Source organism: Streptomyces sp. NPDC056296, assembly GCF_042268605.1.
GTDB lineage: Bacteria > Actinomycetota > Actinomycetes > Streptomycetales > Streptomycetaceae > Streptomyces.
Genome location: NZ_JBHJRX010000024.1, coordinates 1 through 57671 on the forward strand (window position 1 = coordinate 1; position 57671 = coordinate 57671).

The 57671-nt window shown below is 70.7% G+C and carries 43 protein-coding genes, 2 tRNA genes and 1 pseudogene (1 of these 46 running past the window's edge); 19 read left to right on the forward strand and 27 right to left on the reverse strand.

Annotated elements, in window-relative coordinates:
* Positions 1-4944, forward strand: a 4944-nt coding sequence (locus ACFCZF_RS18990; protein WP_376672632.1) for an RHS repeat-associated core domain-containing protein, incomplete at its 5' end; no start/stop codon positions are given.
* An 85-nt stretch (positions 4945-5029) separates the two neighbouring features.
* Here the strand turns inward: ACFCZF_RS18990 and ACFCZF_RS18995 are convergent.
* The 3 genes from ACFCZF_RS18995 to ACFCZF_RS19005 form a co-directional block, all read right to left on the reverse strand.
* Positions 5030-5656, reverse strand: a complete 627-nt coding sequence (locus ACFCZF_RS18995; RefSeq protein WP_376672633.1) for a hypothetical protein — start codon at positions 5654-5656, stop codon at positions 5030-5032.
* A gap of 214 nt (positions 5657-5870) precedes the next feature.
* Positions 5871-6134 carry an integrase core domain-containing protein gene (locus ACFCZF_RS19000; RefSeq protein WP_376672634.1) on the reverse strand — a complete coding sequence of 88 codons (264 nt, stop codon included), beginning with the start codon at positions 6132-6134 and terminating at the stop codon, positions 5871-5873.
* Positions 6135-6420: 286 nt separating this feature from the next.
* Positions 6421-6735, reverse strand: a complete 315-nt coding sequence (locus ACFCZF_RS19005) for a hypothetical protein (protein WP_376672635.1) — start codon at positions 6733-6735, stop codon at positions 6421-6423.
* Positions 6736-6859: 124 nt separating this feature from the next.
* Between ACFCZF_RS19005 and ACFCZF_RS19010 the strand changes: the two are divergent.
* The 6 genes and pseudogenes from ACFCZF_RS19010 to ACFCZF_RS19035 form a co-directional block, all read left to right on the forward strand.
* Positions 6860-7585, forward strand: a pseudogene (locus ACFCZF_RS19010) (ISL3 family transposase); the annotation flags it as partial.
* Between the two features lie 31 nt (positions 7586-7616).
* Complete coding sequence (locus ACFCZF_RS19015; protein ID WP_376672636.1) at positions 7617-8168, forward strand: hypothetical protein; 552 nt, start codon at positions 7617-7619, stop codon at positions 8166-8168.
* Between the two features lie 121 nt (positions 8169-8289).
* Complete coding sequence (locus ACFCZF_RS19020; protein ID WP_376672637.1) at positions 8290-9012, forward strand: M50 family metallopeptidase; 723 nt, start codon at positions 8290-8292, stop codon at positions 9010-9012.
* 148 nt (positions 9013-9160) lie between these two features.
* Positions 9161-10477 carry a 3-phosphoshikimate 1-carboxyvinyltransferase gene (aroA, locus tag ACFCZF_RS19025; RefSeq protein ID WP_375922335.1) on the forward strand — a complete coding sequence of 439 codons (1317 nt, stop codon included), beginning with the start codon at positions 9161-9163 and terminating at the stop codon, positions 10475-10477.
* Between the two features lie 12 nt (positions 10478-10489).
* Positions 10490-11503 carry a ribosome small subunit-dependent GTPase A gene (gene rsgA / locus ACFCZF_RS19030; protein ID WP_376672638.1) on the forward strand — a complete coding sequence of 338 codons (1014 nt, stop codon included), beginning with the start codon at positions 10490-10492 and terminating at the stop codon, positions 11501-11503.
* 148 nt (positions 11504-11651) lie between these two features.
* On the forward strand, positions 11652-11975 hold the full coding sequence (locus tag ACFCZF_RS19035) for a multidrug efflux SMR transporter (protein WP_121749126.1): 324 nt from the start codon (positions 11652-11654) through the stop codon (positions 11973-11975).
* A 29-nt stretch (positions 11976-12004) separates the two neighbouring features.
* Here ACFCZF_RS19035 and ACFCZF_RS19040 read toward each other — a convergent pair whose 3' ends face one another.
* Complete coding sequence (locus ACFCZF_RS19040; RefSeq protein WP_376672639.1) at positions 12005-12628, reverse strand: TetR/AcrR family transcriptional regulator; 624 nt, start codon at positions 12626-12628, stop codon at positions 12005-12007.
* 454 nt (positions 12629-13082) lie between these two features.
* On the opposite strand from ACFCZF_RS19040, the gene hisN reads away from it, so the two are divergent.
* Entirely contained in the window at positions 13083-13883 is an 801-nt protein-coding gene (hisN, locus tag ACFCZF_RS19045; protein ID WP_375922344.1) for a histidinol-phosphatase, read from the forward strand.
* Between the two features lie 144 nt (positions 13884-14027).
* Positions 14028-14429, forward strand: coding sequence for a cyclic nucleotide-binding/CBS domain-containing protein (locus ACFCZF_RS19050; protein ID WP_375922346.1), 402 nt, complete (start codon positions 14028-14030; stop codon positions 14427-14429).
* A gap of 93 nt (positions 14430-14522) precedes the next feature.
* Here ACFCZF_RS19050 and ACFCZF_RS19055 read toward each other — a convergent pair whose 3' ends face one another.
* Entirely contained in the window at positions 14523-15974 is a 1452-nt protein-coding gene (locus tag ACFCZF_RS19055) for a catalase (RefSeq protein ID WP_375922349.1), read from the reverse strand.
* A gap of 144 nt (positions 15975-16118) precedes the next feature.
* On the opposite strand from ACFCZF_RS19055, the gene ACFCZF_RS19060 reads away from it, so the two are divergent.
* Entirely contained in the window at positions 16119-16535 is a 417-nt protein-coding gene (locus tag ACFCZF_RS19060; RefSeq protein ID WP_310871323.1) for a Fur family transcriptional regulator, read from the forward strand.
* A gap of 105 nt (positions 16536-16640) precedes the next feature.
* Here ACFCZF_RS19060 and ACFCZF_RS19065 read toward each other — a convergent pair.
* The 4 genes from ACFCZF_RS19065 to ACFCZF_RS19080 form a co-directional block, all read right to left on the reverse strand.
* Positions 16641-16714 (reverse strand) — tRNA-Met (locus ACFCZF_RS19065).
* Positions 16715-16924: 210 nt separating this feature from the next.
* Positions 16925-18742, reverse strand: a complete 1818-nt coding sequence (locus ACFCZF_RS19070; protein ID WP_375922352.1) for a tetratricopeptide repeat protein — start codon at positions 18740-18742, stop codon at positions 16925-16927.
* Positions 18743-18981: 239 nt separating this feature from the next.
* A tRNA-Met gene (locus ACFCZF_RS19075) sits at positions 18982-19055 on the reverse strand.
* 75 nt (positions 19056-19130) lie between these two features.
* A complete protein-coding gene (locus tag ACFCZF_RS19080) occupies positions 19131-22115 on the reverse strand; it encodes a UPF0182 family protein (RefSeq protein ID WP_376672699.1) in 2985 nt (994 codons plus the stop codon).
* Positions 22116-22279: 164 nt separating this feature from the next.
* Between ACFCZF_RS19080 and ACFCZF_RS19085 the strand changes: the two genes are divergently transcribed.
* A complete protein-coding gene (locus ACFCZF_RS19085) occupies positions 22280-22822 on the forward strand; it encodes a PPA1309 family protein (protein WP_375924526.1) in 543 nt (180 codons plus the stop codon).
* A 32-nt stretch (positions 22823-22854) separates the two neighbouring features.
* Here the strand turns inward: ACFCZF_RS19085 and ACFCZF_RS19090 are convergent, their stop codons facing one another.
* The 4 genes from ACFCZF_RS19090 to ACFCZF_RS19105 form a co-directional block, all read right to left on the reverse strand.
* A complete protein-coding gene (locus ACFCZF_RS19090) occupies positions 22855-23949 on the reverse strand; it encodes a PDZ domain-containing protein (RefSeq protein ID WP_375924524.1) in 1095 nt (364 codons plus the stop codon).
* 55 nt (positions 23950-24004) lie between these two features.
* Positions 24005-24169 carry a hypothetical protein gene (locus ACFCZF_RS19095; protein ID WP_375924523.1) on the reverse strand — a complete coding sequence of 55 codons (165 nt, stop codon included), beginning with the start codon at positions 24167-24169 and terminating at the stop codon, positions 24005-24007.
* A gap of 136 nt (positions 24170-24305) precedes the next feature.
* The gene (locus ACFCZF_RS19100) at positions 24306-24767 is read right to left on the reverse strand and encodes a molybdenum cofactor biosynthesis protein MoaE (RefSeq protein WP_375924521.1); all 462 of its coding nucleotides are present in this window, start codon (positions 24765-24767) and stop codon (positions 24306-24308) included.
* A gap of 358 nt (positions 24768-25125) precedes the next feature.
* Positions 25126-26247 (reverse strand): SDR family oxidoreductase, encoded by a 1122-nt coding sequence (locus ACFCZF_RS19105; RefSeq protein WP_375924519.1) that lies wholly within the window; start codon positions 26245-26247, stop codon positions 25126-25128.
* A 192-nt stretch (positions 26248-26439) separates the two neighbouring features.
* On the opposite strand from ACFCZF_RS19105, the gene ACFCZF_RS19110 reads away from it, so the two are divergent.
* Positions 26440-27903, forward strand: coding sequence for a zinc-dependent metalloprotease (locus tag ACFCZF_RS19110; RefSeq protein ID WP_376672640.1), 1464 nt, complete (start codon positions 26440-26442; stop codon positions 27901-27903).
* Positions 27900-28415 carry an NUDIX hydrolase gene (locus ACFCZF_RS19115; RefSeq protein WP_376672641.1) on the forward strand — a complete coding sequence of 172 codons (516 nt, stop codon included), beginning with the start codon at positions 27900-27902 and terminating at the stop codon, positions 28413-28415. The genes ACFCZF_RS19110 and ACFCZF_RS19115 overlap by 4 nt, the downstream gene beginning before the upstream one ends.
* A 65-nt stretch (positions 28416-28480) precedes the next feature.
* On the opposite strand, the gene ACFCZF_RS19120 is transcribed toward ACFCZF_RS19115, so the two are convergent.
* The 4 genes from ACFCZF_RS19120 to ACFCZF_RS19135 all read right to left on the reverse strand — a co-directional run bounded on the left by ACFCZF_RS19120 (position 28481) and on the right by ACFCZF_RS19135 (position 32421).
* On the reverse strand, positions 28481-29236 hold the full coding sequence (locus ACFCZF_RS19120) for an AIM24 family protein (RefSeq protein ID WP_376672642.1): 756 nt from the start codon (positions 29234-29236) through the stop codon (positions 28481-28483).
* Positions 29237-29253: 17 nt separating this feature from the next.
* Positions 29254-29934, reverse strand: coding sequence for an AIM24 family protein (locus ACFCZF_RS19125; RefSeq protein ID WP_217246527.1), 681 nt, complete (start codon positions 29932-29934; stop codon positions 29254-29256).
* A gap of 13 nt (positions 29935-29947) precedes the next feature.
* Complete coding sequence (locus tag ACFCZF_RS19130) at positions 29948-31678, reverse strand: TerD family protein (protein ID WP_376672643.1); 1731 nt, start codon at positions 31676-31678, stop codon at positions 29948-29950.
* 146 nt (positions 31679-31824) lie between these two features.
* A complete protein-coding gene (locus ACFCZF_RS19135) occupies positions 31825-32421 on the reverse strand; it encodes a M48 family metallopeptidase (protein ID WP_310871333.1) in 597 nt (198 codons plus the stop codon).
* 264 nt (positions 32422-32685) lie between these two features.
* On the opposite strand from ACFCZF_RS19135, the gene ACFCZF_RS19140 reads away from it, so the two are divergent.
* On the forward strand, positions 32686-33900 hold the full coding sequence (locus ACFCZF_RS19140; protein ID WP_376672644.1) for a TOMM precursor leader peptide-binding protein: 1215 nt from the start codon (positions 32686-32688) through the stop codon (positions 33898-33900).
* The gene (locus tag ACFCZF_RS19145; RefSeq protein ID WP_376672645.1) at positions 33893-35287 is read left to right on the forward strand and encodes an ABC1 kinase family protein; all 1395 of its coding nucleotides are present in this window, start codon (positions 33893-33895) and stop codon (positions 35285-35287) included. The genes ACFCZF_RS19140 and ACFCZF_RS19145 overlap by 8 nt, the downstream gene beginning before the upstream one ends.
* 128 nt (positions 35288-35415) lie before the next feature.
* Here the strand turns inward: ACFCZF_RS19145 and ACFCZF_RS19150 are convergent, their stop codons facing one another.
* The 4 genes from ACFCZF_RS19150 to ACFCZF_RS19165 all read right to left on the reverse strand — a co-directional run bounded on the left by ACFCZF_RS19150 (position 35416) and on the right by ACFCZF_RS19165 (position 38976).
* A complete protein-coding gene (locus ACFCZF_RS19150; protein ID WP_375924812.1) occupies positions 35416-35739 on the reverse strand; it encodes a hypothetical protein in 324 nt (107 codons plus the stop codon).
* Positions 35736-36104 carry a WhiB family transcriptional regulator gene (locus tag ACFCZF_RS19155; protein WP_375924810.1) on the reverse strand — a complete coding sequence of 123 codons (369 nt, stop codon included), beginning with the start codon at positions 36102-36104 and terminating at the stop codon, positions 35736-35738. Before ACFCZF_RS19155 ends, ACFCZF_RS19150 begins: the two co-directional genes overlap by 4 nt.
* Positions 36105-36277: 173 nt before the next feature.
* Positions 36278-36610, reverse strand: coding sequence for a hypothetical protein (locus tag ACFCZF_RS19160; RefSeq protein WP_375924808.1), 333 nt, complete (start codon positions 36608-36610; stop codon positions 36278-36280).
* Positions 36611-36774: 164 nt separating this feature from the next.
* Complete coding sequence (locus ACFCZF_RS19165) at positions 36775-38976, reverse strand: ATP-dependent DNA helicase UvrD2 (RefSeq protein WP_376672646.1); 2202 nt, start codon at positions 38974-38976, stop codon at positions 36775-36777.
* A 177-nt stretch (positions 38977-39153) separates the two neighbouring features.
* On the opposite strand from ACFCZF_RS19165, the gene ACFCZF_RS19170 reads away from it, so the two are divergent.
* Positions 39154-39396, forward strand: coding sequence for a mycoredoxin (locus tag ACFCZF_RS19170; protein ID WP_055417962.1), 243 nt, complete (start codon positions 39154-39156; stop codon positions 39394-39396).
* Positions 39397-39476: 80 nt separating this feature from the next.
* Here ACFCZF_RS19170 and nudC read toward each other — a convergent pair whose 3' ends face one another.
* The 5 genes from nudC to ACFCZF_RS19195 all read right to left on the reverse strand — a co-directional run bounded on the left by nudC (position 39477) and on the right by ACFCZF_RS19195 (position 50422).
* Positions 39477-40421: an NAD(+) diphosphatase gene (nudC, locus tag ACFCZF_RS19175; RefSeq protein ID WP_376672647.1), complete on the reverse strand. Its 945-nt coding sequence runs from the start codon at positions 40419-40421 to the stop codon at positions 39477-39479.
* A gap of 161 nt (positions 40422-40582) precedes the next feature.
* Positions 40583-41986 (reverse strand): dipeptidase, encoded by a 1404-nt coding sequence (locus ACFCZF_RS19180; RefSeq protein ID WP_376672648.1) that lies wholly within the window; start codon positions 41984-41986, stop codon positions 40583-40585.
* A 10-nt stretch (positions 41987-41996) separates the two neighbouring features.
* A complete protein-coding gene (locus tag ACFCZF_RS19185) occupies positions 41997-45536 on the reverse strand; it encodes a UvrD-helicase domain-containing protein (protein WP_376672649.1) in 3540 nt (1179 codons plus the stop codon).
* A 135-nt stretch (positions 45537-45671) separates the two neighbouring features.
* Positions 45672-49769: a UvrD-helicase domain-containing protein gene (locus ACFCZF_RS19190; RefSeq protein ID WP_376672650.1), complete on the reverse strand. Its 4098-nt coding sequence runs from the start codon at positions 49767-49769 to the stop codon at positions 45672-45674.
* A gap of 266 nt (positions 49770-50035) precedes the next feature.
* The gene (locus tag ACFCZF_RS19195) at positions 50036-50422 is read right to left on the reverse strand and encodes an MGMT family protein (RefSeq protein ID WP_376672651.1); all 387 of its coding nucleotides are present in this window, start codon (positions 50420-50422) and stop codon (positions 50036-50038) included.
* A 184-nt stretch (positions 50423-50606) separates the two neighbouring features.
* Between ACFCZF_RS19195 and ACFCZF_RS19200 the strand changes: the two genes are divergently transcribed.
* The 3 genes from ACFCZF_RS19200 (at position 50607) to ACFCZF_RS19210 (ending at position 56810) form a co-directional block, all read left to right on the forward strand.
* Positions 50607-53402 carry a lysylphosphatidylglycerol synthase domain-containing protein gene (locus ACFCZF_RS19200; protein ID WP_376672652.1) on the forward strand — a complete coding sequence of 932 codons (2796 nt, stop codon included), beginning with the start codon at positions 50607-50609 and terminating at the stop codon, positions 53400-53402.
* Between the two features lie 164 nt (positions 53403-53566).
* Positions 53567-55129, forward strand: a complete 1563-nt coding sequence (locus tag ACFCZF_RS19205) for an alpha/beta hydrolase (RefSeq protein WP_376672653.1) — start codon at positions 53567-53569, stop codon at positions 55127-55129.
* A 139-nt stretch (positions 55130-55268) separates the two neighbouring features.
* Positions 55269-56810 carry an alpha/beta hydrolase gene (locus ACFCZF_RS19210; RefSeq protein ID WP_376672654.1) on the forward strand — a complete coding sequence of 514 codons (1542 nt, stop codon included), beginning with the start codon at positions 55269-55271 and terminating at the stop codon, positions 56808-56810.
* Between the two features lie 71 nt (positions 56811-56881).
* Here ACFCZF_RS19210 and moeZ read toward each other — a convergent pair whose 3' ends face one another.
* Positions 56882-57671 carry the 3' portion of an adenylyltransferase/sulfurtransferase MoeZ gene (gene moeZ, locus ACFCZF_RS19215; protein WP_375923533.1) on the reverse strand. Its footprint extends 389 nt past the window's final position, so 790 of the gene's 1179 nt are visible here — the last part of the coding sequence; the start codon falls outside the window, past its right edge — the gene reads right to left on this strand; it ends in the stop codon at positions 56882-56884.

Consider the following 57671-nt stretch of genomic DNA (forward strand, 5'->3'; position numbering starts at 1 on the left):
GTCGACAAGAACGGCAACACGCAGACGTACACGTACGAGGAGCGCAAGTCCAACAACAAGCCGACGAAGTTCCTCCGGTACATCACCGACCCGGCCGGCCGGCAGTCGCTCACCATCGACTACTACGACAAGGCCGAGGCGAACTCGCCGAAGATCGAGGACCACATCCAGTCGGTCACCGACATCTCGGGCCGCAAGCTCGCGTTCGAGTACTCGGACAAGGGCCTGCTGACCAAAATGACCGACGGCGCGGGCTCGGCCCAGCCGAAGGTCTTCGGCTTCACATACGACGCCACGCAGGGCAACAAGAACGTCAAACTCGTCACCGCCACCGACCCTCGCGGCAACGCCACGAAGCTGGTGTACAACGAGCCGTCGGCCGGGGACGACCCGAAGTACCACTGGTGGACGAAGACCATCACCGACCGCCTCGACGGGAACACGGGCTTCACCTACGCGGCGGACACCGCCAATACCAAGTTCACCGACACGACCGTCACCGACGCGGAGAGCCACGCGACACGGTATGTCACTGACGACTACGGCCGCCCCGTCCAGACCACCAACGCCAAGTCCCAGACCACGAAGATGAGCTGGGACGCGGACAACAACGTCACCAACCTGGAAGAGGCCAACGGCGCCAAGGCTGCCTACTGCTACGACCAGAAGACCGGCTACCCCCTCTGGTCGCGCGACGCCGAGAACAACAAGAACGGCGTCCCGCCGGCCACGGACTGCGTCCCCGGCACCCACCCTGCGAACGCGTATACGTACGACTACCAGACCCGCGCCGACGGCTACGCCGCCGACCTGTGGCGCAAGACCTCACCCGAGGGCCGCGCTTGGCAGTTCGGCTACGACACCTTCGGCAACCTGAAGACGGTCACCGACCCCAAGGGCGTCGCGACGACGACGGCCGACGACTACACCACGACGTACGAGTACAACTCCTACGGCCAGTTGACCAGGGCCGTCGACGCCAACGGCAACCCGACCACCTACAGCGCCTTCGACGCGACCGGCTACCCGGAAACGATCACCGACGCGCTGGCCCAGGCCACCAAGTTCGTCTACGACGAGCGCGGCCAGGTCACCAAGGTGACCGACGCCTACGACAAGGTCACCACGCAGACGTACGACACCTTCGGCCGCCCCCTGGTCAGCACGGTGCCGAAGGACCAGGACGAGGGTGACCTGATCACCACGCCCACCGCGGAGTACGACGCCAACGACAACGTCACCACGTCGACGGCGCCCAACGGCGCGGTGTCCACCGCCGTGTACGACGCCGCGGACCAGATCACCTCGGCGACCGCGCCGAAGGACACCACCACCTCGGACGAACGCCGGAGCACCTACACCTACGACAGGGTCGGCCACCTCACCACGACCACCGAGCCCAAGGGCACGCTGACCACCTCGGAACCGGCCGACTACGTCACGACGAACCACTACGACGAGATCTACCAGCTCACCTCCGTGGTCAACGCGGACGGCGACACGATCCGTTACGGGTACGACGACGTCGGCAACACCACCAAGGTCGTCGACCCGAAGAAGAACGCCACGGCCGACACCACCGACTACACCACCAAGACCGCCTACGACCTGAACCACCGCGTCACCGTGGTGACGGACGCCGCGGGCAACACCACCAAGCGGGCTTACGACAAGGACTCCCTGGTCACCTCGACCACGGACGCGGAAAACAACACCACGCTCATCACCTACGACGAGCGCGGCAAGACCGCCGAGGTCAAGGTCCCGCACAGGCGCACCACGACGACCACCTACCGCACCTCCCGGTACGAGTACGACGAGGTCGGCAACACCACCAAGGTGATCACCCCGCGAGCCGTCGCGGCGGACACGACCACGGCGTTTACCGCCCGCACCGAATACGACGCGCTGAACCGGCCCGTCAAGCAGTACCAGCCCTACGACCCGGCGGACACCCGCCACAACGACCCGAACATCTACACCGAGACCGCCTACGACAAGGTCGGCCGAGTGGCAAAGACCTCGCTGCCGCCTTCCGAAGGGCAGACGGTCCGCAACACCACGGCCTACGACTACTTCGACAACGGCTGGGTGAGATCCTCCACAGACCCGTGGTCCATCGCCACCACCTACGACTACAACGACCTGGGCCGGCAGACGGCCCGCACCCTCACATCGGCGGGCGGTTCCTCCAACCGCACGATGGCATGGTCGTACTACCCCGACGGCAAGCTCAAGTCCCGCTCCGACGACGGTGTCCCGGTGGGCAGGTCGGTGGTCCTGGTGGACAACTCCGACACCCAGAACACCGCCACCACCGGCACCTGGACACAGGGGGACGGCACCGGCCAGCAGGGCTACGACCACGGCACCCACGCCGCCGGCACGGGCACGGACGCCTTCACGTGGACGCTGAACATCCCCGAGGACGGCACGTACACCGCGTACGTGAAGTACCCGGAAGTGACCGGCGCCGCCACGGCCGCCGACTACACCCTCACCCACGGCACCACCACCGAACCGGCCGTCACCAAGGACCAGACGACCGGACCCGGCACCTGGGTCGCCCTCGGCGACTACGCCCTCAAGCAGGGCGAGGACACCGAACTGAAGCTGGAACAGAGCGACACCGGCACCGCGGTGGCCGACGCGGTCAAGCTGGTCCGTGACAACTCCGCCGACACGGACACCGAACAGAAGACATTCACCTACGGTTACGACGTCAACGGCAACCTGACCTCGATCGACGACACGTCGTCCGGGGCGCGGATCGACGCCTACACCGTCGCCTACACCGGCCTCAACCAGGTCCAGAAGGTCACGGAGTCACTGTCCGGCGCGGAGAAGAAGGCCACGTCGTACACCTACGACGCCAACGGGCAGCCGGAGACGGTCACCCACCCCAGCCAGTACTCCCAGTACACCTACGACCTGCGCGAACTGGTCAAGACCGCCTCGGTCGGCAAATCGGCGACGGATACCGACCCGAAGGTGACGTCGTACACGTACACGGCTCGCGGCCAGAAACTGAAGGAAACCAAGGCCAACGACAACACCGTCGACTACACCTACTACCTCGACGGCGCCCTGAAGTCGACGACGGAGAAGAAGGCGGACGGCACCACGCTGGTCGCCTCCCACACCTACGCCTACGACCCCAACGGCAACAAGGCGCAGGACGCCGCGAAGAAGATGAACGCCGACAACCACGCGGCGTACCTCGACTCCACGACCGACTACTCCTACGACCCGGCCAACCGGCTCACCAAGTCCGTCAAGACGGGCAACGGCGCGGGCACGGAGACCTACGTCCACGACGACAACGCCAACGTCGTCAGCCAGACGGTCAAGGGCACGACGACCGCCTACCACTACGACCGCAACCGCCTCCTGACCGCGACGACCTCCGGCGTCACGGCCGACTACACCTACGACCCGTTCGGCCGCCAGCAGTCGGTGACGTCGCAGGGGCAGATCATCTCCCGGAGCGTGTACGACGGCTTCGACCACGTCGTGGAGTCCCAGAAGATGGACGACACCGGCGCGATGAAGTCCACCACGTACACCTTCGACCCGCTGGACCGCACCGCCTCGAAGACGGCGGACGGCAAGACCACCGACTTCACCTACCTCGGCCTGTCCGGTGAGGTTCTCGACGAGAAGGTCGCCGGCGAGCTGACCAAGTCGTACCAGTACAGCCCGTGGGGCGAGCGCCTGTCGCAGGTCAAGCACAACACCGACGGCACGTCAGAGGACGGCTACTACGGCTACAACGGCCATAGCGACGTCGAAACGCTCACGGACGACAACGGCGACACGAAGGCCACCTACGGCTACACCGCCTACGGCTCCAACGACGAGTCCGAGTTCACCGGCATCGACAAGCCCGACACCGCCGACCCCACCGAGGAGGACTACAACCCCTACCGCTACAACGCCAAGCGCTGGGACGCCCAGTCCGGCACCTACGACATGGGCTTCCGCGACTACAGCCCGGGCCTCAACCGCTTCACCACCCGGGACATGTACAACGGGGCGCTCGCAGACATGGGCCTCGGTACAGACCCGTACACCGGCAACCGCTACGCCTTCACCGGAGGCAACCCCACCAGCTTCCTCGAGCTCGACGGCCACATGCTCGCCCCTATCGGTGGTGGCAGCAGCCCGACTCTGTCGCAAGGCACCCTGACGGACGGGCGCACGGCGATCTACGACGAGTACGGAATCGGCCATATCGTCGCCAGCGATGGTGACAACGACGCCTCGAAGCTCGCTCTCCAGGCGTTGAACGACGACCTGCGGGCAGCAGGGCTCTTCTCCGACGGATCCGGAACCGGAGAGCAGTACCTTTTCCAGGACGACAACAACCCCGTGGGTAAGGGATCGTTCACCGACAAGAACGGCAAATTGCGCTTCAACGGGACGACGTCAGACTTCATCCGAGTCTCCTACGAGAACGGAAATATCGTAGACGTGGTCGACTTTGACGCGACGAGTTCGAAGGCCACCAAGGACCTGAAGTACGTTGCCGGGGACATCAACAACAAGATGAACCCAGGAAAGAAGGGACAAGCCAACAATGTGATCTATATTGCCCAGAGTGCGGACCAGGCCAAGGCCGTGGCCAGTCAATTCGCTAACGACCCGCGCGTTCGAGTACTTCACCCGAGCAGCGGAGTAGACACCGGGCGAGTATTCAACGGGGCGACCGGCGGCGCGAACGCGTCGCGAGTCAGTCCAAGGCTCCGGGGACGCATTTTCGGCGCTTCGGGGTTTCTCATGCCACTCGCCCAGAGCAACAGCTACGCGCGGAGCTTCGGACTCTGGGGTGGAGTCTGGGAGATGAGCAAGGACATCATAGATCCGTTCGGGTTCCACGAGCTGGTGGAGCCACCCTCGAACGGAGGTGGCATTTGTAATCCGTCTTCAGGTAGCTGCGCCTGAGTAGGCACCACCTGTCGAATACACGCCGCCGCCGGGTACCTCCGACGGCGGCGTGTATCGCCATTCATAGAACACGTGTGCTATGTCAGTGGGGTGCCATCACCAACTCGCCGATTACCTGTAGCCCGACTTGAGCCGCCAGCCAAGGGGCGCGTTCAGCCTCGACCTGCTTGACGTGTACGAACACCGTATGGTCGGTCGCGGGTTCATCGAGGTCGAGGTCGCAGGAGTTCAAGCACAGCGTCACGAACGCGCCTCGGGGTCCACCGGCACCGAGGCCCAGTGCAGGCGCCTCCGGCCAGCCTGAGAAGTCCCACCGCACCGTGGCCGGGTCCCTGCCCGTGGCCCTGAGAAGCGGAGCCACGAGGGCTGGGGGCATGGCCCAGCTCTGCAGTCTGACGGGGAGATGCATTAGGGGGTCGTCCCCGTCGGCCGACGAGCCGTCTCGTTCTCCTTCGGCCCACCAATCCGTGTCCGGGAGCAGCTCCATCAGGGCGGTCAGAGATGGAGCTGACGAAATCCTCGCCTCGTAGTCGATGTCGAGCTCGGTCGTGTCAGCGATGCCGAGCAGCTGCTGAATCACCCGCAAGGCCACCGCAAGATCGGCCGTTCTGAGAATGGGCTGCGCATACGAATTCGACATGAGGGACAGTGTGCCACCCAGGTCGAGGCCAGCAGACGACAGCTCGATGAGTGGCCTGGGCTCCGTCATGGGCGTCAGTCTGCTCCGACGACGCAGCCGTCACTTGCTTCCGTCCGACTCCGCCGACTCTGTTTCTCGCCGCCGGGGCGGAAGTGTCGCCGCTGGTACATTCCGCCCCGCAACGAGCCCTCAGCACGACCTTGCCGAGGCCACCGCCTGGGCCGATCACATGGCACAAGCACAGGCAGAGTGAAGCTTCCCCGTGATGTTGGACACTCGATGCTTACGCCGCGAGGGCATGTCCTTGCTCGTGTCGCTGTCGGATCTCCAGCGGGGTGAGGTAGCCCCAGACCGGATGCTTCCGCAGTCGGCGTCGGTTGTAGAAGGTTTCGATGAAGGCGAAGATCTCCGCGCGGGCAGTGGTCCGGTCGGGCCAGCGGCGGGTGCCGATCTCCTCTTTGAGCAGTGCGAAGAAGCTCTCGGCGCCGGCATTGTCGAAGCATGAGCCGGTTCGGCCCATGCTCTGCCGCAGCCCCAACCTGCCCATTTCCCGGCGTAGTTCGTCAGAGGTGTACTCCGATCTGCGATCGGAATGCGCGATGCAGCCGGGCTGCAGCCGGCCGCTCCGGCGGCCATCGTCAGCGCGTCGACGACCAGGGAGGCGCGGTGGTGGTCGGCCATCGAGTAGCCGACGATCTCACGGGTAGCCAGTACGAGGGCCCTTGACCACCCGGCGCATTGCCGGTTCGCTGGTATCACGATGCCCGGTGGGCAGTGCCTCGTCGCCTCCGATGAGACCCGGGTGGAAAGGGGCTGCTGGTGGCGGGGTGCTGTCAGCCGCTTTCCCGGTAGGTCATGAACCAGTGGGTATCGAAATAGCGGGCCATCGTGAACGGATGGTGCGGGTCGACGAGGATGCGGCATACGAACTCCGCCGCCTGGCAGCCGAAGGGGACGTCCTCGCCGTCGAAGGACTGAACCACGACGGGCCAACGATCGGGGTCGTCGCCGTCGGCCCTCCAGCAGTACAAGTCCTCGTGCTCAGTGCCCGCCCAGATGAGCAGACCGTCCTGTCTGAGATGCGTCCACGGCTCCTGGATCAGGTTCAGGAACCCGTCGAAGGCGCCCTCACCGAACGTCTCGACCATGCGCTTGTAGTGGGTCTTCGAATCTAGTGGGGGTGCGCCTCCCGTCGGCTCCGGCGAGTGGTTGCACAGCGTGAGCGCAGGCGTTGGCTCTCTCGATTCCGGAAGCCGAAGGCTTGCGCGCTTCGTAATCCGGGTGAGGATACGACGGCTGGTCTGTCCGGTCCTGGGCTGCAGGCGGCAGACCTTCCGAGAGCAGGTCCCCGGGCTCCTGGAGCGCCATCAGCGCCGCACCACACGTCTTACTGGCCAGCTCGCCGAGCTGGTCAAGGAGTTATGCGGCCGGGCGTCCGCCCGACTCGCCCGATCGCTGGCCATGCCCGTGTCGTACGCCTCCGCCCCGCGGCTGCTGCGGCGGGTGCCCGTGCCGGAGGTGCGGATCCCGCGGGTGATCGGGGTTGACGACTTCGCCCTGCGGCGCCGGCAGAGCTACGCCACGATCGTCATCAACGCCGAGACCGGTAAACAAATCGAAGTATTGCCCGGCCGCGAAGCGGCCACTCTGGAAGCCTGGCTGCGCAGGCATCCGGGCATCGAGGCCGTGTGCCGGGACGGATCGGCCACCTACGCCGAGGCGGTCCGCCGAGCCCTGCCCGACGCGGTCCAGATCAGCGACCGCTGGCACCTGTGGCACAACCTCGCCGAGGCCGTCCGCAAAGAAGTCGCAGCGCACAGCACCTGCTGGGCGAAAGCGGGCCCGCCCCCGGCTGAGGGGAGACAGGCCGCCACCACCCGCGAGCGCTGGCAGCAGGTGCACGCCCTGCGCGAGCGCGGAGTCGGCCTGCTGGAATGCGCACGGCGCCTGAACCTTGCTCTCAACACCGTCAAGCGCTACGACCGTGTCGCCGAGCCCGAGCGAGTACCTGACCGGCTCGGCCGCCTGGATGCTGGCGCTGCAGACGCGAGTCGAGACCCTCTCCAAGGCGTGTGACGCCACCGGAATCGCGCGGCCCGACGACGTCATCTCCGACATCCGCGTCCACTACGACTACAAGGGAAGCGTCACCAAGGCCGAGTCCCTGTCCTCGTACGAGGGCTCCACACCCAAGTACACGATGACCGGTGAAACCACCGTCGCCTATGGCCGCCCCACCTCGGTCACCGATGTCTACGGCAAGACGACCACCATGGCCTACGCGCCGGCCTCCGGTTCCACCGCCACAAAGGTCACCATGACAAACACCCTCGGCCATACCAGCACGGTGGAGATCGGCACCGGCATTGGTCACGCCGCGTTTGAAGCAGCCACGTACGGCCCACACAAGCACACCGGGATTGGTACGAGCCTCGTACTCACGGACCAGCGCCCTCGTGTGCAAGGAGATCAGCACCAGCCCAGCACGGAACGGGTTCCCCGGGGTGATCACAGGTGTCTACAGGTCAGCACGCAGTCAGCACGGGTAAGGCAAGAGCCCCGGATCACTCCGGGGCTCTAATGCTGTGAACTGCATGTTTGCCGTCAGGAACGATCCCTGTTACGCCAGCCTCTCAGATACCGTCCGCACATACGTGCCACACTGCCAGACCCCGCGTTCATACGAGGAGCCCTCACCGAACATGGACCACCTCGCTACGGCCTCGCTCACCTCCCTCTGGGACGAGGTCTCCGGCACCCAGCCCGATCCCGACCTGTGGGTGGTGATCGCGGCCCTGGTCGCCGCGCTCGCCGTCGTCGTGCCGCACGGGCTGTGGCGGATAGCGCGCAACGCGATCACCATCGCCCACGAGGGCGGTCACGGACTCGTGGCCCTGCTCACCGGGCGCACGCTGACCGGCATCACGCTGCACTCGGACACCAGCGGGCTGACCGTCAGCCGTGGCAAGCCGCACGGGCTCGGGATGATCCTGACCGCGGTCGCCGGCTACACCGCTCCCCCGCTGCTCGGCCTCGGCGGCGCCGCGCTGCTGGCAGCGGGGCGCATCACGCTGCTGCTGTGGCTGGCGACGGCGCTGCTCGTCGCCCTGCTGGTGATGGTCCGCAACGCGTACGGGGTGCTGACGGTGGTGGTCACCGGCGCCACGTTCGTCCTGGTGTCCTGGCTGGCCGGGCCGCAGGTGCAGGCGGCGTTCGCGTACGCGGTGGTGTGGTTCCTGCTGCTCGGCGGGGTGCGGCCGGCGTTCGAGCTGCAGGCCAAGCGGGCACGGGGCGGCGCCGGGGACTCGGACGCGGACCAGCTGGCCCGCCTGACCCACGCACCGGCGGGGGTGTGGTTCTTCCTGTTCCACGCGGTGTCGCTGTGCTCGCTGGTCGGCGGGGTGCGCTGGCTGCTGGAGCTGTGAACGGGGCGCACCGTGGGCGCACCGGTCCCCACGCTCCCGCATATATGCACGGCAATTGCACAGTCGAATTGCACTGTCGCGCTTTCGGTCAGGTTTCGCCGCTTTTGATCAAGATCTCCGATCGTCCCCAGCCATTAAAGTGGGGCCCATGACCGTGAACCCCGCGCACACCGCCCTCTGGCCCGCACCGCACGCGAGCGGAGCCGTCGACGCGACCGTCCACGTGCCCGGGTCCAAGTCGGTCACCAACCGCGCTCTGGTGCTGGCCGCGCTCGCCTCGGAGCCCGGCTGGCTGCGCCGCCCGCTGCGCTCCCGCGACACCCTGCTGATGGCCGGCGCCCTGCGCGCGATGGGCGTCGAGATCGAGGAGGGCGTCGGCCCGGACGGCACGGGCGAGTTCTGGCGCGTCATCCCGGCCGGTCTGCGCGGCCCGGCCACGGTCGACGTCGGCAACGCCGGCACGGTCATGCGCTTCCTTCCGCCGGTCGCCACGCTCGCCGACGGCGCCATCCGCTTCGACGGCGACCCGCGTTCGTACGAGCGTCCCCTGCACGGCGTGATCGACGCGCTGCGCGTCCTGGGTGCCCGCATCGACGACGACGCGCGCGGCGCGCTGCCGATGACCGTGCACGGCGGCGGCGCCCTGGAGGGCGGTCCGGTCGAGATCGACGCGTCGTCGTCCTCGCAGTTCGTCAGCGCCCTGCTGCTGTCCGGCCCGCGCTTCAACCAAGGTGTCGAGGTCCGCCACACCGGCTCGGCGCTGCCGTCCATGCCGCACATCCGCATGACCGTCGACATGCTGCGCTCGGTCGGCGCCCAGGTCGACACCCCGGAGTCCGGCGGCGAGCCGAACGTCTGGCGGGTCACGCCGGGCGCGCTGCTCGGCCGGGACCTGACGGTCGAGCCGGACCTGTCCAACGCCCAGCCGTTCCTGGCGGCGGCGCTGGTGACCGGCGGCAAGGTCGTGGTCCCCGACTGGCCGTCCCGCACCACCCAGCCCGGGGACCGGCTCCGCGAGATCTTCACCGAGATGGGCGGTTCCTGCGAACTGACGGACTACGGGCTCGTCTTCACCGGCTCGGGCGCCGTGCACGGCATCGACGTCGACCTCGGCGAGGTCGGCGAGCTGACCCCGGGCATCGCGGCCGTCGCCGCCCTCGCGGACTCCCCCTCGACCCTGCGCGGGGTGGCGCATCTGCGCCTGCACGAGACGGACCGCCTGGCCGCGCTCACCAAGGAGATCAACGAACTCGGCGGCGACGTCACCGAGACCGCCGACGGTCTGCACATCCGCCCGCGCCGCCTGCACGGCGGGGTCTTCCACACCTACGAGGACCACCGCATGGCCACCGCCGGCGCGATCCTCGGCCTCGCTGTGGAGGGGGTGCAGATCGAGAACGTGGCGACGACGGCGAAGACCCTGCCCGAATTCCCCGACCTGTGGACCGGGATGCTCGGGGCGTAGGGACGGTTCGCCATGCGCCGCTACGGCAAGCACACCGACGAGGACGACATCCGCTCCCGCCCCAACCGCAAGGGCAACCGGCCGCGCACCCACATCCGGCCCAAGCACGAGGACGCCGCCGAGGGCCTGGTCCTCACCGTGGACCGCGGCCGGCTGACCTGCCTCGTCGAGGACCGGATCGTGATGGCGATGAAGGCCCGCGAACTGGGCCGCAAGGCCGCGATCGTCGGTGACCGGGTGGCGCTGGTCGGTGACATGTCCGGCAAGAAGGACACGCTCGCACGCATCGTCCGCATCGAGGAGCGCACCTCCGTCCTGCGCCGCACGGCGGACGACGACGACCCCTACGAGCGGGTGGTCGTCGCCAACGCCGACCAGCTCGCCATCGTCACCGCCCTCGCCGACCCCGAGCCGCGTCCCCGCCTGATCGACCGCTGCCTGGTCGCGGCGTTCGACGGCGGCCTCACTCCGCTACTGGTCATGACCAAGTCGGATCTCGCGCCGCCCGACGAACTCCTGGAGCTGTACGGGGCGTTGGACATCCCCTACGTCGTCACCAGCCGCGAGGAGCTGGAGAACGGCGCCGCGGCCGACCTCGTACGGGAACATCTGGACGGCAAGATCACGGCCTTCGTCGGGCACTCCGGCGTCGGCAAGACGACACTCGTCAACACACTGGTGCCCCAGGACCGCCGTCGCGTGACGGGCCATGTGAACGCGGTGACGGGCCGCGGCCGGCACACGACGACCTCGGCGCTCGCCCTGCCGCTGTCCTCCGAGGCGGGCGGCTGGGTCGTCGACACCCCCGGCGTACGGTCGTTCGGTCTGGCGCACATCGACCCGTCGCGGGTCATCAACGCCTTCCCCGACCTGGTGCCCGGCACGGAGGGCTGCCCGCGCGCGTGCAGTCACGACGAGCCCGACTGCGCGCTGGACGCGTGGGTGGCCGAGGGGCACGCGGACCCGGCCCGGCTGTACTCGCTGCGCCGGCTGCTGTCGACGCGGGAACGCAAGGAAGGCGACTGACCTCCGCGTTGTTTGCCGTGCCCTGCCACCGGTAAGTGCATAATCGCACCAAGCCGGATCCAAGCCTGAGCAAAGCCGGACGAAGCGACCACGTGAAGAAGACCAGGCGACGCAGCGGTCACGGTACGGGACTACGGGAGGACAAGACATGGCGTGGCTGCTGGTCATAGTGGCCGGGGTGCTCGAAACCGGCTTCGCCGTCTGTCTGAAGCTGTCGCACGGCTTCACTCGCCTCTGGCCCACCATCGCCTTCTGCGTCTTCGCGCTGGGCAGTTTCGGCCTGCTCACCCTCGCCCTGAAGAAGCTCGACGTCGGTCCTGCGTACGCGGTGTGGACCGGCATCGGCGCGGCGGGCACCGCCATTTACGGCATGGTCTTCCTCGGCGACCTGGTGTCGACCCTGAAGATCGTCTCGATCAGCTTCGTCATCATCGGCGTGATCGGGCTCCAGTTGTCGGGCTCGGCGCACTGACGCGTCCGCCGCGTGAACAATCCCGCGGGTCAGTACGCCTGGGCCGTCAACTGGCGTGGCAGGGCGGTGCGTACGAGCTCCGCGGCCCCGCCCTCGGCGGGCGGCGCCGCGACGCAGGACAGGGCGAGACGCACGGCCAGTTCGCAGGAGCGGGCCAGCTCGGCGGTGTTCGGCGGCGGGAGCGGGCCGGCGCCGTTCAGGACGGCCACGGCACGGTCGCGTACCAGGGCGACGAAGTCCGCGGGCGAGGGCAGTGGACCGTCGGCCCGCCGCTGGGCCGGCACCGCGGAGGTGGACGGCACCGCGGTCAGGGTCGGTGAGGGGAGCCTCTCGCTCCAGCAGCCGGTGAGCATGGCCCGCACCAGCGCGTTCTCGCGGGCGGCGGACGTGGTCCACTCCGCGGTGGCGGTGAGCCGTTCACGAGGGTCGCCTGGACCGCCGGCGAGCGCACGCTCGACGCCGGCCAGATACCCGTCCGCCTCCCTGCGGACGAGCGCCCGGGCGAGGCCCTCCTTGCTCCCGAACTCGTTGTACAGCGTCTGCCGGGACACCCCGGCCGCCGCCGCCACGTCCACCATCCGCACAGCGGACCACGGCCGACGAGCCAGCGCCGTGTAGGCGGCGTCAAGCAGGGACTCCCGGGCTGCAGGCACCCTCGCCTCCCTCGGGCAGAGCGACTTGGTGCCCAGATTTGACGGGTATGGGGGCACTGTCAAGAGCCCTCGCGCGGGCAACCGCCAGTCGCTGTTCGGCGAAGCTGCGGGCAGTCGCGCGCCGCCGCCGCTGCGGGCAGTCGTGCCGCTGGGGCGGCACGGGTGGGCGCAGCGGCACCCCGTAACGCCGGGCAGCGCACCGCCCTCCGCCCGAGCCCGGCCGACCCGCGCCCCGTCAACACCGGACCGCACCCACACCTCCACCCCGCACCGAACAGACCCGCACCCCGCCACGCCGGACCACGCACCCACCTCCGCCCCGCACCGAACAGACCCGCACCCCACCAACACCGGGCCGCACACCCGCCCCACGCCGCCACCCGCCCCCGAATCCCACTCCACCCCGCCAAACCCCTGGTAGCCCCGGCCCGCCCCCGACAGATACCGTGACCGCATGCCCGACTACCTCGACGACCTCCGCCTCGCCCACGTCCTCGCGGACGCCGCCGACGCCGCGACGATGGAACGCTTCAAGGCCCTCGACCTGAAGGTCGAGACCAAGCCGGACATGACCCCGGTGAGCGAGGCGGACAAGGCCGCCGAGGAAGTCATCCGCGGCCACCTCGCCCGTGCCCGCCCCCGCGACGCGGTCCTCGGCGAGGAGTACGGCGTCGAGGGCACCGGTCCCCGCCGCTGGATCATCGACCCGATCGACGGCACCAAGAACTACGTGCGCGGCGTCCCCGTCTGGGCCACCCTCATCTCCCTCATGGAGGCGGGCGAGGGCGGTTACCAGCCCGTCGTCGGCCTCGCCTCCGCCCCGGCCCTCGGCCGCCGCTGGTGGGCGGTGAAGGACCACGGCGCCTTCACGGGCCGCAGCCTGACCTCGGCCTCCCGGCTCCAGGTCTCCCAGGTCTCCGCCCTCTCCGACGCCTCCTTCGCGTACTCCTCGCTCAGCGGCTGGGAGGAGCAGGGCCGGCTCGACGGTTTCCTCGACCTGACCCGCGAGGTGTGGCGCACGCGCGCGTACGGCGACTTCTGGCCGTACATGATGGTCGCCGAGGGCTCGGTCGACATCTGCGCCGAACCCGAGCTCTCCCTCTGGGACATGGCCGCGAACGCGATCATCGTCACCGAGGCGGGCGGCACCTTCACCGGCCTCGACGGCCGCCACGGGCCGAACAGCGGCAACGCGGCGGCGTCGAACGGACGGCTCCACGACGAGCTTCTCGGGTATCTCAACCAGCGCTACTGAGCGCCCTCCTGACGCGCCCGCACGCTCCCCCGCCCGCCCTCTTGTTGACCCGTGCTTTACCTGCCACTCTGAGAGTCCCCCCACTTGTGAACTTGTGAATCCATGAACTAACTCATGGATCACCGGCAGGAGGTGGCTCCACCCATGCTCGTCCGCGAAGCCATGAGCACGGTAGTCCTCACCATCGGCCCCGCCCACACCCTCCGCCAGGCCGCCGCCCTGATGTCCGCGCGCCGCGTCGGCGCGGCCGTGGTGTACGACCCCGACGCCGGCGGCATCGGCATCCTCACCGAACGCGACGTCCTCGTCTCCGTCGGCCAGGGCCAGGACCCGGACACCGAACGCGCCCACGCCCACACCACCACCGACGTCGTGTTCGCCGCGCCCTCCTGGACCGTGGAGGAGGCGGCCCGGGCGATGGCGCACGGCGGTTTCCGCCACCTCATCGTCCTCGACCGCGGCGAGCCCGCGGGCATCGTCTCGGTCCGCGACATCATCCGCTGCTGGGCCCCGGCCCGGGAGAGGGCGCAGCAGGTACCGGCCTGACCGCTGAAGCCGTTACGGGAAACGCGAAACGGGCCGGAGCCCCGTCCCCGGGGATCCGGCCCGCCGCCACGACAAGCGGTCCAGTGCTGGACGTCAGCCGCGCAGGGCCTGGACCGCGGCCTCCAGCCGCTTGCCGAAGTCACCGTCGGCCTGACGGAAGTTGTTGATCGCGCGCTCGATGATGTCGTCGCGCGACACGTCGGAGAGGGCGCCGGCCAGGTTGTTGATCAGCCGCTCCTTCTCCTCGTCCGTCATGAGCCGGTAGAGGTTGCCCGCCTGGACGAAGTCGTTGTCCTCGGCGTGCGACGGAGTCGCGGTCTCGCCGGTGACACCCGAGACCGCGGACGGCTGCCACAGGGGCTTGTCCGTCTGGAACGGGCCGCCGAAGCTGTTCGGCTCGTAGTTCTTCGCACCCTTGTGGCGGCCGTCGTACAGGTAGCCGTCACGGGAGTTGGTGCGCGCCTCGGTGGCGTGCGGACGGTTCACCGGCAGGTGGTCGGCGTTGATGCCGACGCGGTAGCGGTGGGCGTCGCCATAGCCGAACAGACGGCCCTGGAGCATCTTGTCCGGGGACGGGCCGATGCCGGGCACGAAGTGCGCCGGGGAGAAGATCGACTGCTCGACCTCGGCGAAGACGTTCTCCGGGTTGCGGTTGAGCTCGAGCTTGCCGAACTCGATGACCGGGTAGTCCGCGTGCGGCCACACCTTGGTCAGGTCGAACGGGTTGAAGCGGTACTTCGCGGCCTCGGCGACGGGCATGATCTGCACGCCGACGGTCCAGGACGGGAAGTCGCCGCGCTCGATGGCCTGACGCAGGTCGCGCTGGTGGGAGTCGGGGTCCGCACCGGCGAGCTTGTCGGCCTCGGCCTGCGTGAGAGTCTTGATGCCCTGGTCGGTCTTGAAGTGGTACTTGACCCAGAAGGCCTCGCCGGCCTCGTTGTTCCACTGGAAGGTGTGCGAGCCGAAGCCGTCCATGTGGCGGTACGACGCCGGGATGCCACGGTCACCGAACAGCCAGGTCACCTGATGCGTCGACTCGGGCGACAGGCCCCAGAAGTCCCAGACGTTGTCCATCTCCGTCGAGCCCGTGTAGGGGTCGCGCTTCTGGGTGTGGATGAAGTCCGGGAACTTGATGGCGTCCCGGATGAAGAACACCGGGGTGTTGTTGCCGACGAGGTCGTAGTTGCCCTCTTCGGTGTAGAACTTCAGCGCGAAACCGCGCGGGTCACGGACGGCGTCCGCCGCGCCCAGGTTGCCGGCCACGGTCGAGAAGCGGAGGAAGGTCTCCGTCTCCTTGCCGACCTCGGACAGGAACTTCGCCCGGGTGTACTTGGTGACGTCGGCGGTGACCGTGAAGGTGCCGTAGGCGCCGGCGCCGCGGGCGTGCACGACACGCTCCGGGATGCGCTCACGGTTGAAGTGCGCCAGCTTCTCCAGAAGAAGCTGGTCCTGGACGAGCACGGGGCCGCCGATGCCCGCGGTCTCACTGTTCTGGTTGTCGGCTACCGGAGCCCCGGCCTCCGTAGTGAGCGGTCCCTGAGTCACGTACGCCTCCTGCGCCAATCCTGCAAAACCTGTCCCTTGGCTAATGCCGCTCCCGATCCTACAATGGACAATGTCTAAGTCAAGTAAGACTCCAAAGTCACACACGTTCGGGACCTGGTCCCCCTTGCTGTTAGGCTGGTCTGTATGAGTGACCTACTGGAACGGCTGCGTGGACGCGGCTGGCGCATGACCGCGCAGCGGCGCGTCGTGGCCGAGGTCCTCGACGGCGAACACGTCCACCTGACGGCCGACGAGGTGCACGCCAGAGCTGTGGGCAAGCTCCCCGAGATCTCCCGGGCGACCGTCTACAACACGCTGGGCGAGCTCGTGTCGCTGGGTGAGGTCCTGGAAGTCGCGACGGACAAGCGCGCCAAGCGCTACGACCCGAACGCGCACCAGCCGCACCACCACCTGGTCTGCGCCCAGTGCGGCGCGATCCGCGACGTCCACCCGATCGGCAACCCGCTGGCCGACCTCCCCGACTCGGAGCGCTTCGGCTTCACCGTCTCGGACGTCGAAGTGACGTACCGCGGCACCTGCCCGAACTGCGCGGCGGCGTAAGTCCTCGCACGAAAGCCCCGGCACCGATGGGTGCCGGGGCTTTTCGCGTGGGCGCCAACGCACCGAGGGCCGGAACCCTTTCGGATTCCGGCCCTCGGCCTTCAGTAGCGGGGACAGGATTTGAACCTGCGACCTCTGGGTTATGAGCCCAGCGAGCTACCGAGCTGCTCCACCCCGCGTCGATGAATGGAACATTACGTCAACCCCACGACGAGAAGCAAATTGCCCCGTAACTGCGGGCAGTCGCAGCCGACGTAGCTGCGGGCAGTCGTGCCGCTGGGGCGGCACGGGTGGGCGCAGCGGCACCCGGGCAGCGCCGGACCACGCGACCCACCCCCGCCCAGCGACAACGCCGGCGCCCTCAACCGCACCCCCAGCCCAGCGCAGCGTCACGCCGACAACTCCTGCCGCAACGCGTCCCGCAACCGCGCCGCCCGCTCCGCCACCTCCCGCGGCCCCAGCGACACCGCCCGGTCCGCCCACCGCTGCCCCTCGGCCAGCTCCCCGCGCCGCGCGCAGACCAGCGCCAGCCGCAGCGCCGCCCGCCCGTGCCCGGCGTCCGCCGCCCGGCGCCACCACACGACGGCCTCCGGCTCACTCCCCTCCCGGGCCAGCAGCAGCCCGAGATTGAACGCGCCGTTGCGGGACCCGGCCTCGGCCGCCTCCCGGTACCACCGCGCCGCCTCGACCACATCGCCGCGGGCCGCGGCCAGCATCCCGACCCGCACCTGGGCCCGCCGATGCCCCTGGGAGGCCGCCCGCTCGTACCACTCCTCGCACTCGGACTTCTCCTGTGCCGTCTCCCCCAGCTCGTGTGCGGGCGCGGGCGGCCGACGGGCGTCCAGCACCGCCGCCAGACGGTACGCGGCCTCCGCGCTGCCGCCCCCCGCCGCGCACCGCAGGAACCGCTCCGCCTCGCGCTCGTCCCCGTCGCGCAGGCGCGCCATCCCGACCTGGAGTGCCGCCTCGGTGTGCCCGGCGGCGGCAGCCCGCTCGTACCAGCGCAGCGCCGCCCGATCCTCGCCCCGTCCGGCGTGCAGGATCCCGAGGTTGAAGGCGGCGTCCACGCTGCCCGCCTCGGCGGCCTTGGAGAACCACGGCTCGGCGCCGGTCTCGTCCCCGCCGCGCAGCAGCAGGATGGCCAGCGCGTTGGAGGCCTCCCGGTGTCCGGCGTACGCGGCCCGCCGGTACCACTGCTCGGCCTGCGTGGTGCGCCCCTGCTCGGCGCAGAGGAGCCCGAGGTTGTACGCCCCGTTGTCGTCCCCGGCGTCCATGGCGGCCCGGTACCAGCGCTCGGCGGTCTGGGTCTCGCCGCGCTCGGCGTGCAGCGCGCCCAGCGCGTTGGCGGCGTTGCCGTCACCGTCCTGCGCGGCCCGCAGCCACCACACGGCGGCGCTCTCGCTGTCCCCGGCGTCCCGCAGAAGGAAGCCGAGCGCGCAGGCGGCGCGGGCCTCGCCGTCCTTGGCGGACGTCAGGTACCAGCGGCCGGCCTCCTTGAGTTCGCCCCGCTTCTCCAGGATCGTCCCGAGGTGCAGTGCGGCCCGCCGGTGGCCGCGTGCGGCGGCCTGCCGGTACCACTGCTCGGTCTCCTCAGCCGCGGGGGCCGCTGCCCCGTCGTCGCCGGCGCGGCCCTGCCCGGCGCGCCGGTCCAGCGTCCTGGCCAGCCGGTACGCGGCCTCGCGGTGCCCGCGGTCGGCCGCGGCCCGCATCCAGCGCTCGGCGCCGGCGTCGTCGCCGCGGTGTTCCAGCAGGTCGGCGAGCGCGTAGGCGCCCAGCACATGGCCCTGCTCGGCGGACTGGCACAGCCAGTACTCGGCGGCGGGCTCGTCCCCGCGCTCGCGGAAGTGCCGCCCCAGCGCGTGGGCGGCCGCGGCGGACCCGGCGACGGCGGCGATCCGCCACCATCCGGCGGCCTCGTCGGCGTATCCGCGCTGGTGCAGCAGGACGCCCAGGTTGTTGGCGGCGGCTCGGTCACCGGCCGCGGTGGCGGCACGCAGATGGGTTTCGGCCCCGTCGAAGTCGCCGCGGCGCAGCAGCATCGCGCCGAGGACGCTCATCGCCTCCACGTCGCCGGCATCGACGGCGAGCCGCAGGCGCACTTCCTCGGCAGCCTCGTCGGCGGCCTCCTGGGCCTCGTCCGCGGCTTCCTCCTGACCGGACGGCTGCGCAAAACGCCCCGTCCCGAACAGATTTGCCATGTCCCCCATAACGTCCATCGTCGCACCACCTGCAACCTGGGTACATCCGGTATACCGCAGCCAGTGAGGTCACTTCAGCGTTTTGTCGACATGCCCACAGGGAGACAAGTCAAACACAGATCTCCCCAACTCCCCTTGGCGGCGCGGCCGTAGCCCGCACCGGCACATGCGTTCGCACATCACAAAGGCCCGGATCCCTTTCGGAATCCGGGCCTTCATGGTCGTTCGCACATAGCTCACGACTTCAGTAGCGGGGACAGGATTTGAACCTGCGACCTCTGGGTTATGAGCCCAGCGAGCTACCGAGCTGCTCCACCCCGCGCCGTTGTGTTCACAACCCTAGCACGGCGCGGGATGGGCTTTGACCAGCTCTAACGCTCAGCTCGAAGCAACGGGGTCAGCCGCTGCCCTGGTCCGAGCCGGAATCTCCGGTGGGGTCCGGACTCGGACTGGCCTTGCCGTCCTCACCCTTGTCCCCGTTCTTGTCGTCCCCGTTCTTGCCGCCGCCCTCGTCGGCCTTGGCCTGCGCATCCTCGGCGCGCTGCAGGGCTTCCTCCAGATCCTTCTGCGCCTCCGCGTACGCGGCGAGGTCCTTCTGTTCCAACGCCTTCTGGCCGGCGTCGAAGGCCTTCTGCGCGTCACTGAGCGCTTCCCGGACCGTCGGGTTGGTGGACGTCGGCGGTGGCTCGGCGGTGTCCTCGCCCTCGTCCGGTGGTGGCTCGGTCGAGCCTCCCTCAGCCTCACCGAAGACCTTGGCGAGGGCCTCGTCGAGCGTGTTCTCGAAGGCGGTGTTGCCCCCGTAGCTCACCAGGACCTTGCGCAGCAGCGGGTATTTGAGGTCGCCACCGCGCACATAGACCGGCTCGACGTACAACAGCCCTCCGTCGAGCGGCACCGTCAGCAGGTTGCCGTACTCGACCTCGGAGTCGCCGCCTCTCAGCAGCCTGATGGTCTCGGCGATGTCCTGCTCGGAGTTCAACTGGCTCTGGACCTGTTTCGGTCCGTTGACGGTCGTACTGGTCGGCAGCTTCAGGATTCTGATCTTGCCGTAGCCCTCTGTCCCGGCCTCGGCGTCGACCGCCATGAACGCGCTGAGGTTGTCACGTCCGTTGGGCGTGAACGTCGTCGTGAGAGAGAACGCCTGTTGATCCTGATCGGGCATCTTCATGCTCAGGTAGTACGGCGGTACCGCGTCGCCCGACTTGTTGGTCGGGTCGTCCGGAACCTGCCACACCTCGCTGCCGCTGAGGAACGTGTTGGCGTCCTTCACGTGGTAGCGCGTGAGCAGCTCGCGCTGGACCTTGAACAGGTCCTGCGGGTAGCGCAGATGCGCCATCAGCGTGTCGGAGATCTCGCTCTTGTCCTGCACCGTGTTCGGGAACGCCTTCATCCAGGTCTTGAGGACCGGGTCCTTGGTGTCCCACTGGTAGAGCTTGACGTCACCGCTGTACGCGTCGACGGTCGCCTTCACGGAGTTGCGGATGTAGTTGACCTGGTTCTGCTGGGCCACCACCGCGCGCTGGTCGTTGGCCGCGGTCAGCGAGTCCGCGGTCGTGTCGCCGAGCGTCGTACGCGAGGCGTACGGATAGCCGTTCGTCGTCGTGTACGCGTCGACGATCCACTGGATACGGCCGTCCACCACCGCCGGATAGGCGTCACCGTCGATGGTCAGCCACGGGGCGACCGCCTCGACGCGCTCCTTGGGCGTGCGGTTGTACAGGATCCGCGAGCCCTCCCCGATCGCACCGGAGTAGAGGATCTGTGGCTCGCTGAACGCTGCCGCGTACGCCGCCCGGTTGATCGGGTTGGACAGGTCCACCCCGCCGTCGCCCTTGTAGCTGAACGTCTTCTCGCCGTTGTCGTCGGAGTAGTCGATCTCCTTCTGGGGACCGCCGACGATCGAGTAGGTGGTGGTCTTCTCGCCGTAGTAGACCCGCTGCTCGTACGTCCCGAGGTCGCCCTTGGACGGCAGGTCGGACTCGGTGAAGACCGGACGGCCCTCGGAGTCGACCTCGGTGCCCTTGGCCGCGACCACTCCGTAGCCGTGGGTGTAGCGGAAGTGGTTGTTGATCCAGTTCTTCTTCGGGATGCCGGCCAGGTTCAGCTCGCGCAGACCGATGACCGTGTCCTGGTCCTTGCCGTCCTTGGCGTAGCGGTCGACGTCCAGGTTGTTCGGGAACGCGTAGTAGTTCCTCATCTGCTGGAGCTGCTGGAACGTCGGCGAGATGACGTTCGGGTCCATGATCCGGATGGACGCGGCGGCGTCCACGTCGTCACGGAGCTTGGTCTGGTCCTTGGTCTGGCTCACGCCCGGGTACTCGGTGACCTGGGTGCCCTCGATGCCGTAGGCGTCGCGCGTCGCCTTGAGGTTCTTCTCGACGTACGGCGCCTCCTTGGCCTGCTCGTTCGGCTGCACCTGGAACTTCTGGACCAGCGCCGGGTACAGACCGCCGATGAGGATCGCGGAGAGCACCATCAGACCGAAGCCGATCACGGGCAGCTGCCAGGTGCGCCGCCAGATGGTGGCGAAGAACAGCAGCGCGCAGATGACGGCGATGCAGAACAGGATCGTCTTGGCCGGCAGGTAGGCGTTGGCGTCGACGTACCTCAGACCGGTCCAGCTGTCGGTCGCCTTGAAGTCGCTGGACTTCACCGCCAGCCCGTACCGGTCGAGCCAGTAGGCGACCGCCTTGAGGGCGACGAAGACGCCGATGAGCACCGAAAGGTGGCCGGTGGCCGCGGCCGTGGCGCGCGCGCCGGGGCTGGTGACGCGGAGCCCGCCGTACAGGTAGTGGGTGAGCGCGGCGGCGATCACGGAGATGATCACGGCGGCGAAGCCGAAGCCGAGCAGGAACCGGTACCAGGGCAGGTCGAAGGCGTAGAAGGAGACGTCCAGCTTGAACTGGGGGTCCTTCTGCCCGAAGGGCACGCCGTTGACCCACATCAGCCAGGTCCGCCACTGGCCGGACGCGGAGGCGCCGGCGATCAGACCGACCAGGGCCGTGATAGCGAGCAGCAGCCACTTCTTGTACGGGGCGATGCCCATCCGGTACCGGTCGAGGTTCTGCTGCTCCATCGACATGGCGCTCAGCGGCGGCCGCAGCCGGTGGGCCAGCCAGATGTTGAACCCGACGGCGAGCGCCATCAGCAGGCCGAAGACGAAGAAAAGCCCGATCTTGGTCCACAGGGTCGTCGTGAACACCGACGAGTAGTGGACCGACCTATACCAGAGCCAGTCCGTCCAGAACCCCGCGAACATGGTGAACGCCATGGCGAGCACGGCGAGGACGCCGAGTGTCATCAGCAGGGTTCGGACACGCCGGGACGGGCGGCCCACTCTGATCCGCGGCCCCGTCGGGGGGCCTCCGCCGCGGTCCGGCATCTGGAAAGCCAAGGTGCGCACCTCGAAGTTCGCTGTTGATCCGTCAGGCCCTCGGGTTCGTGGGCCCCCCGTGCGCCCCCGTGATCGTGGGCCCACACCTATGCAACTTACTCATCGTTTACTCGGTTCCCGATTCGGGCCAGTAACGAGGCAGGATTGTGACTATGTCCAACACCCCCATGGCAGCGAGCCCCCTCACCCGGGCCGTACTCGAGATCGACGAGTACGTCTCCGGCCTCGGCTGGGACCAGCCCGCACGCCTCTTTGCCATTGTCGACACCGCACGGCTGAGGGCCGATCAGCCCTCGCTCGCGGACCGGCTCGGTCTGAAGGACGAGCCGGAGAGCTCCGGCCTGACCCCGATCGAGCAGGACGAAATTCCAACGGACCAGGCGCTCGACGAGTTCCTGGGCACCATCGCCTGGCCCGACGCGGTCGTCGGCTGCGCGCTCGCCGTGGAACGCCTGATGCTGCCGCCGTCCGCCGAGGCCCAGGTCCCCGAGGGCCTGAACGAGACGAAGCTGGCGCAGTGGGTGGCGGAGCACCCCGACCGCCAGGAGGTCCGCATGACGGTCGCGGTCCTGCGCGACGGTGCCCGCGACTCGGCCCTGCGACTGCGGGAGAAGGACGCCGCCACGGAGGTGCTCACGGGCTCCGACCTGGTGCCGGGGCTGGCCCAGGCCCTGACGGCGACCTTCGAGGATTAGCCCCGCGGGGCTCTACGCGGCTGCCCGGTCCGTCATCCGGCCGGGCACTTCGGCAGGTCGGCGGTCTTCCCGGAGCGGATGTCCTTCAGTGCGCCGAGGGCGTCGTCGATGGTGTCCACCTTCACGAGGGTGAGCCCGTCGGGGATGTCCTCGGCGGCGGCCGCGCAGTTGTCGGCCGGCGTCAGGAAGTACTGGGCGCCCTTGTCGCGTGCGCCGATGGTCTTCATCCCGATGCCGCCGATCGGGCCGACCTTGCCGTTGTCGTCGATCGTCCCGGTGCCGGCGACGAAGTTGCCGCCGGTCAGGTCGCCCGGAGTGAGCTTGTCGTAGATGCCGAGGGCGAACATCAGACCGGCGCTCGGGCCGCCGACGTCGGCCAGCTTGATGTCGATGGAGAACGGGAACGTGTGATCGGTCCCCGCGGAGATCCCGACGATGGCGCGCTTCTCGCCGGCGTCGTCGGAGGTCGCGGTGGTGATCGTGACTTTCCGCGTCTTGGTGGGCGTCCGGCCCTCCTTCTCCGCGGCGGCCTGCTCCTCGGCGGGCACGATCGTGAAGACGACGTCCTGTCCGGGGTCGCGCTCGGTCACCAGCTCGGCGACGTCGGCGGGCTTCTTGACGGTCGTACCGTCCACCGCCTTGATCACGTCTCCGGCGTGCAGCCGGCCCTCGGCCGGGGAGTCCTTGACGACCGTGGAGACGACCACCCAGGACTTCACCGGGATGTCGAGTGCCTTGAGGGCGGCGACCTTGGCGCTCTCCTGGGACTGGCTGAACTCCTCGGCGTTCTCCTGCGTCGCCTCTTCCTCGGTCTTGCCGTCCGGGTAGAGGGTCTCGTGCGGCACCACGCGGTTGTCGTGCGCCAGCCAGCCGTAGACCGCCTCCACGAGGTTCATCTTGTACTCGGCGCTGGTGACCCGGACGGTGGTCATGTTCAGATGGCCGCTCGCCTCATAGGTCTTGTGCCCGTCGATCTGCAGCACCGGCTCGCCGTCATGGTCCCCGAGGGTGTTCACCGTCGGCCCCGGGGACATCTCCGAGTACGGCACGGGGATGAACACACCCGCGCACAGGAGCGCGATCAGCATCAGGGTGGAGGCGAGCATCGTCGCGGTGCGGCGTGGCATGGCACGACAGTACGGGACAGAGCTGTCAGAACACCGTCAGGGCTGCGCCGTCCGGTCAGGCTCCGGTGCGGGGCCTCTCCATGGCCTCGCGGAAGCGGGCGTACCCGTCCAGCTCGGGCCCGTCGCTCCGTGCCTTACGGGTCCGGTTGGCCCAACTGCCCCACAGACCGCCGCCGACTGCCGCCACAAGCGGAATCAGCAACCAGGCAAGCGCTGCCATGCCGACCTCCCAACCCCATGAGCGTCCGCGACTGACTGATCAGCAGATTAACCATCCGCAGTGACAACGCTCACGCCGGGGGGTCGGTTACGCAACCGGAGCTACGTGTGGTGACGCAAGGGTGTTCGTGACGCCTTCAGCAGGCGCCCACCCATTCCTCGGTCCCGTCGGAGAAGGTCTGGTGCTTCCAGATGGGCACCTCGTGCTTCAGGTCGTCGATCAGCTTGCGGCAGGCGTCGAAGGCCTCGCCCCGGTGCGGGCAGGAGACGGCGACGACCACGGCGAGATCCCCGACCTCCAGGTCACCCACACGGTGCAGCGCGGCGAGCGCCCGTACGGGGTACTCCGCGACGACCTTCTCGGCGATCCGCCGCATCTCGGCCTCGGCGCTGGGGTGGCAGGAGTACCCGAGCCGGTCGACGTCGGTCCCGCCGTCGTGGTTGCGCACCGTCCCCACGAACAGCGCGGTCCCGCCGGCCGCGTCGTCCCCGACGGCCCGGAAGACCTCGTCCAGGGAGAGGGGCGTCTCCCGGATGCCGATCAGCTTGACGGGGTCCGGCGCGGCCAGCTCACCGGGGTGGTCGTTCGTGGTTGCCATACGTCCATCGTGCCCCACGGCACGGACAGCGCGGAATAGCGCTATCGCCCGGCACGCGCGCGTACCACTTTGGAGCCTCCTACAGGGTCCCGTGCGGGTCGGTCGGGTTCCCATGGCAGGTCGGTCAGGTCCCGTGCGGGTCGGTCGGGTTCCCATGGCAGGTCGGTCAGGTCCCGTGCGGGTCGGCCAGGCTCCCGTGCGGGTCGGCCAGGCTCCCGTGGCCGGTCGGCCAGGCTCCCGTGGCCGGTCGGTCAGAGCCCCGTGGCCGGTCGGCCAGGGCTTCGTCGCCGGGTCGGTACGGGGCCCCGGGGCCGGGTCGGGACAGGGCAGGAGCCCGGGTGACGGCCCGGCGCCCGCGTCAGATCCTGCGCCGCGCCTTCCGGGCCCGGCGCACCACCGCGGCCGCGCCCAGCAACGCCACCGTCGCGCCCGCGGCACCCGCCGCCGTCGCGTCCTTGCGTCCGAGGCGCCGCCCGGCGACCGTGTGCCGCCCGGAGACCTCCTCCAGCAGCTCCGCGAGCACCTCCTCGTTGGTGTACTTCGGCCGCCATCCGGCGTCGTGCAGCCGGCTGCCGCTCACCACCCAGGGGTACATCGTGTACGCCAGGTCCCCGGCCGGGGAGGGCGTCAGCCCGATCCGGTGCAGCCGGGCCGCCGCGCCGAGCGCGACCGCCGACGGCAGCTCCATCCGCCGGATCCCGCTGAGCTCCTCGACCTCCTCCTGCTCCAGCCACCCGTCGCAGCCGACGGCCAGCTCCCCGTCGGCCTTCTCCAGCACGGCGTACTCCAGGGCGCTGCACAGGTCGTCGACGTGGCAGAACTGCCAGGCCGGCCGCGACCCGGCCACGACCAGCAGCCGGGGCGACTCGAAGTACCTGGTCAGCGCGGTGTCCATGCCTCCGACCAGCACCGCGGGCCGGACGACGGTCACATTGAGTCCGGGGTGCGCGCGTGGGGCGCGCCGGGCGAGCCGTTCGATCTCCAGCAGGTCCCCGACCCCCGTGGCCTCGGCCGTGGCGCGCAGCTCGGCGTCCTCGGACAGCGGCAGCTCGTTCTCCGGGAGGGCGCCGTAGACCATCGCGGAGGTGCAGAGCACGACCCGGTGCACTCCGGCCGCCGCGGCGGCGGTCAGGACGGTCTGCGTCCCCCGGACGTTGTAAGCCGTCCGGGCGGCCGCGTCGGTCTCCAGGTCGAGGTCGAGCGCCAGGTGCACGACCACGTCCGCACCGCGCAGTTTCTCGGCGATGGCCGGGTCCCGCACGTCCAGGATCTGCCACTGTGCCGCCGCGCACTCACCGCGCCGTTCGTCGATGGCCACGACCTGTCTGACCTCGTCGGACGCGGCGAGCCGCTCGGTGAGCAGCGCCCCGACGCCGGACGCGGCACCGGTGACCGCGACGACGGGTCCGCGCGCGCCGGGGCGGGCGGAACTGGTTGACTGGTTTCGCGCTGCGCGAACCTGCGGATCTGGGGAACTCACCGGGCGTCTCCAGCGGTTGTCTTCAGTACGGGCGCGAGCGACGCGTACGTACCAGGTGGCATCCATCCTGCCGCAGGCCGTCAGTCGGCGAAGCACCGAGGCCCGAACCGCCCCGGGTGTCTACGCTGGGTGGTGAAGTCGGGCAGCCGTGCCGCCGGAAAGAACCGGCGGCCCTACCAGCCGAGGAACCCCGTGAGTGACACCCCATTCGGATTCGGCCTTCCGCCGGAGGAGCCGGACGACGGCGACGAAGGCAAGAAGAAGGACCAGCAGGGCGGCGGTGGTCAGGGACCTGCCAACCCGTTCGGATTCGGGACGCCCGGAGCCGGAGGCTTCGGCGGCCCCGGTGCGGACAACCCGTTCGCTGCCATGTTCGGTTCCATGAACCCCAACGACCTGGGCGCCGCGTTCCAGCAGCTGGGCCAGATGCTCTCCTACGAGGGCGGCCCGGTGAACTGGGACATGGCCAAGCAGATCGCCCGCCAGACGGTCTCGCAGGGCACGCCGGACGGCACGAAGGACGCCAGCGTCGGCCCCGCCGAACGCAATGCCGTCCAGGAGGCCGTCCGTCTGGCCGACCTGTGGCTGGACGACGCGACCGCCCTGCCCTCCGGCGCGGGCACCGCCGTGGCCTGGAGCCGCGCGGAGTGGGTCGAGGCGACCCTGCCCGCGTGGCGGGAGCTCGTCGACCCGGTCGCCGAGCGCGTCGGCACCGCCATGGGCGACGTGCTGCCCGAGGAGATGCAGGCCATGGCCGGCCCGCTGATCGGCATGATGCGTTCCATGGGCGGCGCCATGTTCGGCACGCAGATCGGGCAGGCCGTCGGCGTGCTCGCCGGCGAGGTCGTCGGCTCGACCGACGTGGGCCTGCCGCTCGGCCCGGCCGGCAAGGCCGCGCTGCTGCCGGTGAACATCGAGGCGTTCGGCAAGGACCTCGGCGTGTCGCAGGAGGAGGTGCGGCTGTATCTCGCCCTGCGCGAGGCCGCCCACCAGCGCCTTTTCGCGCACGTGCCGTGGCTGCGCTCGCACCTGTTCGGCGCGGTCGACGGCTATGCCCGCGGGATCAAGGTCGACACGGCCAAGCTGGAGGACGTGGTCGGCCAGTTCGACCCGCAGAACCCCGAGCAGCTGCAGGAGGCTCTCCAGCAGGGCATGTTCCAGCCGGAGGACACCCCGGAGCAGAAGGCGGCCCTGGCCCGTCTGGAGACGGCTCTGGCCCTTGTCGAGGGCTGGGTGGACGCGGTGGTGCACGCCGCGGCCAAGCCGCGCCTGTCCTCCGCCGACGCGCTGCGCGAGACGCTGCGCCGGCGTCGCGCCTCGGGCGGACCGGCGGAGCAGACCTTCGCCACGCTGATCGGCCTGGAGCTGCGCCCGCGCCGTCTGCGTGACGCCTCCCGTCTGTGGGCGTCCCTGACGGACGCGCGCGGTGTCGACGGCCGGGACGGCCTGTGGGCCCACCCGGACATGCTGCCGACCGCGACCGACCTGGACGACCCGGACGGTTTTGTGCACCGTGAGCAGCTCGACTTCTCCGAGCTGGACAAGATGCTCGGCGAGGCGGCCGGCAAGCCCGACCTGAAGAAGAAGGACGAGAAGGGCGAGAAGGACGAGAAGGGCCGGGACGAGGCCGACGGCAAGGGCGACGGCACCGAGTGAGCCTCCACGACGACGCGGTCCTGGTCCTGAAGGACTACGCGGGCCAGGACGAACTGCGGCACGTCTATCTGGACCACCTCGCGACGCACCCGGACGGCATGTGGAAGGCCTGCGAGGACGGGCACATCACGGCGAGCGCCCTGGTGATCGACCCGTCGCGCGGGCGGGTCCTGCTGACCCTCCACAAGAAGCTGCGCATGTGGCTGCAGATGGGCGGCCACTGCGAGCCGGTCGACGAGACGCTGGCGCGGGCCGCCCTGCGCGAGGGGACCGAGGAGTCCGGCATCGCCGGCCTGGCTCTGGTCCCCGGCGGCCCGGTGCGGCTGGACCGCCACCACACGCCCTGCGCCTGGCACCTGGACGTCCAGTACGCGGCGGTGGCTCCGGAGGGGGCCGTGGAGGCGATCAGCGACGAGTCCCTCGACCTGCGCTGGTTCCCGTACGCCGAGGTCGCGGAGGTGGCCGACGACTCGGTCGTACGCCTGCTGGAGGCGGCCCGCGCCCGGCTCTGAACCGGGTAAGGGGTGACCGCCCTTGCGATCACCCCTTACGACCCTTGCGACAGCGCGCTGCGCGCTCAGCTCCAGACGTTGCCCTGGTTCTGACCGCGGGCGCCCTGCTGACCCATGCCGTACTGCGCGGCCATGCCCTGCCCGAGCTGGGCGTTCTGCGGCGGCAGCAGTTCGCTGGGCTGGACGAGGGCGAAGCCGCTGCCCATGAAGCTGAGCTCCCAGCCCTCACCGGTGTTACCGCGGCGCCGCCACACTCCGGAGGAGTGCGTCTGGGCCTGCATCTGCACGCGCAGACCGGTGGACCAGGCGACGATCGCGTCGGCGTCGCAGTTGACGTACTTGTCGGGCGTCACCTGCATCAGCAGCGGAGAACCCGAGGTCATCAGGGCGACCTTGCCCCGGCCGGTGATGTTGAGCTGGTACTTCCCCGAGCCGGAGATGCCGTACAGGCTGTCGACCGCGATGACCTCGTGGTGCAGGGACGAGTCCATCGCCAGCACATAGCTGCTGTCGACGGTGAGACCCTCCTGGTCGACCTCCATCACGTGGATGCACTGGGCGAGGTTGGCGAAGAAGACCGTGCCCTGCCCGTGGCAGCGCATCAGGTCCAGGCCCTCACCGGTGTTCGCACGCGCGCGTGACTGGTTGTTGCTCTGGTACTCGGCGTCGAACTCGACGAGCCCCTGGTAGGCGACCATCGTGCCCTTGCGGGCGAGCACGTCGTCGTGGCCCTCCAGGGCGACGCGGAGCATGTGCTTGTTCTGCAGGCTCCAGGCTTCCTGGGTCTGCTGGTCGTTGTAGGCGAAAAGCGGGCTCTGCATAATGTTCTGGCTCCCCCTCAGCCCCGGACCCGGAGGCGGTCGGTGCTGTCCTCGCTGGGCTGGACGACGACGATGCCCTGACCGGAGAAGGCCATCTGGTAGGCCTCGCCGCTGCCGCGGCCGATCAGCGACTGCGCCTTGAAGCTGCGCTTGCCCTTCACCTTGAGGTTCGGGGACCAGGCGACGAGCGCGTCCGGGTCGACGTATGTCTCGTCCTCACCACCGCCGCAGTCGACCACGATCGGCTTGCCCCGGGAGGTGAGCGCGACCCAGCCCTGGCCGGAGATCTTGGTGTTCCACAGGCCCTGGCCGGCGAACTTCGCCAGGCCCTTGACCCGCTCCACGCCCCACGTCAGGTGGGCGTCGAAGGCGAGCAGGTTGGTGGCGTTGACGGAGATCCCGTCGCCGTTGAGGTTGATGACGACGACGTTCGCACCGTAGTCGGCGAGGTAGAGCAGGCCGTCGCCGGAGCACTTCATCAGGGGCGCGCCCTCGCCGGTCATCCAGTCCTTCGCGATCTGGCGGACGGCGGGCGGATTGGGCTCGTACTGGACGAAACCCTCGTAGGCGGTCATCGAGCCCACGCGCGCGAGGAGGTCGTTTCCGGTCTGCATGGCGACCTTCAGCATGTGGTTGCCGTGGTTCTCCATGCGTGCGGTGACCGGTGCGGGAGCGTAGCCCGCGAGCGGCTGGTTCATGTCGGGCTCTCCCTCAGATCTCGTACGGCTGGACGATGACGAAGTTGCCGGGTGCCGCCCGGAACTGCAGGTTGACGCTCTCGCCCGTGTCGCCCGCGTAGGAGTTCCGGCGCATCCGCACCTGGCTGGAGACGACCACCTGGGCGGCTGCCGACCAGGCGACGACGGCGTTGCAGTCGGCGAACGTGGTGGGCGTGACCGGCAGCACCACGGGCACGCCGTGCGTCTTGACGACGATCGTGCCGGTGCCCTGGAACTGCATCGTGAACAGCGCACCGCCGGGAATGCCGTGCCCCTCGATGCGGCGGACCTCGTGCTGGAGGCTCTCGTCGAAGGCGAGGACGTTCTCCGCGGAGACGCAGACGGCGTCGCCCTGGAGCTCGATGGGGTGCAGCATCGCGGAGTTGTCGGCGAGGAACACCTGTCCCTTGCCGGTACAGCGCATGAGCTGCATCTCCTGACCGGTGGCGTTGCCCACGACCCGGCCGGCGAATCCGGCGCCCTTGTAGCTGAAGTCGACCTTGCCCTGGTAGAGCACCATGCTGCCCTGCCGGGCCAGCACGGGCTGGCCTTCCGCGCCGAGGTCGACCCGGACCAGCTTCTTGTTCTGCTGGGTCCAGCGCTGTCCGGTCGCCGTCTCCTTGAACTGCTGGAGCGCGGCCATCACCCCGGCGCCCTGCGGCGCGCCCTGGGGCATGCCCTGCGGGGCCTGCTGGCCGTAGCCGGGGGGCGGGGTCGGCTGCCCGTAACCCTGTGGTGGGGTGGGCTGGCCGTAGCCCGGAGGCGGGGTCGGCTGGCCGTAGCCGGGCGGCGGGGCCGGCGCCTGGGGAGCCTGCGGCTGGCCGTAGCCGGGAGGGGGCGGGGCACCCTGGCCGGGGACCTGACCGTACGGCGGCTGCTGCTGACCGGGCTGGCCCGGCTGGCCGTACGGGGCGGGCGCCGGGGCCGGGGGCGGTACCGGCGAGCCGCCGGGCGGCGTGTTCATGGGCGCGACGATGGTCTGCGCGGCGTGCACGTCGGGCCCGGGCGGCGTGGCGGCGGGCGGAGGGGCGAAGCCCTGCGGCGCGGGCTGCGCGGGGGCAGGGGCCGGGGCGGGCGCAGGAGCGGCGGCGGGGGCTCCGAACGCCGGCGGCGCCGAGGCCTGGGCGGGCGGGGCGAAGCTCGGGGCGGCGCCGGCCTGCGGCTGCTGCGCCTGCTGCGGCTCGGGCGTCTCCTCCTCGGCCACCTCGCCGCCGAAGTTCTTCAGCAGCGCGTCCAACCCGCCGTCGAAGCCCTGTCCGACGGCGGCGAAACGCCACACGTCCTTCAGGTAGAAGTCGCCCAGCATCACGGCGCGCTCGGTGGTGAACTCGGAGCCGCTGAACGGATACCGGGCCACCTCCTCGCCGCCCGCGACGATCCGGATGTATCCGGGGCCGACCTGCGACATCTGGCCGGCGCCGTCGATCGTCGCCGTGAAGGACAGCTTCTGCACCTGCGGCGGGATCCTGTCCAGGGTGACCCGGAAGGACTCCGTGTCACCCGCCTGCGCACCCAGGAGCTGGATGGACTCCTCGGGGGTCTTCGGTTGATTGAAGAACACGAAGTACCGGTCGTCCGACAACCGCTCGTCGGCGTCGAGACCGAAGCAGCTGATGTCGAAGCTCAGTCCGGGGCCGGAGATCTGCACGCCTACGTACAGATCCGTGCCCGCGGTGAGGTCACTGATCCTGGCCTTGTGGCCGCGTTGGAATTCCCTGGCCATACGTTACGACCGTCCCCCATCCGAATGTGAGTGCGTCGCGCCAGGCTAACGGCAACCCCGGACACCGGAAGAGGTCGGTACAGAGCCGATACAGAACCCGTGCGCGGCCGTGTCGAACACCTCGCCGGGGCACGCTCGGGGGCGCGCTATTCGCTGCGAGCGCCGGGTACGTGCGGCAACCGGTCGGCGGCCACCACGCCCTCGAGGTAGCCACGGGCCCGCTCGGTCCTCGGATACGCCTCCAGCAGCCGCCAGAACCGGGGCCCGTGCCCGGGAACGAGCAGATGCGCCAGTTCGTGGAGAAGGACGTAGTCGACGACGTACTCGGGCATGCCCTGGAGACGGTGCGACAGCCGGATGCTTCCCTCGGACGGGGTACACGAGCCCCAGCGCGTGTTCTGGTTGGTGACCCAGCGGACCGAGGTGGGCCGGGCCCGTCCGTCGAAGTACTGGCCCGACAGGCGCTCCGCGCGCTCGGCCAGCTCGGCGTCGCCGAGGACGCGCTTGCTCTCCTGGGCGGCCAGCTTGTCCAGCATGACGCTCACCCAGCGTTGCTCCTCCGCCTCGGACATCCGGGCGGGGATCAGCACGACGGTGCGATCGCCCTCGCGGTACGCGGAGACCGTCCGGCGTCGCCGGGTGCTCCTGCGGACCTCGATCGCGCTCGCCCCCGAGCCGTTCGGCGGCGGATTCGTCGGTGTGCGCTGGGGCGCCCCGGCGCGGTGCAGTGGGTCGGCGGACACGCCACGACGTTACCCGCTGCACACGGGGAAGTCCCGGCTCCGGGATGGTTCGGTGCCGATCCGCCGCCCTCCTTGAGGTGGACGACTGATTTGTACGACGATCACCCACCGCCTGTGGACAACTTTCGACGCCTTCCCGCCCATCCGGGCATGCTGGCACTCGCCGGCGGATTCGCGACCGACCGCACGAACCGGTGCGCGACCGACCACCGTCGGACACGCGGGGACGTTCCAAGACTGTCGAAGACCTACGGGGGACCTGGCATGCATCCGATGGTGAAGCCCGCGCTCAGGCGCGGCTGGCGCGATCTGAACACCGTGCAGTTCGGGATGACGCCGGCGCACGCGCTGACGCTCGGCCCGGTGGACACGGCGACGGGAAGCTTCCTCGAGCTGCTCAACGGCGCCCGCGGACCGGCGCTCCTGCGCGAGGAGGGGCGACGCATGGACCTGCCGGACGGACACGTCGACCGGGTGGTGGAGGGGCTGGCCCGGGCCGGGCTCCTCGACGACTCGCGGGGCGGCGGGCCGGACGCCGACGCCCTCCGGGAGAAGAAGGAGGTCCTCGACCGGCTCCGTCCCGATCTGGCCTCACTGTCCCTGACCACCTCCGAACCCGGGGATGCCATGAGACACCTGGCCGCCCGGCGCGCGCTGCGGGTGCGGGTGAGAGGTGCGGGGCGGGTGGGCGCCGTACTCGCCGGTCTGTTGTCGGGCGCGGGCATCGGTGAGGTCGACGTGCTCGACGGCGGACGCGTCGAGCCGTGGGACGTCGCCCCGGGCGGGCTGCCGCCCGAGGCCATCGGCGACCGCCGCGACGAGACGGCCCGCCGCGTAGTCCGCCGGGCCGCCCCCGGCCGGCCGCCGCGCCGCAGTCCCACGACGCCGCCCGAGGGGAGCGCCCCGGGCTTCTCCCTGGTGATCGTCGCGCCGCGCGACGACGTGGCGGTGCACACACCCGACCCTGCCGCCGCCGAACCCCTCATGGCCTCCGGCACGCCCCACCTGTACACCGGCGTCGTGGAGGGGACAGGCGTCGTCGGCCCCCTCGTCCTGCCCGGCGAGACGGGGTGCGCGGGCTGTCTGCACGCGGACCGCACCGACCGGGACCCGGCCTGGCCCCGCCTGGTGGCGCAGTGGCGCTCGGGTCGGCAGCGCCAGGTACGACCCTGCGACCTCACCCTCGCGACGGCCGTCGCCGGGCTCGCGGCGGCCCACGCGCTCGCCTTCCTGGACGGCCGGACGCCTTCGAGCGCCGGTGCCCGCTGGGAGGTGTCACTGCCTGGTCTGCGGTGGCACACGCGGCCGGTCCGGGCACATCCCGCGTGTCCGTGCGGAGCCGCGGGAAAAGGTAAGCAGGAACACACCCCCGGGGATGGGGAGCGGCGCGCGACAATGGCTGGGCAAGGGCCGCCGGCGGAGGCACGCCATGAGGCAGAACCGTCGCGGCCGGCTGGGACTTGGAGGGCGCATGTCTGATCTTCCGCGCAAGGCGGTCACCCGGACCGCCAAGCTCGCCGCGCTTCCGCTCGGCTTCGCCGGGCGGGCGACCTGGGGGCTCGGCAAGCGAATCGTGGGCGAGTCCGCGGAGATCGTCGGCCAGCAGCTGCAGCAGCGCACCGCGGAGCAGTTGTTCAAGGTGCTGGGCGAGCTCAAGGGCGGAGCGATGAAGTTCGGACAGGCGCTGTCCGTCTTCGAGTCGGCGCTGCCCGAGGAGGTCGCCGGTCCCTATCGGGCGGCACTGACCAAGTTGCAGGAGGCCGCGCCGCCGATGCCGACACGCACGGTGCACTCCGTGCTCGCGGAGCGGCTCGGTGAGGACTGGCACGATCTGTTCGTGGAGTTCGAGGACAAGCCCGCCGCGGCCGCCTCGATCGGCCAGGTGCACCGGGCGGTGTGGCACGACGGCCGCGAGGTGGCGGTCAAGGTGCAGTACCCGGGCGCCGGCGAGGCCCTGCTGTCCGACCTGAACCAGCTCAGCCGCTTCGCCCGCCTGCTCGGCCCGCTGGTCCCCGGCATGGACATCAAGCCGCTGATCACGGAGCTGAAGGACCGGGTCTCCGAGGAACTGGACTACGACCTGGAAGCCCAGGCCCAGCGGACTCACGCCGAGGAGTTCGCGGACGACCCGGACATCGTGGTGCCGGACGTCGTCCACCAGTGCGAGCAGGTGCTGGTCACCGAGTGGATCGATGGCATCCCGCTGTCGGAGATCATCGCGGACGGCACACCGCAGCAGCGCGACCGGGCCGGCCAGCTCCTGGCCCACTTCCTCTTCTCGGGCCCTGCGCGCACCGGCCTTCTGCACGCCGACCCGCACCCCGGCAACTTCCGTCTGCTGCCCGGCGGGCCGGACGGCGAGGACGACTGGCGCCTGGGCGTCCTGGACTTCGGCACGGTCGACCGTCTGCCGGGCGGCCTGCCCGAGCCCATCGGGGCTGCCCTGCGCATGACGCTGGACGGCGAGGCGGACGCCGTCTACGAGATGCTCTGTGCGGAGGGCTTCGTCAAGGAGTCGATAGAGCTGGACCCCGACGCGGTCCTCGACTACCTCCTGCCGATCATCGAGCCGGCCCGGGTCGACGAGTTCACCTTCACCCGTGGCTGGATGCGGAGCCAGGCGGCCCGGATCGGCGATCCCCGCTCCCCCGCGTACCAGCTGGCCAAGCAGCTCAACCTGCCGCCGGCCTACCTGCTGATTCACCGCGTGACCTTGAGCACCATCGGCGTGCTGTGCCAGCTGGGAGCGACGGTGCGGCTGCGCGACGAGCTGGAGGAGTGGCTGGTCGGGTTCGTCCCCGAGGAGGAAGGCGAGTACGAGGCGGGGGACGAGTACGAAGCGGAGGAAACGGCGGCCGAGGCGTGAGCCGCCGGAGCTGAACGCACCGTGGGGGCCGGTCCGTTCGGACGACGCAGCGTCGTTCGGACGGACCGGCCCCCACGGAAAGAGCTTCGCCTCCCGGGCCGGGAGGCTACCGCTTCGGGTGTGCTCGGTTACTGCATGACTGCCATGGCGAGTGCCCGCCGGGCACGCATCGAGGCGCGCTCGGCCCGGCGCTGCATCCGGCGAGCGGTCGCCAGGCGCAGGGCCCGGCGTTCCCGCTCCGCCTCCTGCAGGCGGTCGTGCATATGCGCACGAGCCAGGGCTTCTGGAATGAGTTGCATCTCACGGGTCCTGTTCTGACGCGAGTCCCTCGCGTCGCTGGTGGTGAAGTCTTCAGGCGCGGAGCCTGCGATGTCGTGGGGGGACGGCTTCATCGGGGCCTGCTTCTTGGGGTCGTACGTGAGGGGGCGGTCGATCGTTCCTGCGGTGTTCATGCCGAAACCGGGTTCTTGCGCGGGCGGCCGCGGGGCCGCTTCCGAGCAACGACGACTCCCTGCACGAACAGCTCGCCACCCCAGACGCCCCAGGGCTCACGCCGCTCCTTGGCACCGGCGAGGCAGGCCTCCATCAACGGGCAGGTGCGACAGAGGGACTTGGCGTACTCGACGTCCGCCGGCGACTCGGCGAAGAAGACCTCCGGGTCGTAGGAGCGGCAGGGGACGGGCACGCCGAGGTTCTCGATGGCGTCGTCGAGCGCGGTGAGCGCGGTGAGCGGGGTCAAGGTGGAGTCCTCCGTGGGGACGGGCTTGGGGATCGTGTCGGAAGGCGGTACGGACGGGGCGTGCGCTTCGAGTTGCACGGGTGGTCTTCCTCGTCTGGTCGTTCCGGCCGGTCGGCCGGGTGCGGCTTGGTACCGGGTTCTTTTCTTGTCCCGAGGCTCCTTCGTGCTGCCGTCCCCGTTCGGGACAAACAGAAGGGCCGCGGATCCCGGGTGGGGTTCCGCGGCCCTGAAGGCGCCGGCCTGATCATCGATCAGGCTGGATCACTCCAGGGTTCTGGCCCACGGAAGGCCCACATCAGGTGGTGCTGCGTCGTCTGCTTCCGGAATCCGGCACCGGTCGCGGTAAAGGCATAGGCCTGCGCCTGTGCCGCTACTGCTGCTTCCAGTGCCTTGGTCGGTCGCTCATTGCGCTCACGGACGGGAAGGCCCGCGGGGGCAACGGAGGCGGAGGCCGGACGCACGGCACGAATGCCGGACAGACCGGTGCCCGGGTTGGAAACGCCGAGCATGCACAGGGAGACGGCCGAGCGATCGGTCAGTTTGGCGGTGGAGCTGACGATGGAGCTGGTGTTGATGCTGATCACTGGACTCGCCTCCTCTCGGCGTCTCGGGGGACTGGGACGAACCAGTCCGCGGATATGCAAGTACAACACGGATTCAGGGCCTCCGGGAAGGCCGCTGTTCCCGTGACCAAGAACCTATGGGGATTCCCGGGGCATGCGCAAACTATTTTCTCGACGAGTTTGTATCAGCCGTCCTCGTCCAGCCCCACTCCGCTCTGGCCTGCGCAGATGGCCAGGACGTCGGCTCCGTAGCGGTTGAGCTTGCGCGCTCCGACTCCCGGGATGCGTGCCAGCTCGCGCTCGTCCTCCGGGACGGACTCGGCGATCGCCATCAGCGTCTTGTCGGTGAAGACGCAGAACGCGGGCTGCCCGCTGCGCCCCGCCTGGATCGCACGCCACTCGCGCAGCCGCTCGTAGACGCCCTCGTCCATGTCGGACGGGCAGTCCTCGCAACGCATCAGCTTCATCTCGCCCGCGTCGGTGAGCGTGCGCCCGCAGACCCGGCAGCGGGCCGGGGTCCGCTGGGTCCGTCTCGGGACGGCGGCCACGGCGCCGTCGCGCCCGAAGCCACGCTCCACGCCGCCGGGCCCGCCCGCGGCCGTACGCCCGCCTGCCGTCCCCGAGCCGGGCCGCAGTCCCTTCAGGAAGCGGCTGGGACGACGGCTGGGCCGGCCGCCGGGCGAGCGGGCGAGTGCCCAGGACAGGTGCAGGTGTGCGCGCGCACGGGTGACGCCGACGTAGAGAAGGCGGCGCTCCTCCTCGATCTGCTCGTCGGTCTTTGCGTAGGTGATCGGCATCATGCCCTCGGCGACGCCCACCAGGAAGACGACGTCCCACTCCAGGCCCTTGGCCGAGTGCAGGGAGGCGAGGGTGACGCCCTGCACCGTCGGGGCGTGCTGGGCGCCCGCCCGCTCGTCGAGTTCGGTCACCAGGTCGCTCAGCGTGGCGCCCGCTCTCGCGGCGGCGAAGTCCTGGGCGAGGTTGACGAGGGCGGCCAGTGACTCCCAGCGCTCGCGGACGGCACCCGACCCGGCCGGGGGCTGCGGCGTCCATCCCTCGCCGGACAGCACCGCACGGACCTGGGAGGGCAGGTCGACGGCGTCGTCGAGGAGGGAGTCGTTGCCACCGAAGCGCGCCGCGGCCCGCAGGGAGCTGCCGGCCTTCCGCACCTCAGGACGGTCGAAGAAGCGCTCCGCGCCGCGCAGCTGGTACGCGACCCCGGCGTCGGCGAGGGCCTGTTCGTAAGTCTCCGACTGGGAGTTCGTGCGGAACAGGACCGCGATCTCGGCGGCCGGCACACCCGAGTCGATGAGCTCGCGGATGCGCCGGGCGGCGCCCTCGGCCTCCGCCGGTTCGTCGGTGTACTCGGTGTAGACGGGCTCGGGGCCCGCGGGACGCTGGGAGACCAGCTCCAGACGGTGGTCTGCGGCCCGGCCCCGGGCCTGGGCGAGCAGGCCGTTGGCGAGATGGACCACCTGAGGGGTGGAGCGGTAGTCGCGGACCAGCTTGACGACGGTGGCGCCGGGGTGGCGGCCGCGGAAGTCGAGCAGATGGTCGGGGGTTGCTCCCGTGAACGAATAGATCGTCTGGCTGGCGTCGCCGACCACGCACAGGTCGTCGCGGTCGCCGAGCCACAGCTCCAGCAGGCGCTGCTGGAGGGGGCTCACGTCCTGGTACTCGTCGACCACGAAGTGCTGGTACTGGGTGCGGACCTGTTCGGCGACGTCGTGACGGTCCTGGAGGACGGCCACGGTCAGCAGCAGCACGTCCTCGAAGTCGATGACACCACGCCCGCGCTTGAGGTCCTCGTAGGCGGCGTAGAGCTGGGCGATCTCGGCCGGGTCGCGGGGCGCCTCACGGCCGGCCTTGGCCGCCGCGAGGGCGTAGTCGGCGGGGACGGTCTGGGTCACCTTGCACCACTCGATCTCGGCGGTGGCGTCGCGCAGCTCGCCCCGGTCGAGGCGGATGCGGCAGGCGGCGGCCGCGTCTGCGACGAGCTGGATCTTGCGGTCGACGAGCCTGGGCAGGGAGCCACCGATCGCTTTCGGCCAGAAGTACTGGAGCTGGCGCAGCGCCGCCGAGTGGAACGTGCGGGCCTGGACGCCCACGGCACCGAGCTGGCGCAGTCGGCCGCGCATCTCCCCGGCGGCACGGTTGGTGAAGGTGACCGCGAGGACGCTGGAAGGCTGGAGGATCCCGGCGCGTACCCCGTAGGCGATGCGGTGGGTGATCGCTCTGGTCTTGCCGGTACCGGCGCCCGCCAGCACGCACACCGGCCCACGCAGGGCGGTCGCCACCTCGCGCTGCTCGGGGTCGAGCCCTTCGAGCACCGCGTCGGCCGAGTCCGGTACCTGCGGGAAGAGGGTGGAGTGCGTTGCTGCTGTCACACCGCCATGCTGCCAGGTCGCGGGAGACGGGTGAGTCGGTTGTCCACAGGCACGCACCGATAGTCGTACCAATGCGACAGGCGTCACGCGCCGGAACGGCATCGGGAATGGTGGCGCCTCCGCAGACGTTCCCACCGTGCGACCTCATCCCCGAGCCGCCGAAGGAGCGCGATAGACATGCCGGGCACTGTGACGATGTACAGCACCACGTGGTGCGGCTACTGCCGTCGGCTGAAGAGCCAGATGGACCGCGAGGGCATCGCGTACACCGAGATCAACATCGAGCAGGACCCGGAGTCCGCCGCGTTCGTGGAGAAGGCGAATGGCGGAAACCAGACGGTGCCGACCGTGCTCTTCCCGGACGGCTCGACGCTGACGAACCCGTCGCTGGCGCAGGTGAAGCAGAAGGTCGGCGCGTAGGCGGCAGCGCGGGAAGACGTGCACGACGTGTAGAGGGGCCCTCCCCGGGCGGGGAGGGCCCCTCTACACGTATTCCTGCCTCAGAAAGCGCCGCGCGTCGGCAGCGGCTTGCCGTACCAGAGCTCGATGAGACGGGCCGCGATCGAGATGCCGTAGGGCGGGAGCACCTCGCCGGACTCGAATGCGGCGCCCAGCTCGTCGCGGGAGAACCAGCGGGCCTCGTGGATCTCGTCGCCGTCGACGTTGATCTCGGTCGAGGTGGCGCGGGCCATGAAGCCCAGCATCAGGCTGGACGGGAACGGCCAGGGCTGGCTGGCGACGTACTCGACGGAGCCGACGATGACGCCGGCCTCCTCGTACACCTCGCGGCGGACCGACTGCTCGATGGACTCGCCGGGCTCCACGAAGCCGGCGAGCGTCGAGAAACGGCCCTCGGGCCAGTGGACCTGGCGGCCGAGCAGGATGCGGTCCTCCCCGTCCGTGACCGCCATGATCACCGCGGGGTCGGTGCGCGGGTAGTGCTCGGCACCACAGGCGGGGCAGCGGCGGATGTGGCCGGCGGCGGCGATGACGGTGCGCTCGCCGCAGCGGGAGCAGAACCGGTGCAGTCGCTGCCAGTTCTCCAGGGCGACCGCGTGGGCCATCAGGCCCGCGTCGCGGGGTGACAGGAGCAGACCGGCCTCGCGCAGGCCCGCCGCGCGCGCGGACTGGTCCATGCGGCCGGGCAGGGAGTCCTTCTGGAGGGCGAAGTAGCTGACACCGTCCTCGTCGGTGCCCAGGAAGTAGCGGTGTGCCTCGGTGAGCGGGGCCTCGAAGGAGGGGGTCATGACGACTTCGGTACGCCCGTCGGGCGTCTCGTCGATGAGGACCTGGCCGCCGGAGACCACGAAGCAGCGCGTCGACGGGTGGCTCCACGCCGCCGCGAGCCAGGCCTCGTCGAGACGGTGGTGGGCGGCGCGGTCGACGCCGCTCGGGGCGGTGAGCGAGATGGGACGGTCGGCGGTGTGGTCGGTCCAGGTGGTCACGGGTGCTTCCAACTCCCCCGGTGAGCGGTTCGGTTCGGCAGACGGTTCAGCGGGTCGTAGGGCGGGTGGCGACCGGGTCCGGGAGGGCTCGGCGGTGCGGGGCGGCCTTTCCAGTGTGCCGCGCGCGTGATGCCGGTCCGGACCCGGACCGTGCGGGGCGCTCAGGGCTCGTGGCGCCAGTACTCCGCCAGGTCGCTCCACAGGTGGGCGGAGGTTTCGACGCCCTTGAGCAGCAGGTCGATCTCGACCTTCTCGTCGGGGGCGTGCCAGCCGTCGGACGGGACGGAGATGCCCAGGAAGAGAACGGGTGTGCCGAGGACCTCCTGGAGGTCGGCGGCCGGTCCGGAGCCGCCCTCGCGGGTGAAACGGACCGGTTTCTCGAAGGCCCGGCCCATGGCGCGGACCACCGACTGCAGCGCCGGGTGGTCCAGCGGCGTGAGGCACGGGCGCGTGGCCCCGCTGAAGGTGATCTCGCTGCGGATCCCGGCGGGCACCTGCTCGGCGGCCCAGGCGCGGACGGCCTTCTCGACGTGGTCGGGGTCTTGGCCCGCGACCAGCCGGAAGGAGAGCTTCACCATGGCGGACGACGGGATGATCGTCTTGCTGCCCGGGCCCTGGTAACCGCCGCCGATGCCGTTGACCTCGGCGGTGGGGCGGGCCCAGATGCGCTCCAGGGTGGTGTGCCCGGCCTCGCCGTGGGCGGCGTACGACTTGGCCGTGCGCAGCCACTGCGGCTCGTCGAAGGGCAGCTCGGCGAAGAGGTCGCGTTCCTTGTCGGTGAGTTCGATCACGCCGTCGTAGAAGCCCGGGATCGCCACGCGCGCGTGCTCGTCGTGCAGGGCGGCGACGAGTCGGGCGACGGCGGTGGCCGGGTTGGGGACCGCGCCGCCGAAGGAGCCCGAGTGGATGTCCTGGTCGGGTCCGTGCAGCCGGATCTCGCACTCGGCGAGGCCGCGCATGCCGGTGCAGACCGTCGGGGTGTCCTCGGACCACATGCCGGTGTCGGAGACGATCACCGCGTCGGCGGTGAGCCGATCGGCGCGCTCCTCGACCAGGCCGCGGAAGTGCGGGGAACCGGATTCCTCCTCACCCTCGATCAGCAGCTTGAGGTTGACCGCGGGGGCGGTGCGGCCGGTGGCGGCGAGGTGGGCCCGGACGCCGAGTGTGTGGAAGAACACCTGCCCTTTGTCGTCGGCCGCCCCGCGCGCGTAGAGGCGGTTTCCGCGGACGACGGGCTCGAAGGGCTCACTGTTCCAGCCGTCCTCGCGGGCGGCGGGCTGCACGTCGTGGTGGCCGTAGACGAGGATCGTCGGTGCCTGCGGGTCGCCGGAGGGCCACTCGGCGAAGACGGCCGGGGCGCCCGGCGTCGGCCAGACCTCGGCGGTCGGGAAGCCGGTCTCCTTCAGCTTGGCGGCGAGCCAGTCGGCGCTGCGGCGCACATCGGTCGCGTGGTCGGGCTGGGCCGACACGGACGGTATGCGCAGCCACTCGCCGAGGTCGTCGAGGAAGGCGGCGCGGCGGTGCTCGATGTACGTACGGACGGCGCTGTCCGGGGTCTCGCTCATGCTCACGAGCCTATCGGCCCGCACCGACACCCTGATCGTGCGGTTCGTCACCGACCGGGTCGGTCAGCAGCAGGTTCTCCAGCGCGGCGCGGTCCGGCAGCCCGTCGGGCCGTACGACCTCGCCGGTGCGTACGTACAGGAAGGCGGCCGTCACCGACTCCAGCGGTACGTGCTGCTGCTCGGCCCAGGCGAGGCGGTAGAGCGCGAGCTGGAGCGGGTCCGCGGTGCCGGCACGGCCCGTCTTCCAGTCGACGATCTCGTACGTCGCCCTCTCGCCGTCGCCCTCCTTGTACACGGCGTCGATGCGGCCGCGTACGACTCGGCCGGCGAGTGAGAACTGGAACGGCGCCTCGACGCGGTAGGGCGTGCGCCGGGCGTATTCGGTGCGTTCGAAGGCATCCTTGAGGAACTCCAGGTCGCGTTCGTCGGCGATCTCGGCGTCGCCGCCGGGCAGCTCCTCCGGTTCCAGCAGGGGGAGTGTCAGCGGTTCGAAGCGGGCCTCGACCCAGGCGTGGAAACGGGTGCCGCGGCGGGCGGCGGGCTGCGGCGGCCGGGGCATGGGGCGAGCCAGTTCCTGCGCAAAGCCGTCCGGGTCGGCGGCCAGGCTGAGCAGCTGGGAGGCGGTCAGCGACGCCGGAAGACGTACCTCCGTGACGCTCTCGCGGGCGCGCAGAAGCTCGCCGGTGAGGGCGTCGAGGTCGCGGTCCCAGGAGGCGACGGTGCGGGCCTCTTCCGAAGTGAACCGGGAGGGGGCGGTTCGCCCGGTTCGCGGTTCCTCGGAGTGGGGGCGGGGCAGGTCGGCTTCGCCGGGCTGTCCCGGCGGAGTCGCCTGGTGCGGGATGGTGGGGCTGCTGTCCGGCGCCGTCGCGGTGGGGGCCGACGGGGCGGTGGGCCGGTCCGTGGTCCAGGAGTCCCAGTCGGCGGGGTCTTCCGTCCAGCCGGGGTCGCCGGGGGCCTCTTCCGCCTGGAGTACCTCGTCGTCCCCGGGCGGCGGCCAGTCCGGGGCGTCGTAGGAGTCCGGGTCGTGCGCGGCCGCGGGATGGTCCTCCTCGTGGGAGGCCAGGTGGGCGAGGACCGTCTCGGCGGCGGCCCGACGGCGGACGAGGGCCGCGTCGTCCAGTGGCAGGGGCCAGGCCTGGTCGGCGGTCGCCCGGTGCAGAGCCGGGTTCTCCTCGTCCTCGGCGGGTTCGTCCGCCCAGGCCTCGATCTCGCCGTACCCGGCGGCGCAGTGCTCGTACAGGGCCGTGAGGAAGTCGGACGGTCCGCGGGGTTTCTTCTGGCTGGGGCCCCACCAGTGGCCGGAGCCCAGCAGCAGGGAGCGGGGGCGGGTGAAGGTGACGTAGCCGAGGCGGAGTTCCTCGGTGTGCTGGTGTTCCTTCATGGACTCCTGGAAGGCCTTCAGGCCCCGGGAGTCCCAGGACCCGACCTCGGGCAGGGTGTCGGCGTCACCGCGCAGTTCGTGCGGCAGCACCTTGCCCTGGGCGGTCCACTTCTCGCGGCCCTGGCCGCTGGGGAAGGTGCCGGTGACCAGGCCGGGTACGGCGACGACGTCCCACTCCAGGCCCTTGGACTTGTGCGCGGTGAGCACCTTGACGGTGTTCTCGCCGCCCGGCAAGGCGTTGTCCAGGCCCTTCTCGTACTGGGCGGCTGTGCGCAGGAAGCCGAGGAAGGCGAGCAGGGTGGCCTCGCCGTCACTGGCGGCGAAGGACGCGGCGACGTCCAGGAAGTTCGACAGGGTCTCGCGGCGGCGCGCGGCCAGGGCGTGCGGGGACGCCGACAGTTCGACCTCCAGACCGGTGACGGCGAGGACCCGGTGCAGGACGTCCATGAGCGGGTCGGCCAGGGCTCGGCGCAGGTCGCGCAGTTCGGTGGCCAGCCGTGCGAACCGCACCCGCGCGTCCGGCGAGAAGGGCAGCCCATCGTCGTCGCCGGTGCCGTCCAGCGGCGTCTCCAGGAACGTGTCGAGGGCGTCCGCGAGCGATATCACCTCGGACGGGTCGACGCCCTCGACGGCCTCGGCGAGCCGCCGGTCTGGGTCGTCGTCGCCCTCCACACGCGCGTGGCTCACCAGCAGCCGGGCGCGTCGGCCCAGGAGGGCGAGGTCCCGCGGGCCGATGCGCCAGCGCGGGCCGGTGAGCAGGCGGACCAGGGAGGCGTTGGCGCCGGGGTCCTGGAGGACTTCGCAGACGGCGACCAGGTCGGCCACCTCCGGCAGGTGCAGCAGTCCGGAAAGGCCCACGACCTCGACGGGGACGTCGCGGGCCACCAGTGCGCCCTGGATCTCGGCGAAGTCGGTCGCCGTGCGGCACAGGACGGCGATCTCGCCGGGCGCCTTGCCGGTGCGCACGAGGTGGGCGAGGGAGTCGGCAATCCAGTCGATCTCCTCGGCGTGGGTGCGCAGCAGGGCGCAGCGGACCATGCCGTCGCGTTCGGCGCCCGGGGCGGGGCGCAGAGCCTCCACGCCCGCGTGCATGGCGCGCAGGGGCTCGGCGAGGCCGTTGGCGAGGTCGAGGAGGCGGCCGCCGCTGCGGCGGTTCTCGCTGAGCGCCTGGCGGGCGGCGGGGCGCCCGTCGGCGTGCGCGAAGTGCTCCGGGAAGTCGTCGAGGTTGGCGACGGAGGCGCCGCGCCAGCCGTAGATCGCCTGGCAGGGGTCGCCCACGGCGGTCACGGGGTGGCCGGTGCCGCCGCCGAACAGGCCCGCCAGGAGGATGCGCTGGGCCACCGAGGTGTCCTGGTACTCGTCGAGCAGCACGACCCGGAACTCGTCGCGCAGGACGCGGCCCACCTCCAAAAGCCCGGCGAGCTGTGCGGACAGGGCGATCTGGTCGCCGAAGTCGAGCAGGTCCCGTTCGCGCTTGGCGGCCCGGTAGCGGATCACCAGGTCGGCCAGTTCACGGCGCGCGGCGGCGGCCTCGGGGACCTTGCGCAGATCGGCGTTGCTGAGCCTGACGGACTCCAGGGAGTCCAGGAGGCCGGCGTCCCAGGCGCGCAGTTCCTCCGGGCGTACGAGGTGTTCGGAGAGTTCGGCGTCCAGGGCGAGGAGGTCGCTGACCAGGTCGGCGAAGGAACGGGTGAGCGCCGGATAGGGGCCGGGAGCCTCGCGCAGCACCCGCGCGGCGAGTTGGTAGCGGGTGGCATCGGCGAGCAGACGGGAGGTCGGCTCCAGGCCGAGGCGGAGGCCGTGGTCAGTCAGGAGGCGCCCCGCGAAGGCGTGGTACGTCGAGATCACCGGTTCGCCCGGCGGGTTGTCCGGGTCGATCACGTCCGGGTCGGTGACACCGGCCCTGATCAGCGCCTTGCGGACGCGTTCGGCGAGCTCCCCGGCCGCCTTGTTGGTGAAGGTGAGACCGAGGACCTGTTCCGGGGCGACCTGACCGGTGCCGACCAGCCACACCACGCGCGCGGCCATCACCGTCGTCTTGCCCGATCCGGCTCCGGCCACGATCACCTGCGGCGCGGGCGGCGCGACGATGCAGGCCGTCTGCTCCGGGGTGAAGGGGATGCCGAGGAGCTCCTTGAGCTGATCGGGATCGGTGAGATGGGCGGGCACGTCAGAGAGGCTAGCGGCGAGCACTGACAGCGGGTGCGGGATCGCCTTCCGAGTCATGAGAAGCGCAGGTCAGCCCCTGTGGTGCGTCTCATCACACCGGGCGGTCCGCTCCCTTTGGTCGCTCACTTTGGTCGCTCACTCCACGACGTGCCGTCCCTCGGGCCGTGCGCTGCACGACGCGCGGAAGGCGCAGTGGGTGCAGTGCTGGCCCGTGGTCGGGGTGAACCGTTCGTCGAGGACCTTGCCCGCGGCCGTGGCGAGCAGGTCCCCGACCCATTCGCCCGCCGGCCCCTCCAGGGGGTCCTGCGCCTGCACCTTGGGGAGGGTCTCGCCACCGTCGCGCTTGGGCGCGCCCTGGCGCAGCTGGACGAGCTCGGCGCCGCCCGGTTCGGGGCGGGCGCCGTCGAAGGCCTCGTCGACGGCGCCCTCGCGGACGGCGAGCTGGTAGACGGCGAGCTGGGGGTGGTGGGCCACCTCGGCGGAGGTGGGCGCCTGTTTGCCGGTCTTGAAGTCGACGACGTAGGCGCGGCCGTCACCGTCGGCTTCGACGCGATCCATCTGGCCGCGGATGCGCACCTCGTAGTCGCCCGCATCCAGGGTCACGTCGAAGTCGTGCTCGCTCGCCACCGGCGTGCGTCCGGCACGGTCCATGACATGCCACTTGAGGAAGCGTTCGAGCGCCACGCGCGCGTTGGCCTTCTCCTGCGCCGACTTCCACGGCGCGTCGAAGGCGAGCGCGTTCCACACGGAGTCCAGGCGTTCCATGAGCACGGCGAGGTCGGCCGGGGTGTGCCCGGAGGCCACCTCGTCGGCGAGGACGTGCACCACGTTGCCGAAGCCCTGGGCGGCGGTCGCGGGCGCGTCGGCCTTCACCTCGCGGCCGAGGAACCACTGGAGGGCGCAGGTGTTGGCCAGCTGGTCGAGGGCGCTCCCGGAGAGCGTGACGGGCTGGTCCCGGTCGCGCAGCGGCACCTTGCTCTCGGTCGAGTCCCACATGCCCCACCAGCGGTACGGGTGGGCGGACGGCACCAAGGGGCGGCCGTCCTCGTCGGCGAGGGCGGCGAGGCGGGCCAGCCGGCGGGCGGCGGCCTCCCTCAAGGGTTCGGAGACTCGGGGATCGACCGTGGTGGCGCGCAGCTCGGCGACGAGCGCCCCGACGGCGAGGGGCCGGCGCGGGCGGCCCGTGACGTCGGCGGGTTCGACGCCGAGTTCGGTCAGGAACCGGGAGGGCTGGTCGCCGTCGTCGGCCGGGGCCTTCACGGCGGTCACCACGAGCCGTTCACTCGCGCGTGTGGCGGCCACGTAGAACAAGCGGCGTTCCTCGGCGAGCAGCGCGCCGGGCGTGAGGGGTTCGGCGAGCCCGTCGCGGCCGATCCGGTCGGCCTCCAGCAGGGAGCCGCGGCGGCGCAGATCCGGCCACAGGCCCTCCTGGACGCCCGCGACGACGACCAGGCGCCACTCCAGCCCCTTCGCGCGGTGCGCGGTCATCAGGCGGACGGCGTCGGGGCGTACGGCACGCCGCGTGAGGGTGTCGGCGGCGATGTCCTCGGCGTCGATCTCCTCCAGGAAGTTCAGGGCGCCCCGGCCGCCGGTGCGCTCCTCCGCGCGGGCCGCCGTCGCGAAGAGGGCGCACACGGCGTCGAGATCGCGGTCGGCGTTGCGTCCGGCCGCGCCGCCGCGCCGGGCGGAGCGTTCCAGGCGGGTGGGCCACGGCGTGCCCGCCCACAGGTCCCACAGCGCCTCCTCGGCGCTGCCGCCGCCGGCCAGGCGCTCGCGTGCCTTACGGAGCAGCGCGCCGAGTCGCTGGGCGCCACGCGCGTACGCGGGGTCGTGCACCGCGAGCCGCTCCGGCTCGGCCAGTGCCCGCGCCAGCAGTTCGTCCGAGGGCGGCGGCAGCGGGTTGCCCGCGGCACGCTCCTCCTCGCGCAGGGCTCGGCCGAGGCGGCGCAGGTCGGCGGCGTCCATGCCTGCGAGGGGGGAGGTGAGCAGGGTGAGGGCGGTCTCCGTGGGGAGCCAGCACGGATCCTCCGCGCGGCCGGCGCCTTCTCCGGGTGCGGGTTCCGCCGCCGTATCGGCGTCGACCGCGGGTACGGGCCTCGCCGCCGCCCCGGGTACGGCCTTCACGGCTGTGGCGGCGGCGACGTCGGCGCCGGGGGTGGAGGCGGAGGCGGAGGCGGGGGTGGAGGCGGAGGCGGGGGTGGAGGCGGAGGCGGAGGCGGGGGTGGAGGCGGAGGCGGGGGTGGAGGCGGAGGCGGAGGCGGGGGCGGGGGCGGCAGCGCCATCAGCACCGGCAGCGGCAGCGGCGGTGGCAGCGGCGGTGGCAGCGGCGGTGGCAGCGGCGGTGGCAGCGCCAGCGGCACCGGGGGTGCCATCGGCACCTGCACCGCCATCGGCATACGCATCGGCATCGGCATCGGCATCGGCATCGGCATCGGCATCGGCATCGAGGGCGGCCTCCCCCGCCTCGCTGGCGCCGGCTCCGCGCTCGTCCTCCCCCGGCTCGTCGGTGCCGGCTCCACGACCGGTCCCGCCGACGCCGTTGGCCGCGGCCTCCCCCGCGCCACCGGCGACGGCCCCACGCCCGGTTACCCCCACGCCGTTGGTCGCTGCCTCGCGCGCGGCCTCCCCCGCGACACCGGCGTCCGTGCCGGGCATGACATTCCCCGCGCCGTCGGGGCCCGCCTCGGGCTCAGCCGGCTCGGCGTCGGCACCAGCGGCAGGTACGCCGGACCACGCGCCGTCACCCGCCCCGTGCCCGGCCTCTTGCCCCGTATCGCCGACCGTCCCGCGCCCGGCGTCCGCCGGCTCACCGGGGCCCGCCGACGAGGGCCGCTCCCCCGCCTCCGCCTCCGCCACCGCCCGCAGTGCCGTCAGCAACGGCGCCACCGCCGGCTCGTGGCGCAGCGGAAGGTCGTTGCCGTCGATGTCCAGGGGCACGCCGGCCGCGGTGAGGGCGCGGCGGACCGTGGGGATGGTGCGTGAGCCGGCTCGCACCAGGACGGCCATGTCGCCCCAGGGAACGCCGTCCTCCAGGTGCGCCCGGCGCAGGATGTCGGCGATGTTGTCCAGCTCGGTGCCGGACGTCGGGTACGTGTACACCTCGACGCTCCCCCCGTCCCGCTCCGGGGCGAGTTCGCGGTGGGCGCGCACCTTGTCGGCGGGGAGGCGGGTCATCGGCATGCGCTGGGTCAGCAGCCGGGTGGCGGCCAGCACCGCGGCCCCGGACCGTCGCGAGGTCCGCAGCACCTCGACCGGCGCCGGGCGGCCGTCCGCGCGGGGGAAGGCGGTCGGGAAGTCGAGGATGCCGTTCACGTCCGCGCCGCGGAAGGCGTAGATCGACTGGTCGGGGTCGCCGAAGGCGACGAGGGTGCGCCCGCCGCCGGCCAGGGCGTGCAGCAGCCGTACCTGAGCGGGGTCGGTGTCCTGGTACTCGTCGACGTAGACCGCGTCGTACCGCGCGGCCAGTTGCGCGGCGACCTCCGGGCGGCGGGCGAGGAGCACCGCGCGGTGGACGAGTTCCGCGTAGTCGAGCACGCCCTGGAGGTCGAGCACGTCGAGGTACTCGGCGAGGAAGACGGCGGCGACCCGCCAGTCGGGGCGGCCGATGCGCCGGGCGAAGGCGCCGAGGGCGTCCGGGCCGAGACCCAGTTCACGGCTGCGGGCGAGGACCGCGCGGACCTCGTCGGCGAAGCCACGGGTGGTCAGGCAGGCGCGCAGCTCGTCGGGCCAGCGCACATGGGCCAGACCGAGCCGCTCCAGGTCGACCTGCCCGGCGAGCAGCTCGCGTACCGCCACATCCTGTTCCGGGCCGGACAGCAGCCGCAGCGGCTCCACGAACAGGTCGCTGTCCTGGTGGGCACGGACCAAGGCGTAACCGAAGGAGTGAAAGGTCGTCGCCCGGGGGGCACGCGCGGCGCCCATGCGCAGTGCCATCCGGTCGCGCAGCTCGACGGCCGCCTTGCGGCTGAAGGTCAGCACCAGGATCCGCTCGGGGTCGCCGCCCCGGGCGATCCGGTCCGCCACGGACTCGACGAGCGTGGTCGTCTTGCCGGTGCCCGGGCCCGCGAGGACGAGCAGCGGGCCGCTCCCGTGGTCAACCACGGCACGCTGTGCGGCGTCCAGACGAGGGGGGTCCCTTCGCGCCGGCGGGGTACGCACCAGTCGGTAAGCGCCACGGCTCCCCCGTCGCACCTGGGGGTGCGACGGGTGTCTGGTGGAGGAAGAGGAGCTCACGTGGTTCGCCGGTCCTGGTGGGTGTGCTGGTGGGCCGTCCGCGCTGCGGGCACGGCGGTGACCGCGGGATGAGGGGGACGCGTGCGGCCGACGCTACGCCGACGGATGAGGCGGAAGCAGGGCTTCCTCTTCTTCCCTCGGGTCACTCGCGACGCCTGTGTCCCCCGCCCCACGAACGTACGTCATGCCACGGACGTGCCCGAAGTGCCCCTTTTCCCTCATACGGATCACAGGCCACACGTCGGTCCGCCCGATGGCGGAAGCTGTCAGGTGTGACCCTGTGCGCGTTCGCCGCCGTCCCACCGCGCTCGCTTCAGGTCGAGGCGAGGCAGATGGCCCTCCGCGGCCCTGCTCGCCTCCTTCAGGGGCGTGCCCTCCTCCCGGTAGCGGTCGAGCGCCTCCAGTTCCTGCCCCGCGAGCAGGACCCCGTCCGCGCGAACGACGCGCCACCACGGAACACCTCCCCCGTAGAGGGACATCACCCGTCCCACCTGACGGGGTCCCCCCTCCTCCAGATACTCGGCGACGTCCCCGTACGTCATGACGCGGCCCGGCGGAATCAGTTCGGTCATCTCGAGGACCCGCTCGGCGTACTCGGGCAGCGCGTCCGCGTACTCCGGGCGGGCCTCCTCCGGAAGGCTCTGCTCGCTCATCCGACCTATCCTGCCCCACCCCACCGACAACGCGACGCGCTCCCGACGGTGCGCGTCCCTCGCCCGGAAGCGGCGCTTCGGGCAGACTGTGCGGCCGCACGGGCACCCTGATGCCTGCCGAGGCCGACGCGGCATGCCACCATCGTGCGGGCGGTGACCAGTGATACGAGAGCAAGAAGAGGCGATGAAGCAGCAGGGTGTGCACCCCGAGGACGCCGAGGGCACCTCCGGCTCTTCGTCGCGCCCGGACACCGCGGACGGAAGCGGCGGGAAGCCCGGCCGGCGGGCGGCCGCGGGTAGGACGGCGACGGCCGCCGACCCCGACGACGTCGCGCACATCGACGAGGTGGAGGGCGACGAACCGCTGCTCCCCGCGCGCGTGCACCGTCCGTCCGACCTGATGCGACTCCTGGTGGGCGTGCTCGCCGTCGTCGTACTGCTCGCCGTCGCCGCCTTCGCGCACGGCACCACCTCGGGCCTCGAGCAGGACATCAACAAGGGCACCGGACAGGCGCCCGACCTGCTGATCAAGATCGCCGGACTGGCCTCCAGCATCGCGATCCTCCTGGTGCCGGTCGCGTTCGCGATCGAGCGGCTGATCAAACGGGATGGGCTGCGGATCGCCGACGGTGTGCTGGCGGCAGTCCTCGCGCACGGGGTGACCCTCGCCACCGACCTGTGGGTCGCCAAGGCCGCCCCCGGGTCCATCCAGGAGGCGCTCACCCAGCCCTCGCCGGGCGACGTCCACGCCCTCACCGACCCCGTGCACGGCTACCTGGCGCCGGTCATCGCGTACATGACGGCAGTCGGCATGTCCCGCAGACCCCGCTGGCGCGCGGTGCTGTGGGTCGTGCTGCTCCTCGACGCCTTCTCGATGCTCGTCACCGGCTACACGACACCGTTCTCGATCATTCTGACGGTCCTCATCGGCTGGACCGTGGCCTACGGAACGCTGTACGCGGTCGGCTCTCCCAACGTTCGCCCCACCGGGCGGACGCTGATGGCGGGGCTGCGGCACGTCGGCTTCCGCCCGGTGACCGCCGCCCGCGAGGAAGCGCCGTCGGACACCACGGAGACCGGTGACCGCGGCCGCCGCTACTTCGTCACACTGGAGGACGGCCGGCCGCTGGACGTGACGGTGGTGGACCGGGAGCAGCAGGCGCAGGGCTTCTTCTACCGCGCGTGGCGCAATCTGACGCTGCGCGGCTTCGCCACCCGCAGCAGCCTCCCGTCACTGCGGCAGGCCCTGGAGCAGGAGGCGCTGCTCGCCTACGCGGCGATCGGGGCCGGCGCCAACGCCCCCAAGCTGATCGCGACGTCCGAGCTGGGTCCCGACGCCGTGATGCTCGTCTACGAGCACACCGGCGGGCGCACGCTGGATTCGCTGTCGGACGAGGAGATCACCGACGACCTGCTGCGCGGCACCTGGGAGCAGGTGCGGGCCCTGCAGTCCCGGCGCATCGCGCACCGCAGGCTGGTGGGCGACGCGATCCTGGTGGATCGTTCCGGCACGGTGATCCTCACCGACCTGCGCATCGGCGAGATCGCCGCCGGGGACCTGCTGCTGCGCATGGACATCTCCCAGCTCCTGGTGACGCTCGGCCTGCGGGTGGGTGCCGAACGCGCGGTCGCCTCGGCGGTGGCCGTGCTGGGCCCCGACGCCGTGGCGGACTGTCTGCCGATGCTCCAGCCCATCGCGCTCAGCCGCTCCACGCGCGCGACGCTGCGCAAGCTGGCCCGGGAACGGGCCGAGCGCGAGCGGGAGGCGGTCCTGGAGTCGTCCCGGCAGGCCAAGCTGGCCCGTTCGGAGGCGGCCGCGGGCGACGACACAAGCCCCGCGACCGACCAGCCCGACAAGGCCGATAAGGCCGATAAGGCCGATAAGCCGGATAAGCTCGACAAGAAGGTCGTACGCGCCGAGCAGCGGGCGGAGAAACGGGCCGTCGACGAGGCGTTGGAGGAGGCTCGCGAGGAGGACCTGCTCACGCAGATCCGGCACGCGGTGCTGCGGATCCGGCCGCAGGCTCCCGTCGAGCCGGCCCGCCTGGAGCGGGTACGACCGCGCACCCTGATCAGCTTCATCGCCGGTGCGATCGGTGCCTACTTCCTGCTGACGCAGCTCACCCACATCGAGTTCGGGCCGTTGATCTCGAACGCACAGTGGGGCTGGGTGGCCGCGGCGGTGCTGTTCTCGGCGGCGAGCTATATCGCGGCGGCGATGGCCCTGCTGGGCTTCGTACCCGAGAAGGTGCCGTTCCTGCGGACCGTGGCCGCGCAGGTCGCCGGGTCGTTCGTGAAGATCGTCGCCCCCGCGGCGGTCGGCGGTGTCGCCCTGAACACCCGCTTCCTGCAGCGCGCGGGTGTGCGGCCGGGGCTCGCGGTGGCGAGTGTCGGCGCGTCGCAGTTGTTCGGGCTCGGCTGCCACATCCTGATGCTACTGGCCTTCGGCTACCTGACCGGCACCGAGAAGACGCCGTCACTGTCGCCGTCCCGGACGGTCATCGCGGGCCTGCTGACGGTGGCGGTGCTCGTGCTCGTGGTGACTTCGGTGCCGTTCCTGCGGAAATTCGTCGTCACGCGCGTGCGGTCGCTTTTCGCCGGTGTCGTACCGCGCATGCTGGATGTCCTGCAGCGGCCGCAGAAGCTGGTCACCGGCATCGGCGGCATGCTGCTGCTCACCGCCTGCTTCGTGATGTGCCTGGACGCCTCGATCCGGGCCTTCGGCGACGAGACGACGTCGATCAGCCTGGCGAGCGTCGCGGTCGTCTTCCTCGCGGGCAACGCGCTGGGGTCCGCGGCGCCCACGCCGGGCGGTGTGGGCGCGGTCGAGGCGACGCTGACGGTCGGCCTGATCGCCGTCGGCCTGCCCAAGGAGGTCGCCGCGCCCGCGGTGCTGCTGTACCGGCTGCTCACGCTGTGGCTGCCGGTACTGCCGGGCTGGCTGGTCTTCAACCACCTGACTCGGAAAGAGGCGCTGTAACGGCCTCGTACGCCGCGGGACGGCCTCAGACGCTGCGGAACAGCCTCAGACACTGAGGGGATCCGTACGCATCGACTCACCCGCGTACGTCCCGGCCGCCCGTCCCGTACCTCGTACGGCTCCTGCCCCGAGCGCACGGACCCGCGCGCCCGCACGATGGACGCATGCCGAACTCCTTCCGGCTGGGCGCCGCCGCCCTGACCGCCGCCACCGCCGTAGCCCTGTCCGCTCTGCTGGCGGGCTGCAGCGACGAATCCGGAAGCGACTCCGGGGGCGACGAGGACCTGACGGCCCAGAAGCTCGGCTGGAAGGACTGCCCGGCCCCCTCCGAGGCCGAGGGCGGCGGCGCCGCTCCCTCCCCGCTGCCGGACGGAGCCGAGTGGCAGTGCGCCACCATGAAGGCGCCACTCGACTGGGACGATCCCAAGGGCGACACGATCGACCTCGCGCTGATCCGGGCGAAGGCCAGCGGTGAGGCGGACCGCCGGATCGGCTCACTCGTCTTCAACTTCGGCGGCCCCGGCGGCTCGGGCGTCACCACGCTGCCCGCCTTCGGCCAGGACTACGCCGAACTGCGCACCCGCTACGACCTGGTCAGCTTCGACCCGCGGGGCGTCGGCCGCAGCGCCCCGGTGGAGTGCCTGGACGACAAGCAGCTCGACACCTACTTCCAGCAGGACGCCACCCCCGACGACGCGGCCGAGCGCACCGAGTTGCTGGACAACACCGAGGGCTTCAACGCGGCCTGCGACAAGAACTCGAAGCGGATCCTGCCGCACGTGCGCACCACCGACGCGGCCCGCGACATGGACCTGATGCGCCAGGTCCTCGGCGACGACAAGCTGCACTACTTCGGCATCTCCTACGGCACCGAACTCGGCGGCGTCTACGCCCACCTGTTCCCCAAGAAGGTGGGCCGCGCCGTCTTCGACGCGGTCGTCGACCCGACGCAGACCCCGGAGCAGGGCTCGCTCGGGCAGGCGAAGGGCTTCCAGCTCGCACTCGACAACTTCGCCGAGGACTGCGTGTCGAAGGTCGAGGACTGCCCCGTCGGGAACAGCGCCCAGGACGTCAAGGACCGTATCGCCCGGCTGCTGAAGGACCTCGACCGCGAACCGATCCCCGGCATCTTCCCTCGCGAACTCACCCAGACCGCCGCGACCGGGGGCATCGCGCAGGCGCTGTACTCGAAGGACTTCTGGGAGTACCTGACCGACGGCCTGGAGCAGGCGTACGACGGTGACGGCAGGGTCCTCATGGTGCTGTCGGACGCGCTGAACGGGCGCAACGAGAACGGCGAGTACAGCAACATCACCGCGGCCAACGTCGCCATCAACTGCGCCGACGACAAGCCGAGGTACGACCCCGCGTACGTGGAACGCAAGCTTCCCGAGTTCCGGAAGGCCTCCGCGCTGTTCGGTGACTACCTCGCCTGGTCCATGCTCAGCTGCACCGACTGGCCGGTGCCCGGTGCCGCCGACCACCCCGACGTGAGCGCGCCCGGAGCGCCGCCGATCCTGGTCATCGGCAACACCGGCGATCCGGCGACGCCCTACGAGGGCGCAGGGAAGATGGTGGACGCGCTGGGGAAGGGCGTGGGCGTGGAGCTGACCTACAAGGGCCAGGGGCATGGTGCCTACGACAGCAAGAACAAGTGCGTACAGGACGCGGTGCACGGCTACCTGCTGGACGGAAAGGTACCGGCGGCCGGGACCGTCTGCTCCTGATCCCCCAACATCGAAGCATGAGCAAAGTAGCAGGTCAGAGCGTTATCCACAGGGCGCGGCGGGCTCTGCGTGCTCCGCCTACCATGGCATGACCGCCATCCGCTGCACGGCGCGGACGGCTTGCGAGGGGGGAGAACACATGACGCGTCTCGTACGGTGGACGGCTCTGACGGCCGCCGCCGCACTGCTGACGGCGGGCTGCAGCGGGGGCTCGTCCGGCGACGACCAGGACGACGGGGGTGCGAGCAGCGGGCGGCCGTCGGCGGCGGCGCCGTCCGGAGTGCCCGAGTCGCTGGCCTCCCAGACGCTCGACTGGGGCCGCTGCGAAGGCACCGCCGACTCCCCCGCGCCGGGCGGCGACTGGCAGTGCGCCACGCTCGAGGCGCCGCTGGACTGGGCCGAGCCGGACGGCGAGACGATCGACCTCGCGCTCATCCGGGCCAAGGCCACCGGCGACGAGCGCATCGGCTCCCTGCTGTTCAACTTCGGCGGCCCAGGCGGCTCCGGCGTCTCCATGATGCCGTCCTACGCCGACACCGTCTCCTCCCTGCACGAGCGGTACGACCTGGTGAGCTGGGATCCACGCGGGGTGGCCGCCAGCGAGGGGATCCGCTGCCGCGGCGACGAGGCGATCGAGGACGCCGAGTCGGTGGACTCCACACCGGACACCGCGACCGAGGAGCAGGCGTATCTCAAGGACGCCGCCGACTTCGGCAAGGGCTGCCAGAAAGCCGCCGGCAAGCTCATGGCACACGTCTCGACCACGGACACCGCCCGCGACATGGACCTGATGCGGCATGTGCTGGGCGACGAGAAGATGCACTACTTCGGCATCTCCTACGGCACCGAACTCGGCGGCGTCTACGCCCACCTGTTCCCGGGGCGCGTGGGGCGCGTGATCCTCGACGCGGTCGTGGACCCGGGCGCCGACACGATGGGCCACGCCGAGAACCAGGCCAGGGGCTTCCAGCGCGCGCTGGACGACTATCTGACATCCACCGGGCAGGACCCGAAGCAGGGGTCGCGGGAGATCGCCGATCTACTGGAGCGGCTCGACGCCAAGCCGCTGCCGACGTCGTCGCCGGGGCGGAAGCTGACGCAGACGCTGGCACTCACGGGGATCGTGCTGCCGCTCTACAGCAAGGACGGCTGGCCGGCCCTGACCAGCGCGCTGGCGGCGGCCGAGGAGGGCGACGGCTCCGAACTGCTGGCGCTCGCCGACGGCTACAACGAGCGTGATCCCTCGGGGCGGTACGGCACGACGACCCACTCCCAACGAGTCATATCGTGCCTGGACGACAAGCAGCGGCCGACCATCGAGGAGACGAAGAAGCTGCTGCCGAGGTTCGAGAAGGTCTCGCCCGTGTTCGGGGCCTTCCTCGGCTGGGACACGGCCGGGTGGTGCCACGACTGGCCGGTGGCCGGTCAGTACGAGACCCCGGAGGTGAGTGCGTCCGGCGCGGCTCCGATCCTGGTGGTCGGCAACACCGGCGACCCGGCCACGCCCTACGAGGGCGCCCGCAGGATGGCGGACGAGCTGGGCAAGGACGTCGGTGTGGTGCTCACCTGGAAGGGCGAGGGACACGGTGCGTACGGGAGCGGGAGCGACTGTGTCGACTCCGCGGTGGACGGCTATCTGCTGAAGGGGACGGTGCCGAAGGACGGCAAGGTCTGCTCATGACGGCGGCGGGGGCTTCGGGCACCTGCGGTGCGCGAAACCCCCGCCGTCCGGAGAACGGGATCGGGGCCCGGTCAGTAAACGGGCTTCGCCGGCTCGATCTGGTTGACCCAACCGATCACGCCGCCGCCCACATGCACGGCGTCCGAGAAGCCGGCGGACTTGAGGACCGCGAGGACTTCCGCACTGCGGACACCCGTCTTGCAGTTCAAGACAATCTTCTTGTCCTGCGGGAGGTTCTCGAGGGCCGAGCCCATGAGGAACTCGTTCTTCGGGATCAGCCGGGCGCCCGGGATGGAGACGATCTCGAACTCGTTCGGCTCGCGGACGTCGATGAGCTCGATGTTCTCGCCGTCGTCGATCCACTCCTTGAGCTGCTTGGGAGTGATCGTGGAGTCGGCGGCCGCCGCCTGGGCCTCCTCGGACACGACGCCGCAGAAGGCCTCGTAGTCGATGAGCTCGGTGACGGTCGGGTTCTCGCCGCAGACCGCGCAGTCGGGGTCCTTGCGGACCTTGACCTGGCGGTAGGTCATCTCCAGGGCGTCGTAGATCATCAGGCGGCCGACCAGCGGCTCGCCGATGCCCTGGAGGAGCTTGATGGCCTCGTTGGTCTGGATGGAGCCGATGGACGCGCACAGCACGCCCAGGACGCCGCCCTCGGCGCAGGAGGGGACCATGCCGGGGGGCGGGGGCTCCGGGTAGAGGCAGCGGTAGCAGGGTCCGTGCTCGGACCAGAAGACGGAGGCCTGGCCGTCGAAGCGGTAGATCGAACCCCAGACGTAGGGCTTGTTCAGCAGCACGCAGGCGTCGTTGACCAGGTAGCGGGTTGCGAAGTTGTCCGTGCCGTCGACGATCAGGTCGTAC

What these genes read in the sequence shown, in the direction of transcription:
- ACFCZF_RS19035 (WP_121749126.1), top strand. Translation starts at nt 11,652, where the DNA reads ATGGCGTGGCTGCTGGTCATAGTGGCCGGGGTGCTCGAAACCGGCTTC.
- hisN (WP_375922344.1), top strand. Translation starts at nt 13,083, where the DNA reads ATGCCCGACTACCTCGACGACCTCCGCCTCGCCCACGTCCTCGCGGAC.
- ACFCZF_RS19125 (WP_217246527.1), bottom strand. Translation starts at nt 29,934, where the DNA reads ATGAACCAGCCGCTCGCGGGCTACGCTCCCGCACCGGTCACCGCACGC.
- ACFCZF_RS19130 (WP_376672643.1), bottom strand. Translation starts at nt 31,678, where the DNA reads ATGGCCAGGGAATTCCAACGCGGCCACAAGGCCAGGATCAGTGACCTC.
- ACFCZF_RS19080 (WP_376672699.1), bottom strand. Translation starts at nt 22,115, where the DNA reads ATGCCGGACCGCGGCGGAGGCCCCCCGACGGGGCCGCGGATCAGAGTG.
- ACFCZF_RS19095 (WP_375924523.1), bottom strand. Translation starts at nt 24,169, where the DNA reads ATGGCAGCGCTTGCCTGGTTGCTGATTCCGCTTGTGGCGGCAGTCGGC.
- ACFCZF_RS18995 (WP_376672633.1), bottom strand. Translation starts at nt 5,656, where the DNA reads ATGACGGAGCCCAGGCCACTCATCGAGCTGTCGTCTGCTGGCCTCGAC.
- ACFCZF_RS19145 (WP_376672645.1), top strand. Translation starts at nt 33,893, where the DNA reads ATGTCTGATCTTCCGCGCAAGGCGGTCACCCGGACCGCCAAGCTCGCC.
- ACFCZF_RS19120 (WP_376672642.1), bottom strand. Translation starts at nt 29,236, where the DNA reads ATGCAGAGCCCGCTTTTCGCCTACAACGACCAGCAGACCCAGGAAGCC.
- ACFCZF_RS19005 (WP_376672635.1), bottom strand. Translation starts at nt 6,735, where the DNA reads ATGGTCGAGACGTTCGGTGAGGGCGCCTTCGACGGGTTCCTGAACCTG.
- ACFCZF_RS19180 (WP_376672648.1), bottom strand. Translation starts at nt 41,986, where the DNA reads ATGAGCGAGACCCCGGACAGCGCCGTCCGTACGTACATCGAGCACCGC.
- ACFCZF_RS19000 (WP_376672634.1), bottom strand. Translation starts at nt 6,134, where the DNA reads ATGGGCAGGTTGGGGCTGCGGCAGAGCATGGGCCGAACCGGCTCATGC.
- ACFCZF_RS19200 (WP_376672652.1), top strand. Translation starts at nt 50,607, where the DNA reads ATGAAGCAGCAGGGTGTGCACCCCGAGGACGCCGAGGGCACCTCCGGC.
- ACFCZF_RS19050 (WP_375922346.1), top strand. Translation starts at nt 14,028, where the DNA reads ATGCTCGTCCGCGAAGCCATGAGCACGGTAGTCCTCACCATCGGCCCC.
- ACFCZF_RS19085 (WP_375924526.1), top strand. Translation starts at nt 22,280, where the DNA reads ATGTCCAACACCCCCATGGCAGCGAGCCCCCTCACCCGGGCCGTACTC.
- ACFCZF_RS19170 (WP_055417962.1), top strand. Translation starts at nt 39,154, where the DNA reads ATGCCGGGCACTGTGACGATGTACAGCACCACGTGGTGCGGCTACTGC.
- ACFCZF_RS19210 (WP_376672654.1), top strand. Translation starts at nt 55,269, where the DNA reads ATGACGCGTCTCGTACGGTGGACGGCTCTGACGGCCGCCGCCGCACTG.
- ACFCZF_RS19205 (WP_376672653.1), top strand. Translation starts at nt 53,567, where the DNA reads ATGCCGAACTCCTTCCGGCTGGGCGCCGCCGCCCTGACCGCCGCCACC.
- rsgA (WP_376672638.1), top strand. Translation starts at nt 10,490, where the DNA reads ATGCGCCGCTACGGCAAGCACACCGACGAGGACGACATCCGCTCCCGC.
- ACFCZF_RS19140 (WP_376672644.1), top strand. Translation starts at nt 32,686, where the DNA reads ATGCATCCGATGGTGAAGCCCGCGCTCAGGCGCGGCTGGCGCGATCTG.
- ACFCZF_RS19150 (WP_375924812.1), bottom strand. Translation starts at nt 35,739, where the DNA reads ATGAACACCGCAGGAACGATCGACCGCCCCCTCACGTACGACCCCAAG.
- ACFCZF_RS19195 (WP_376672651.1), bottom strand. Translation starts at nt 50,422, where the DNA reads ATGAGCGAGCAGAGCCTTCCGGAGGAGGCCCGCCCGGAGTACGCGGAC.
- aroA (WP_375922335.1), top strand. Translation starts at nt 9,161, where the DNA reads ATGACCGTGAACCCCGCGCACACCGCCCTCTGGCCCGCACCGCACGCG.
- ACFCZF_RS19060 (WP_310871323.1), top strand. Translation starts at nt 16,119, where the DNA reads ATGAGTGACCTACTGGAACGGCTGCGTGGACGCGGCTGGCGCATGACC.
- ACFCZF_RS19015 (WP_376672636.1), top strand. Translation starts at nt 7,617, where the DNA reads ATGCTGGCGCTGCAGACGCGAGTCGAGACCCTCTCCAAGGCGTGTGAC.
- ACFCZF_RS19070 (WP_375922352.1), bottom strand. Translation starts at nt 18,742, where the DNA reads ATGGGGGACATGGCAAATCTGTTCGGGACGGGGCGTTTTGCGCAGCCG.
- ACFCZF_RS19100 (WP_375924521.1), bottom strand. Translation starts at nt 24,767, where the DNA reads ATGGCAACCACGAACGACCACCCCGGTGAGCTGGCCGCGCCGGACCCC.
- ACFCZF_RS19090 (WP_375924524.1), bottom strand. Translation starts at nt 23,949, where the DNA reads ATGCCACGCCGCACCGCGACGATGCTCGCCTCCACCCTGATGCTGATC.
- ACFCZF_RS19020 (WP_376672637.1), top strand. Translation starts at nt 8,290, where the DNA reads ATGGACCACCTCGCTACGGCCTCGCTCACCTCCCTCTGGGACGAGGTC.